Raw genomic sequence first — 57,671 nt, forward strand, 5'->3', positions numbered from 1 at the left:
GTACAAAACGACATAAATTTTAAGGATTGTATTTGGATTAACGAATCTGTAGTAATTAAACAAATTCAAACGTTGTTCGAGCGCTTTACTATCGATGTTGTTAAAATTGGTATTATAGAATCTTGGCAGGTACTTTCAAATGTTGTAGACACATTATTACAATTAAACCCCAATATAAAAATCATTTTAGATCCTATAATGCAAGCAAGTTCAGGATTTGATTTCCATACCAATTCAGATTTTGAAACGTTCAATAGCGTTTTAGATAAATGTTATTTTATTATTCCTAATTATGATGAAATTCAGAATTTATTACCAAATAAATCCATCTCAGAAACCATTGAGTTTATTTCAGAAAAAACAAATATTTATTTAAAAGGTGGACATCGTGCCGACAAAAAAGGTTGGGACGAAATTTACCATAGTGGCATTGTTCAAATTAATTTTAGGCCAGGTGTACACAACATTCATGAAAAACATGGAAGTGGTTGTGTTATCGCTGCGGCATTAGCTTCTAATTTCGCAAAACAAATGGAGCTAGAAGATGCTTGCCGATTAGCAAAACAATACACCGAACAGTTCTTAAACTCGAATAATTCCTTATTAGGAACACATAATTACAAATACTTATGATTAGCAAATTACATTATATCACACAAGGAACCACTGCCGAACAGCATTTAGAATATGTTCAAGCAGCATGTTCTGCAGGAGCAGATTGGATACAATTACGAATGAAAAACTACGATGAAAATGTGGTTTTAGATACTGCAAAAAAAGCGAGAGAAATTACCATGCATTTTCAAACACGATTAATCATAAACGACTTTTATAAAATAGCCAAAGCCGTAAATGCAGATGGTGTACACTTAGGAAAAGATGACGGTTGCCCATTAGAAGTACGTGAGTATTTAGGTAAATGGTATACCATTGGCGGTACAGCAAATACGCTAGAAGATTGTAATAATCTTATTGCAAAAAACATAGACTATATTGGATTAGGTCCGTTCAGATTTACAACAACAAAGTCTAATTTAGGTCCCGTTTTAGGAACTGCTTCTTACAAAAATATAATAACGGAATTACAATCTGAAACTCCAATTATTGCTGTTGGAGGTATTACATTAAACGATGTTTCTGAACTTGTTAATACAGGAATATACGGCATAGCTGTATCTACAGATATTTCTAAGGATTTTAATACCATTAGTGCATTTAATAAAATTTTAAACGGACCAAGTACTCAAGAGCAAGTGTATAAAATGGATAAAAAAGACGATGATGAATGATCAATTAACTATTGCAGACAAAACATTTAGTTCACGTTTATTCACAGGAACTGGAAAATTTAGTAACTCCATAACAATGCGTGATGCTATTATGGCTTCAGAAAGCGAGCTAGTCACTGTGGCTTTAAAACGAGTAAATACAACTGATAAAGAGGATGATATACTAGCTCACTTAAACAACCCATCCATACATCTATTACCAAATACATCTGGCGTAAGAACTGCTGAAGAAGCTATTTTTGCTGCAAATTTATCTCGCGAAGCATTGCATACCAATTGGGTAAAATTAGAAATTCATCCCGATCCTAAATATTTATTGCCAGATCCTATTGAGACCTTAAAAGCGGCAGAGATGTTAGTTAAAGAAGGTTTTGTGGTTATGCCATATATTCATGCAGACCCTGTATTATGTAAGCGTCTGGAAGATGTTGGCGTACAATGTGTCATGCCTTTAGGTGCACCTATTGGAAGTAATAAAGGATTAAAAACATTAGAATTTTTAGAGATTATTATTGCTCAAAGCAATGTTCCGGTTATTGTAGATGCTGGTATTGGGAGTCCCTCGCATGCCGCATTCGCTATGGAATTAGGTGCAGATGCTGTACTTGTAAATACAGCTATTGCGGTCTCTCAAAATCCAATAGCAATGGGAAAAGCTTTTAAACTTGCTGTTCAGGCTGGACGCATAGCTTATAATGCAAAATTAGCACCATTAAAGCGCACTGCAGAAGCCAGTAGTCCGTTAACAAGTTTTTTAAACAACTAGGCAATGAGCACTTTTAAAACAGTTTTAGATCGATATGATTGGGACAATACGTTAAAAGGTATTTATAGTAAAACGGAAAGCGATGTACGTCATGCTTTAGAAAAAACAACACGTGATTTAGAAGATTTTAAAGCTTTAATTTCACCTGCTGCAACACCATATTTAGAAGATATGGCGCAACTGAGTCAGCAAATTACAAAAAAGCGTTTCGGAAATACCATACAAATGTATGCGCCCATGTATTTAAGTAACGAATGCCAAAATATTTGTACATATTGCGGATTTAGTATGACGAATAAAATTCCGCGTAGAACCTTAACGGATGCTGAAATCTTAAGAGAAACGGCCTTTTTAAAATCAAAAGGTTACGACCATATTTTATTGGTAACCGGTGAAGCAAATCGCACAGTAGGCGTAGCGTATCTTAAACATGCTATCTCTCTTATACGTTCAGAATTTTCTAACATTAGTATTGAAGTGCAACCGTTGCATCAAGACGAATACGAATTATTAATTGAAAACGGCTTATATGCCGTTTTAGTATACCAGGAAACGTACCATCGAGACGAGTACAAAAAACATCACCCAAAAGGAAAAAAGTCTAATTTCGATTACCGTTTAGAAACTCCAGATCGCTTAGGCAAAGCAGGTGTACACAAAATAGGACTAGGAAGTTTATATGGCCTAGAAGATTGGCGTGCAGATAGTTTCTTTACAGCACTTCATTTTAAATACCTTCAGAAAACATATTGGAAAACAAAATATTCAATGTCTTTTCCGCGTTTACGACCATTCTCAGGCGGATTAGAACCCAAAGTTGAAATGACCGATCGTGATTTAGTTCAGCTTATTTGTGCTTTCAGATTATTAGACGAAGATTTAGAATTATCAATGTCTACTAGAGAAAGTGAATTATTTCGAGATCATATTGTAAATTTAGGTATCACATCCATAAGTGCAGAATCTAAAACAAATCCAGGAGGCTATGTTGTTGAAAAACAATCGTTAGAGCAATTCGAAATTTCAGATGAACGTTCTACAGAAACATTCACCGAAGTATTAAAATCAAAAGGATTAGAAGTTGTTTGGAAAGATTGGGAAAACAATTGGCAATAATTATTAAATTTACAACATGTTATATAAAGAAGAACATTTACAATATAAGCGTCATTTAGCTTTAGAAGACATAGGCGTAGAAGGGCAGAATAAATTAAAAGCGGCTAAAGTTTTAGTAGTTGGAGCAGGTGGTTTAGGTTGCCCTATTTTACAATACTTAACTGCAGCAGGTGTTGGTACCATTGGTGTTATTGATTTTGATAGTGTAGATCAAACCAACTTACAACGTCAAGTGCTATATGGTTATAACGACATTGGTAAATTTAAAGTGTCTTGTGCTATTTCTAAGCTAGAACAGCTTAATAAGTTTGTGAAATTCAAATCTTATATAGAGCATTTAAGCAAGTCTAATGCCATTAAATTATTCAAACAATATGATATTATTGTAGATGGTACAGACAATTTCAACACCCGTTATTTGGTTAATGATGCCGCTGTATTAAGTGAAAAACCAGTGGTTTTCGGATCTATTTTTAAATTCGAAGGTCAGGTTACGGTTTACAATTATAAAAACGGACCAACTTACAGGTGTTTATTCCCAAAACCTTCTCAAGATGCTTTAAACTGTGAAGAGGCTGGTGTATTAGGTGTTTTACCCGGAATTGTTGGGTTATTACAAGCGAATGAAGTTATTAAAATGATTTGCGAAATAGGAGAAGTGCTTACAGGAAAACTGTTAGTCTTTAATGCCTTAAGCATGAGCCAGAATATTTTAACTTACGAAAAAACAGTACATTCTCATGTGACTTACATTGCCGATGTAGATGAAGATTTTAATATTAATACGTCAATGAAATCGTTAACGTTCGACGAGTATTTAAAACATAAAGACAATTTATTTGTGCTAGATGTTAGAACTCAAAAAGAACATAGTATGTTTCATTTATCTCACGATTACCACATACCGCTTAAAGAACTTAACGAACGTTATTTTGAAATTGAAACTAAGAAACCTATTTTAGTGTATTGTCAGTCTGGAAAAAGAAGTGTTCAGGCAATAGAACTATTAAAAACCTTAAAAATAAAGAATAAATTATACAATTTAAAAGACGGATTACAACAACCTATTTAAATTTTTATTTCTTATTTATCTCTGCCATTATGCAAGAAAAATCGGAAGACTAACAACTTAAAAATCTTATCGGTTTAGCCCTAAAAAATGCTTTATAGCCACCATACTATAAAGCATTTTTCAGTTAAACCATTAGCATGCTTAACCCAACATAAAGGTGCTGTTTTTCTTATCATTAATGGCATTATTAGCTTTTTAAAATTCGTGTAAGTCTCCCAAGGTATTTGGGGTTCTATAACACATAACCAATCTATTTTTTTTGGCATATAAAACTTACATGTTTTAAACAAATCAAGGGCCTTGTAAGAGATGTAAAATCCCTGAATACAATCCGGATTTAAAACGTTAAAGCGGGGAGATTTAAGCCCATAAGGCACAAATAATTGTGCTTTAAAATAGACCTGTTGCACCATGTTTTTTAAAGAAATATGTAATAGATCGAGGTGCTTTTTGGTTTCAGGATTATACAATAATGGTAATTGCTTGTCTTTTAGCTTCGTTAATTTATCAATCAAACAATCTTTTCTATTCGGACCAATCCAATGGTCTAATTCTGTTGTTCCAACTTCGGGATCGTATAGGTAAAACTTATACACGATTTCTAAATGAACCAATTGATCAGCTTGTTTTAAAATACAATCTAATTCGCCTAAAGTGCGTTTGTTTTGCTGAATTTGAATATTCTCAATTAGAATTTCAATATTGTCATCCTGATTCAGTTCATAGGCAACAAAACGTTCTACTAGTTTCCCTAACCGTAACTGTCCTTCAACAGTTAAATTACAAGTTGCCATTGCATGTTTAGGCATCACAAATTGTTTAATATCTAAACCATGTGGTGTGCCTGTCCAAAGTACCGGTGTATTTAAATACCCTATATATGGTTTATCAATAGCACGCATTTATTATCTATTTTACAATTTATAAAAGTAACAAAATAGGAAGGATTTAACAGATATTTATCTTAGCACCAGCAGGCATTAAAAAGAAATACAGTGTACATATAATAAGACTATAAATAAGTAAAAAACCTATTATATTTTCATTTTTTTTGTCATAAATCTTATTAAGTTTTTTAGAACATTTTTATAGTTTTTTAGACAAAACACTGTCATTGTTGTGTTTATAGCAATAATTGGCCGGTTTTTAATAATTTCTAAAGAATCATGCATAAAAAGGATAGAAAAGGCCTTATTTTTGCATTCCTTAAAAGTTAATATAAAATGTCAGTTAAAGCTTCAGATATAGCAGAAAGAAACGCCGGAAAAGATTTATATAGTTATCAACAAGGGGCCATAAACAAGATATTTCAATGTTTTGAAGAAGCTCCAGAAGATTACCATTTATTATATCAATTACCAACAGGTGGAGGAAAAACTGTTATCTTTTCTGAAATTGTAAGACAATACTTAAAACATCATAATAAAAAGGTGCTTGTTATGACGCACCGTATAGAATTATGTAAACAAACTTCGGGTATGTTAACCGAATTTGGTGTGTCTAATAAAGTGATTCATAGTAAAGCAAATCTAGAGGATCAAGCAGATTTTAGTTGTTTTGTGGCGATGGTAGAAACCTTAAACAATAGGTTAAATGATGGAAAATTAGACATCTCTGATGTGGGTTTAATTATTATTGATGAAGCGCATTACAATTCATTCACCAAATTATTTAAGTTTTTTGAAAAGTCTTTCATTTTAGGAGTAACAGCAACACCGTTAAGTTCTAATATTAAATTACCTATGAATGATAACTACAACGAATTAATCGTTGGAGAAACCATTCAATCTTTAATAGAAAACGAATTCTTAGCACGTGCCGAAGTCTATTCTTATAATGTTGGTTTAACCTCTTTAGTGGTTGGTGCAAATGGTGATTATACCGTAAAATCTTCAGAAGATTTATACACCAATAGCGATATGCTTGGTAAATTAATTCAGGCCTACGAAGAACGGTCTAAACATAAGAAAACACTTATTTTTAATAATGGTATTAATACGTCCTTACATGTATACGATACCTTTAGAGCAGCTGGTTACAATGTAGCGCATTTAGATAATACCAACACAAAAAGTGAACGTAAAAAAATATTAAAGTGGTTTAAAGAAACTCCAGATGCTATTCTTACTTCTGTTAGTATTTTAACTACAGGTTTCGATGAGCCTACTGTAGATTCTATCATTCTAAATCGGGCAACAAAATCGTTAACCTTATACTACCAAATGATTGGTCGTGGGTCTCGTATCTTAAAAAATAAATCCAAATTTAATGTTATCGACTTAGGTAATAACTTTCATCGTTTTGGACCTTGGGGAGCAGATTTAGATTGGCAAAAAATATTTAGATCTCCTAATTTCTATTTAGATGGAATTATGAGTGATGAAGAATTAGAAGAGAGTTTCAGGTATGAAATGCCAGACGAACTCCGTGCCGAATTTAGTAAATCGAACTCTGTATATTTCGATGTTAAAAAAACCTATATAGATTCTATTAGAAAAGGAGAATCATCTAAAGTGGTTTTAGAACGCTCGATTCGTCATCATGCATATATTTGTACAGAAAATAGCGAAGACATGTACGATGCCCTAGATTTAGCTAAAAAACTAGGAGACGATATCGATTACCGCATACAACGCTACACAAAATGTATTAGTAAAAGTACGTTTAATTTTGTAGAATGGTTACGAGAAGATTATCGTAAAAAATTACGGGCTTATATTCGTGAAAATTTTGATGACTTATTTGAAGAAATCAATGGTTTTCCTCCAGAAGACTAGTTTTTTTTAGACTTAAGACCGCTTTGCTGTTAGAGCAAAGAATATAGACTTGATTCTTACATATTTCATATAAAAATGTCCTTCAATTTATACTGAAGGACATTTTTAGTTATACACGTCATACTGAACTTGATTCAGTATCTCTAATCTCTGTAATAGTTGATTTCTTAATCATCCTTATAAGGTGCTTGAGCGGAGTCGAAAGCCTCTACTAAAGCATATCTCGACTTCGCTCGATAACCATTCATGTTAAGTATAAAACAAAAAATGCATATTCAATTATAACTGAATACGCATTTTATATTTTATTCTAGATCTTTTTAAGACGCTACTTCTTCTTTAAAAGTCCAAGCTAAAATTCGGCTTTTCTTGTTTCCTTGTTCCATAGAAATGGTTTTATGTGTCGCTTTTAATTTATCTAGTTGCTTTTTAAGCTTACTTAAATTTTCTTGCTTAGACACTAATGTTGTAAACCAGTGTACTTGATCTTTAAACGCTACACTTTGCTTAATCATACGTTTAATAAATAACGCTTCACCACCATTACACCATAACTCATGAGCTTGTCCTCCAAAATTTAATTCTGCTGGACCCGATTTTTTAAGGTTTTTAAGTTTTTGTTTTGTAGTACGTGTGGCTTCTTCTTCAGATCCAAAAAAGGGCGGATTACACATGGTAAATGTAAAGTTTTCGCCAACTTTAATAATACCTTCAAATATATTAGCAGGATCAGCTTGAAGTCTAATATCTATTTTCTTAAGTAAAGAAGGAGTTAAACCTACATTGTGTTTTGCACTTTCTACAGCACTAACACTTGTATCGCAACCTACCATGTTCCAATTGTAAATTTGCGCTCCTAAAATAGGGTAGATGGTATTTGCTCCAACACCAATATCCAAACCTTTTACATTTTCGGTAAGCTTTTCAACTTCTAATAAGTCATGAATATGATGAATATAATCGGCACGACCAGGAATAGGCGGGCATAAATACCCTTTCGGGATTCTCCAATCTGTTAAATCGTAATCGGCAATTAAAATGGCTTTATTTAAATGGAAAACAGCATCACTTTTTTCAAAATGAATGGTTTTTTGCTTGGTTAAAGGACTTGTAAATACAAACGCTCCTAATTTAGGATGTGCTTGTACTAATGCTTCAAAATCGTATGATTTTTTATGCTTATTTTTAGTGTGCATAGATATAATTTACGACAAAGATAAACTAAATATAAGCAACAATTCAGAAATCGAAATTTGTATTAGACCGCACTTTAATTTAGTATACCTTTGCAAATAGAAACATACATTATGGCAACATTTAAACATTTAGGTGTAGAACAACAATTTATACCTGCTTTAAAAGAATTAGGCATTAAATTCCCTACCGAAATTCAAGAAAAAGCAATCCCTGTTTTATTACAATCCGGAACAGATTTTATTGGATTAGCACAAACAGGAACAGGAAAAACAGCCGCTTTTGGCTTACCTGTACTTCAAAATATAAAACCAGAATCAAATCATGTGCAAGCTTTAATTTTAGCGCCAACTCGAGAATTGGTTCAACAAATAAAAAAACAACTCTTTAAGTTTACTAAATATTGCGACAACAAAATCTTTGTTGAAGGGGTTTATGGTGGTGAAAAAATTGATGTTCAAATTCAGAACTTAAGACGTACAACACATGTTATAGTAGCAACTCCTGGTCGTTTAAACGATTTGTTAGATCGTAAAGTTATCGATCTTAGAAAAGTAAATACAGTCATTTTAGATGAAGCAGACGAAATGCTAAGCATGGGCTTTAAAGATGAATTGACTAAAATTTTAGATCATACCCCTCGTTCTAAAAACACGTGGTTATTTTCGGCTACAATTCCTGCTGGAATTAAGCAAATTATAGACAATTATATGTCTCCAAAAGCCGTTCGTGTGGTTATAAATAAAGATGAACTTGTAAATGCAAACATCTCACATAACTATATTACAACAACAATAGAGCAAAAACAACACGTTATTCTAGATCTTTTAGATGCTAGACCAGACGATCGTGGTATTATCTTTTGTAGAACAAAAGCAGGGACACAAAGTTTAACCGAGTTTCTTAAAACAGAAGGGTGTTCTGTTGAAGCCCTAGAAGGGGATATGCAACAACGCGATCGCGATAAAGTAATGCGTGCCTTTAAAAAAGGAAATATACAGGTCTTAATTTCTACAGACGTTTCTGCTAGAGGAATTGATGTTAACAATTTAGCATTTGTATTACACCATCAATTACCAGAACAAATAGAATATTATACACACCGAAGCGGACGTACAGCGCGTGCAGGAAAAACAGGACAATCTATTGCCTTAATTTTAGGAAGTGAATTGAAACGTATTCACGAAATTGATAAAGAATTGGGTATTAAATTTAAAGAGATCTCTATATAGTTATTTATCTATTGATGCATGTTGTAAGCGTCATGCATTAAATTTCGATTGATGATTTGAGTTTTGATGTCATTCCGAGGGTAGGAGGAATCTAATCATGTATTATATTCTATTGATGAGATTCTTCACTCCGTTCTGAATGACAGTATAAAGAAGACGAGCACTCATAAAAATATAAAAGCCTTCAATCTTGAATTAGATTGAAGGCTCTTTTTATATAAACTAGCTAAGGGGTAAAAACAATTTTTTAATTTAAACTACTTAACAATTTTTCTGCAACTAATTCTGACGATGCAGGATTTTGTCCTGTAATTAAATTACCATCTTGTAATACATGTACACTCCAATCATCTCCTTTAGAGTATGTTCCGCCATTTTCTTTAAGCATATCTTCAACTAAAAACGGCACAACATCTGTTAATTGCACTGCGGCTTCTTCAGAATTTGAAAATCCAGTTACAGTTTTCCCTTGTACTAAAGGTGTACCGTCTGCATTTTTTACACCTTTTAAAGCGGCAGGTGCATGACATACAAATCCGATTGGTTTTTGTGCAGTATTAAAATCTTCAATTAATTGAATTGAATTTTTATCGTTTGCTAAATCCCAAAGTGGTCCATGACCGCCTGGATAAAATACAGCGTCAAAATCGCTCGCTTTTACATCTGCTAACACTAAAGTGTTTTCAATTTTTTCTTGTGCTTCTGTATCTTTTTTAAAACGTTCTGTAGCTGCTGTACTCGCATCAGGAGTATCACTTGTTGGATCTATTGGTGCTTGTCCTCCTTTTGGAGTGGCTATAGTAATTTGAGCACCTTTATCTAATAAAGTATAATATGGACTAGCAAATTCTTCAACCCAAAATCCAGTTTTTTTACCTGTATTTCCTAAGGTATCGTGTGATGTTAAAACAAATAATATTTTCATTTTTTATTTTTTTAAGTTAATAATACAGAGGTCTAAAGCAAATTAGTAAGCCATTCTTACTATGCTTTCAACATCTGCGGGTTTTAAGCTTTTATGTTCGCCCAAACCTAACCAACCACGATCTGTAAATCGTTTGGCTATAATTTCGGCAGTGCCTTCGTACGTATCTGTGTATTTAGATAATTTAGTTTCTATACCCATTTGGTTAAAGAAATGTTCCGTTTTTTCAATGGCAGCGTAAGCTTTATCTTCTAAAGTGCCTTCAGTAACATTCCAAATACGTTCTGCATATTGTGCTAATTTTTCTTTTTTAGCTTCAAAATTATATTGGTAATGACTAGGTGCTATAATGGCTAAAGTTCTTGCATGATCAATACCATATAATGCTGTAAGTTCATGTCCCATAGCGTGAACAGCCCAATCTGTAGGCACACCTTTCTGAATTAAACCGTTTAAGGCCATAGTACAACTCCACATATAATTAGAAGCCGCATCATAATCTGAAGCGTCTTTCAATATTTTTGGAGCGACTTCTAATAACGTTTGCATGATACTTTCTGCAAAACGATCTTGAAGCAAGGCACCGGCTGGATACGTCATATACTGTTCTAAAACGTGTGTAAATGCATCGGTAATACCATTAACTAATTGACGCTGCGGAATAGAAGTAATCACTTGCGGATCTAGAATAGAAAACACTGGAAATAATCCTGCGCCGCCCATTCCTAACTTTTCTTTTGTTTCTTTATTCGTAATTACAGCACCAGAATTCATTTCAGAACCTGTAGCAGGCATGGTTAATACAACCCCAAAAGGCATACCTTTTAATGTCGGTTTTCCTCCTGTTAAAATATCCCAAGGTGTATCTCCTTCGTATAAAGCGGCAGCCGATAAAAATTTAGTACCATCAATAACTGATCCGCCACCAACAGCTAATAAATAGGTAATTGCATTATCCTTTATAACTTTAAGAGCGTCTAGTAATACCGAATATTCTGGGTTGGCAGGTATACCACCAAACTCAATGTATTCAATACCCTTTAATGCCGATTTTACTTGATCGTAAATACCATTTTTTTTAATACTTCCTCCTCCATAAAGTACCAATACTTTAGCATCTGAAGGGATTTCGTCGGCTAATTTTGCGATAGTGTCTTTACCGAAAATAATTTTAGTCGGATTCTTAAATTCAAAATTGTTCATGACTTTTGATTTTATTATATGTTTAATCCTAGTTATTCTTTTTAAAATATGTATTCTTTAAGTATAATGGCGTCTTAACTAAAGTGTTAAAATAAATGCTTTAATGCTGTAATAATATCACTTGGTTCTGCCCGTGTTCTATAATCTACATCAACAAAACTCCATTTTACAACACCATCTCGATTTAAAACAAACGTCGCTGGAATGGGCAACATCGTAGCATTACCATTATTGATTTTTTCTAAATCTAATCCACGATCTACACGCATGTGTTCTGCTAAAAACTCAGGAACTTCCCAGGCCACTCCATATTGAAAAGCGACTTTCGCATCCTGATCAGACAATACACCAAAATCCATTTTACTAATTTCATCTTTTGTCAAACTCTCATCTGGTACTTGTGGACTGATAGCGACTAAGTTTGCACCCAACTCATGAATTTCGCTTAAAATATCCTGTAATGCTCTAATTTGTAAGTTGCAATACGGACACCAATTACCACGATAAAATGTAATGACTACAGGACCGTTTTCTAGTAAGTTTTCTAAGGAAACAGATTTACCTCTAGCGTTGGGTAACTTAAATTTTGGTGCTCTTTCTCCAACTTTTATGGCGTTTGCTCCTTGTTCAAAAGCTTTAGCTTCTTCAATTACTGCATCAACCCCTTTCATAAAGTCAGGATTTTTTAATCGTCCTTCTGCTATTTTAGCATCAGTTTGTTCTTTTAAGTTTTTCATTTTATTCCTTTAATTAGCGACATCTTAATTTATTAGTCGTATTGAACTTGTTTCAGTATTTAAAACCCAAAAGTAAGTTCAGAAAGACTATAATAAAAGCATAATGATGTTTTTAATTTTAAGCTTTTACAATCATTTTACCTGTATTCTTTCCACTGAATAAATCAATAAAAGCTTGTGGAGTATTTTCAAAACCTTCAACAATAGTTTCTCTGTATGTTAATTGGCCTTTTGCTAACCACTCAGATAATTGTGTCATGGCTTCTGGGAATTTATCAGCATAATTAGACACAATAAAACCTTGCATTAAGGCACTGTTTTTAACTAAAAAGGGTTGTACACTTACGCCTGTAGGTGTTTCTGTTTTATTATATACCGATATAGCGCCACATATAATAATACGTGCAAAACGGTTAATACTGAATAATGCTGCGTCTGAAATTGTACCACCAACATTATCAAAATACACATCTACACCATCTGGACACGACGTTTTAATAGCTTGTAACATATCGGTAGTTGTATTGTAATTTATCACCTCGTCGAAACCAAAATCGCTTTTTAAAAGGTTTGCTTTCTCATCGGTACCGGCAATACCTACAACCCGAAGTCCTAATAGTTTACCTATTTGTCCCACAACACTTCCTACAGCACCTGCAGCTCCAGAAACTAATAAGGTTTCTCCTGCTTTAGGCTTTCCTATTTCATGTAATCCTAAATAGGCCGTTAATCCCGTCATTCCTAACACACCTAAATAGGCGCTCAGCGGTGCCAATTCTGCACTCACTTTTGTTAATCCGTCTCCATTAGAAATTTGTTGGGTTTTCCAAGCTAACATACCCGAAACAAAATCACCTGTTTTAAAAGTATCGTGTTTAGATGCTATAACTTCTGCAACAACACCAGATGCAACTGGTTCGTTTAAATTAAATGGTGGTACATACGATTTTGCATCGCTCATACGACCTCTTAAATAGGGGTCTACAGAAATATACTTAGCCTCTAATAGTATTTCACCTTCAGAAGGACTTAATGTTTTATCGTCTTTTTGAAATTCAAAATTTGATAATGTAGGTGTACCTTCTGGTCTACTTTTTAATAATATGGTCTGATTCATAATCTTATGTTTTAGTCTATTACTGTAATTAAATCTGCTTTACTTTTTCTCACTTTTACTTGGTTTGCTAACCAATCATTAGCTTCATCTCTATACCCAAGAGGTAATAAAATGGCACTACGTAAGCCTTTTTCTTTTAATCCTAAGATGTTATCTACTGCTTCAGGATCAAAACCTTCCATTGGCGTAGCATCTACACCTTCGTAAGCTGCTTGAGCGATAGCCATTCCAAATGCGATATAGGCTTGTTTAGCGGCATGCGTAAAATTCTCTTCGGCATCTTTTTGTGGGTACGTACTTAACAACATTTGTCTGTAAGCTTCAAAGCCTTCATTCTCGTAACCACGAATACTGTTTGTAAGATCGAAAACGTCGTTAATACGTTCAGCGGTATAGGTATCCCAAGCGGCAAAAACTAATAAATGAGAACAGTCGGTTACCACAGACTGATTCCAAGCTACAGGCTTAATTTGTGCTTTTATATCTTTATTTTTAACTACAATAATTTCAAAAGGTTGCAATCCGCTAGATGTTGGTGCTAAACGTGCAGCTTCTAATATACGATCTATTTTATCTTCAGAAACGACATCTCCATTCATCGCTTTAGTAGCGTATCTCCAATTTAATTTATCTAATAATTCCATAGGTTTAATTTTTTGAATCTTGTTATTTATTATTTTTTTATGCTTGCCCAAGCGGCTTGGTAAGCGTCGTTTAAATGTGTATTTGTAATTTTAAAATCGCCTCGTTTATGTGCATTTAATAAAAAAGCTAAAGGGTAAATACTAAAAGCATAAAGTAAATGATGCGATAGGGGTTTTATAATGTCTTGTGCAATACCACGATCCCATAAGTCGAGTAGGGGAGCTAAGTTTTTAACGCCTTCTTGTCTGCTCTCTACATCAATCATAGGTGTGTTTTCACATTGCGATAAGAAAAACCCTTTTTCAATATCATCTAATTTGTATTTTGCCATACGTCTCCAAACCAATTCAAATCCGTCTTCTACAGACAAATCATCTTTAAAGGTTTCAAAAGCAAAAGCCACATATTCTGCTTTAACTTCTTTGTATACTTGATTAATCATATCTTGTTTATTTTCAAAATACAAATAAATCGTAGCAGGAGATACGTTAGCCATTTTCGCAATTTTAGACATAGGAGCAGCGTGAAACCCTTGATTATTCACCAAATTAATGGTAGCTTTAACCAATGCTGCACGTTTAACTTCACTCTTTTTTAAAACTGTCATTTTGCTTATTTTAGAGTTCAAAGATACAATAAAAGAATAAACATTCATTTTTTATGGATGTATTTAAGATGAGTTTAACGTAATTATCAATTGTAAACATTTTAATTATTTAAACAATACCATATATTTATCTAAAAAAACAAAACAAACTTTTTAAAATGAACAGAATAGTAACCTTTGGCGAAGTATTGATGCGCCTGTCCCCATTGGGAAATAAAAAGATGAAACAGACCAATTTATTAGAATATTATTTTGGTGGTACCGAGATTAATGTATCTATTTCTTTGGCTAATTTTGGAAATAAAGTAAAACACATTTCTTGTATTTCAGACGATTTTATTGGAAATACCTGTATTGGGTATTTAAGACAGTACAATGTAGATACCCGAGATATTTATAGAACAAACCGAGCTTTAGGCATGTATTTCTTAGAGGTTGGTGCGGTAATGCGTCCCAGTACTATAGTGTATAATCGTTCTAATTCTGCGTTTTCTGGAGTGACGCCGGATATGGTAGATTGGGATAAAGCCCTAGCTAAAGGAAATTGGTTTCATTGGACAGGCATTACACCGGGCTTATCCAGAGGCGCTTACGAGACATTAAAAGAAGGCTTAAAAGCTGCTAAAGCAAAAGGGATTACGGTTTCATCAGATCCAACTTACCGAAGTGGTTTATGGAAATATGGTGTAGATGCCAAAGATGCCATTCAGGATTTAATGCAATATGTAACCATTTTTATTGGTGGTGTTAATGAAATTAATGAAATACTAGGGACAGAATATGGCTATGATAATGAAGATTTTATCGCTGCAAGTAAAGCCATAATTGAAAAATATCCGAACGTTGAAAAAGTTTTTGACAAGATTAGAGTGTCTATAAACGCATCTTGGCAAAAAATAAAAGGCCGCATGTGGAATGGTAACGAATTTAAAGAAACCGAATTTATTGAAATTACACACATTGTAGATCGTATTGGAACTGGCGATGCCTTTGCAGCTGGAATTATTTATGGACTATTAAATTTTGACGATTATAAAGCCATGGAGTTTGCAACAGCAGCTTGTGCATTAAAACATACATTTCCTGGCGATATAAATTATGCCACAGTTGAAGATGTAGAACATTTATTATCTGGAAATTCTGGCGGACGTGTTAATCGCTAAAACCAAAAGGGTACGAGAGTACTCTTAATTTTCTATTTTACATAATATAAATTATAGAACATATTATAACAATTAACGCAATAGCGCATTTCAGCGCTATTTGACATAATCGCAGATATAACAACACCTAAGTGTTTTATATCGGTAGTAATTATGTACAAGTAAATTGTGGATTCTTAGTTCAACGTATAATTAACGAAAACATTACATTTATAAAACATTTCGCACTATTTGTTAAAATCACAGATATAAATAACACTCAAGTGTTTTATATAGTTAGTGATTATGTCAAATTAATTGTGGCCTCGTAGTTGTATTTATTAATGTGTAGCTATAATTTTCTATTATGTAAAATATCCCAGAAGCATTCGTTTTCATTAGAATAATTGGAACTTGGGTCATTAAACTATTAAGCGGTTTGCTTCGCAGCGTGTAAAAAACATTTGTATCTATAATTAGCCGTTATGTAAAATAGCCGCTACCAAGCGCTCGGTTGTTTTATAAAATCAAATTGCTTATTGCAATTTATTTATAACACAATTATCCTATACTTAAGAATTACCTATTCATTTGATATTGGAATACTAACAGGAACAGGAATTTGAGCTAAAACATTATTGTAAATATCAACTTCTGTGGATTCTGTTTCAATAGAAACTATTAAACTATATTCAACATCGGAGTTATATCTCATTAGCTTTTTTCGGTTTTTCCACCAACCTCCAATTGGATAGATAGCTATTTTATTTCTCAATGCTAAATCTGCAGCTGAACCTTCCCATATGTCCTTATGAATACTTCCTTTATCTCTAACTTTACTACCTAATAACCAATTTTCACTACCTTCTTGTACGTAATCATCTTGTTCTTCTCTAAGAGTTCTACTTACTCTAGCTTTAAACATTTTTAAACTCTCATTTCTATCTATCATTTTGAACCTCAATCCATGTGATTTATATGATTGATCACTTGCGTATCTTCTATTTCCTGGATTTGGCTCAATAAAATATGACAATGTTATTTTTAATTTAACATTCGTCTCTGCTAAATCAGTTAATATGTCACTAGGCCAAGGTAAATCAAATAGATGAAACTCATTTGTTTTAGCTCTATTTTGTTCGTATTTATAAGGTCTTAAAGACCTTTCTGCTATCATTGTCAACGAATTTTCAGCACTATACTTGGCTTTGATTAAATTTGGAATTCCATAGCCAATTTTAGATATTAGATTCCATTTTTCATCTGAACTTAAGTCACTAATATTTGAATTATTTACGAACACTCTATTCCATTCAGCTGAATGTATAATTAAAGCCCTTATTGTCTCAGGTTTATAATTTGGATACATTTGATATAATTCAGAAGCAAATTTTGAAGCCAAAGCAACTGATGCACTTGTATCGGAAAATGTTGTTAACCATGATCTTCCTACACCTCCTACACCTGTTGATAAAAGTTTTAATGAATCATGATCTAGAATGCCTGAATTAAATATTCCGTCATTTCCACCTTCAAATACAACATCTGGCTTACGAGGCCATCTTTTATTCCATTTTAAAGAAGTAGAATTACAAGGTGACATTTGACCTCTTTGTGCTAATAACTCTGCTCCAGGGAATTCTTGAACATTTAACCTGTCTTTCTCTGTAAATGAACCAACTGTAATTGCATTAAATGATTGAGCAGGATCTTCAACGGAAAAATCTTCATTAGATATTGGATAATTTAATCTATCATTTAAGGGTAAATTACCTCCGGATATTAGAACTAATGTATTATCGTTTCTCTCCTTTATAGTACCAAATAATTTTTGATCTATAGCAGCAGACCAAGAAGAAGGTCTACCTAAATATTTATTATCTGGTGCTGTTACAGCTAAACATACTATTCTTTTTGAAAATGGATTTATTACTTCTGCGCTTGCAATGGCTTCCAATGTAATTTTTCCATATAAATCAGGATCATTTGCTGTACTAGCATCTATAATTTTTATGCTTTCAACATTATTTTTTATGTTAATAATTCCAGTATTACTTAATGGTTCATTTAAATCACCATATAAAATGATACCTGCCATTGGTGTTCCATGACCATGCCTGTATGAATCAGCTGTTGTCCATTCTGGATTTATAGAATCCAAATTCCTTGCAGGAATTAAATCTTCCAAAAGAGGATTAGTTCTATTGACACCAGAATCTAAAAGACATACAACTACATTACTGTGATCAATTTCATTATTAATTCTATCTTTTAAATCGTCAATAAACTCACCTTCCCAAGTTTTATCCAAATTTGTAAAGAAATCTGAAGTTTCAATTGGCTTTCTTAATTCAGCTAAATTATTTTGGTATAATAAAGTTCTTGCCAATTGTTCAGGTGTTCCTTTTATTAAACCAACAATGTTTTCTGGAAACTCTAATATTCTTTCGTTTGTTATAAGTCCATTATCGCTCAAAGAATTAATAGATGATAAAACTTCTTCTCTACCTACATTACTATACCAAACCTCCCACCAAACATCTTGACCTGCTGACGGGAAATCAATTTCAGGTTCTTGCCAAAAACTTTCTAGAGTTGCTGCTCTAATGTTTTCAATGTTTGAAATTAAATTTTGATTACGTGGATTTCCACCAGAGGTGTCTTCGGATAAATATTGTTCAATCTTGGTTAGAAAATTAGAAACAGCTCTTTTGTTTAAATAAACTGCAATTTTATATACAACTTGTTCTTGTCCATCAACATCGTTAGTAAATATGGCTTTACATGAAGCTAATCTAATGTTATCTCCAGCATTTTCAAACCTATCAAATGTTAGTTCAAAATTAACAGCTGATTCAAATTCAATATATACAAATTCATAATCAGCATCTCCTTCTGAAAATTCGGTAACAGCATGATTAAATGATTGTTGTATATGTGTTCCGTGCTGTTGCCTATTTGTTCTAGGTTTTAAATTGAAACCTCCACCTCCATGTGTACTATATGGAAATGAAGAAGTGTATCCATTTAGACGAATATGATTTAAATCTGACATTTATTAGAAAGGCTTTTTTCTAGAATTTATTATTTCAGTTATAAATTCTAAATTAGATTTTTCCTCTCCGTAAATAAGAATATTTTTCAGGAAATCTTCACAAACTCGTTTTAAGTCCGAAAAATTAAGTCCAATAGATTTTTTGGATAGATTTAGAAGTATATTATCTGAATCAGATAACTTTTTGTTTAATTCTCTTTTATAAAATTGATAAATTTGTTTTTCTGTTGGTAGTGGATAATTAATAATATCATCAAATCTTCTAAAAAGTGCCTCATCAAGATTTTCTGGCATATTTGTAGCAGCAATAATTAAACTATTTGACTCATCCTTTTCGATTTGTAAAAGAAAACTATTCAAAACTCTTTTTATTTCTCCTACATCATTACCATGATTTCTTGTTGTTCCTATACTATCAAATTCATCAAATAAATAAACAGCTCTAAACTCTTTCATTGTATCAAAAACTAAACGAAGTTTAGCAATAGATTCTCCCATATATCTACTTATAAGACCATCAAGTCTAATAACAAATAAAGGTATTCCCAACTCATTTGATAATACTTTTGCAGTCATTGTTTTACCACAACCAGGTGGTCCTGTAAGAAGTAATTTTTTTCTTGGAAATAAGTTATGCTGTCTTAATTTTTCAATTTGCTTTTGCTCATCTAAAATTCTGATTATGATTTTTTTTAGTTTATCATTTAAGACCATATCTTTCAATTTGTCATTAGGTCTTGTAAATTCTAATAAATCATTCAACTCTTTTTGAGCAGCATTTACTGGTAAGTTTTTTAGACTTCCAACATCAAGTTTAGACTTTTTAGAATCTTTAATTAGCTTCTTTAGCTCTTCAGCTAGTTCTTGACGACCCTTTCTTGCCTCTGCTGCAGCTATTTGCATTGCAGTAGCATAGAATCGAGAATCATCTCCATCACTAAAAGATTTAATTAGACTTTTTATTTGTTCTGCAGCTGCCATTTTATATTATCATGCTATTCGCCGTAAAAATATACAAAAGTTTCATCAATTAATTATGTTATAGTGCAATTTTAAAATTAAATTTATTAATAATTCCACACACATTCCACTACCCTACTACGTCGTCGCATAAAAAGTGTTCCATTAGCATTGCAGAAGAAACTTTGAGAATAAATTTTTTAAAGAAACTGAAGTAACAACTTTCGCTTTTTACCAAAGCAAAGTAACATAACGCAGAACATTATAGAACATATTATAACAATTAACGCAATAGCGCATTTCAGCGCTATTTGACATAATCGCAGATATAACGGCTTTAGACTTATAGCGTTAGTAATGATGTCAAGTTAATTATGTTTTAGTAGTTTATTTTATAATTAATCACAATCAATCCTCAAAATTATGTACCGAATTACTATTCCCTAATCTTAGAGCAAAAAACTTGTAAATTACAGGAATAGGGTCTTTTATAAAAAACTTTAAAGCGGTATCGGTTTTTAAAAAAGTCCACTTAAATAAAACACCCTTTTCTTGTTTTACTTTTAATTTTATACCTGTTAAACTGTAATAAGTAGATGCATTACATTCTGGTGCTGTAAAAGCTTGTCCTATACTAAGCTTATAATGTAAGTCTGGAAAATTAATACCTGCATGCAACGACGCCTCTAACGACAACCAATACCTGGGGTTAATCTCTATAACTTTAAAGTCTTGAGTGTTTACGTCAAATCTCAAATCTACGTGTGCTATACCAGACCAATTAAGCGTTTTCATAAGCTTTTGGACAACGGCAAATAACTTGGGCTTTTGGAGAAATACATGGGCATAAGCCGGTGCAAAATCAGATGTGCCATTAACAACCCCTTTCTGGATGGTGTATGCTAAAATTTCACCGTGTTTACACAATACGCTGCAATCTATATCGTAGCCTACTATATATTCTTGAATAATGTGTGTGCCTAAAAAGGTGTTGGTTTTAAAGTGATTTTTAAAAGCAGCCATATCCTGAAAAACATGTATATGATTACCTCCTCCATACCCTACTGTGGGCTTACTGATTATGGGAAAATGTAAAGCTTTAACGGTATCTAATTCTGACATATGAGAGACTAAACACGATTTAGGATGTGGAATTTTATGCGTGTTTAAATGGTGAGATAATAAGGCTTTATTGTTGGCCGTATCAAAAGTTGCCAAATCTGTAACCAACATTAATTTTTCAGAGGCTTTTAATTGATGCTTGTGCGCTATAAATTTTCTAATCCCTCCTTCAGATACGGGCATAATAAAATCAATATCGTGAGCTTCTACCGCCTTATCAATAATAGTAACCCATGCGTCATCATTTTTAGGTTTTGGCACATATGAAAAATGATCTACATACCTGGAGAAGCGCATTGGAGTGTATTCTAAACTCGAAATCAGATAGATTTTATATTGTTTAGAAGTGGACAGACAATTAATAACAGGGATGGCTAAAAGGTTTTCTCCATCAGGAATTAATAGTGATATAACATCTTTTTTTTTCATGATTGCCTTTTAGTTTTTAGTGCGTTCCACAGCATTGGAAGGAAAAATAAGATACCCGCCCAAGTGACTACAATTTGCGTGATATGCATAATTTCATTATTAAACAGCAAGCGCATGGTATAACGGATGAAAAAATCTAACCCAAACAGAACGATATAAAAATTACTACTGTATAATAAAAATGTACGAATACCATTCCAATTGTAGGCAACCTTATCTGAAATTCGTATTTCAAACCAATGCCTTTCTAATTTGGGGGCATCAGGGCTCCAGTGTATGTGTCTATTAAAATTAAGGCTAACCAATGCCTTTTTTAAGGTCTTAAATTGGTTATCATCTAGTGCCACCAATAGCTTGTCTTTGGGCCAATCTAAAAAAATGAGCAGTCCTAAAACTATATCTTCATAAAAATGACCAAAACGATGAATGGTTAGGGTATACAATAAGGTGTGAAAAATAAGAATGGCCCATACTGCAATGTTTTGTGTGTTCTTATTTAAAATTAAGATGGCTATAGTGAATTCAAGACACATAGAACTCCAAGACAAAAGCTTTGCAAACATTAAATCTGGCAGCCATGAAGCAATGGTAATATAAGTCTGATTCTCGCGCGCAACCCGCAACCAATTATCCATAAATTGTCCAGTCCACCAATCTAATTGAGGGGTTTTATTTATTACCGCTCCAATGTATATTAATGCAAATTGAATATAGAGTAACCAAGGATCGTGCAGCCGATTAGACAATCCGGCCAATAAGAAAAAACAGCCTAAAATAAACAGATGATTCCTAAAAATAGGTTTTGAAGAGAGTAAAACCAATAAGGTGATTAATCCCAATAGAAAAGCCATGGTTCTGACCCTAACATTACATAACAACAACACACCGGCCGTTACAAATATAATTTGAGACATGACTTTATAGACATTGGGGATGACATGAAAGTTGTCAAATACTTTTAAGAAAGGAATATACGGATCATCCATTTTCCCCACAAAACCATACAAGCAAAGCATGATAAAAGCGAGCTTACATAATAATAAAATATTAGGTAGCATTGCGGTATTTGTTACTCGCAATGGAAAATATACCGATGTGGTAAGTGTATTTATTTTTTCGAAAAACTCCATACCTTTTCGTCATGACCATTTGTACGGTAAATCACTTGCACTTCGGCATGATCTTCTATGCGGTTGCGAGTCTCGTACTGTCGTATTAAACTAAAAACATTATCAATAGCTCTAGGTTCCCAACCAACCGCTTGGTAGTGGTACCGTTTTTTGATGTCTTGTTCTGAAAGTAACTGACCATTGATCTTTACAGAAATAGTATAGTACGTATGCTCATCGTAAGGCGCCCAACAAAAATAACGTTCGGGAATAAATCGGGCATATCCAATAGAACCTACTTGCAATAGCAGAAAGAGGATGCCAATGGCATATCTAAATTTCATTTAGGTGTGATTTTGGTCAGTCTATTTATTTAATTTAATGAAATACTGGACTTTACACGGAAATAAGCTTAAAAAATCGTTATAACGTGAATTTATAGCGTTAAAACCTTTCTTTTAACCCAGTGAATGCTGTAAAAATCTTTCAAATGGCATTAAAAGATTTCGTAAATATTTGAAATTAAGAGTATTATATCCATGTTTAATATGGCGCTTTACTCCTGCATGGTAGGTGTAAAAAGTTTTTAAAATAAGTACCTGATATTTGATAATATCAATTAAAAATTTAACACATATAAATAATATATAGCTCTAGATTGTATTAAGAAAATATCGGCTCTCAATCAGTAGACATATTTTAACCACATTCATAGCCTTATGCAAACTAAGAAAAACTATTTTTTGGATGTTTTTTTTAATGTCTAATGACATAAATAAAGTATTAATTAACTATTAATTTTGCACTTGCTGTATTACCATTGAAAAATTGGACTTTAATTAAATAAATACCTTTTAATAATTTACTTGTATTAAAAGTCATTGCAGTAGACAATATTTTGTTTTCTTGATTTTTGATGCTTTTACCTAATAAATCGAATATTTCAAAACTTTGGATTTGAGTATCCTGAATAGATTTAATGTTAACTAAACGTGTAGTGGGGTTTGGATAAATATGTATTAATTTTTCTGTATTATGAGTTTCAAAAAAATGATGATCATCTACACCGAGAGTCGAAAATACTGGAGTTGTAACATACAGCTCGCTGCCACTTTCGGTAGTTATACCTTGAAAAAAAAGATGATCATTAACCATGGTAAAAGAATAAGTTAATCTTAATTCTGATGAGCCATTTGTAACATTAATATCAATAGCAGAAACTTCATTTGACTTACCTTTAGTTACCCATAATTTATCTGAATAGGCATATTGTTTAAAAAGTAAATTTTCTTTAAAACAAGCTAATTCAGTGAAAACATTATAAACATCTTCTTCATTATTTAAAACGGCATTTGTACCAGCTGCTGTACCATCTGTCTTCCATAATTCAGTTCCAGAACTAGCCTCATCATGAACTTGAAAATACACATAATCTCCACAACTCATAATTTGACTTATATCTAAATTTATAAACGGATGAGTACGATCAGAAAACATAAGTTTAGTCCCTTCTAATGTTCCATTTGTTTTATATACAGCTTTATAAAAAGGACTTGGCTCTTTTGCTATAAAATAAAGCTCGTCGTTAAGTATAGTCATATCTTGAATATCACTATCTATATTATCTCCAAAAGTCATTAAGTGATTTGTTCCTTCTGTCGTTCCATCTGAAACCCACAAATCATGTGGTCCATATGTAGTGCCTGAAGTTTCAGCAATCATTACTAATTTATTATTTACCACACGAATGGCTTCAAGTCTATTTAAGTCTTTAATTTTTGAAGTTCCAGATATTGTGCCATCAGTTCTAAATAAAGCAAAACCATTATCTCCTATTGCAGAAAAATAAATTGCCCCTTGATATGACACGACTTCAGTAATCCATCCATCATTAGAATAACCAGTTTATTTTTTAATTAATAATTCTTATTAAAAACCTTCATTAAATTGATCTTCACTTATAGCTGGTTTTGGTAATTTTTTTTAAATATGCTTTAATAATTTATTCAAAATGCTAAAAGGATTACAAGCGTAAAAATCAATAAGATATGAGCTTACAATAATTGCTTAAGAAAAATTTAAATTTACAAAATATTATAGTATTACATATGAGGGAAAACCGTAAACCAAAAAGATTTTTTAAATAATTGACACTTCCATACTACATCGTAGTATATAAAGTGCCGCACTAACATTATAGAAGCCGTTTTCAATATTACTGTTTTTGAAGATACTATAATAACAACTTTCGCTTTGATTTAAATAGATATTAAGCGATGCATGAATATATTAATCTTAATAAAAAGTTATAAATACAGTTCTATATGGCTAAATAATATAGCATAACTAGTTTGGACTAACAATTTTAATAAAGACCATTTAATCATCACATCTTAATCACTTCCGCAACGACACCCTGAACTCTAAAATCTGTAGTTAATATTATGGGCTGATGTTTTGGGTTTGTAGAATGCGGTTTTAAAACAATTGTGTTGCCATTATGCCTAAACTCTTTAATAGTGGCTTCGTCGTCTATTAGGGCAAGTACCAAATCTCCGGTTACTGCAGTTTGTTGACGTTTAATTAGTAGTAAGTCTCCACTATCTATGCCTTTAGTATTCATAGAATCTCCAGTGGCTCTCAACAAAAAATAATCTGATGGGGTTTTAACCAATTGTGTGGCGATTGGGATTTGAGCTTCAATATGTGCTTCTGCAAATGTGGGCAAACCACAAGCTACAGCACCTATTAATGGGATATTTACGGTATCACTTTCAGCCGTACTATGTAACACAACCTTGTTAACCTCTAATAAGTCTCGGGCTTCAACATGCAGAATATTGGCAATCTCATACAGCAATTCTAAACTGGGTTGCCTCCTATTTTGCACATAAGCATTCACCATATTATAACTCTTATTTAACTTCTCGGCCAACCACGTTTGCTTGATGCCTTTGTCTTCTAATACCTCCTTAATGCGATTCATAATCAATCAATTGATTTTCAGTAACAAATATAAACAATTACACAACAATATCTCATAATATGAGATACTTATTATTAATATTTTAAGCTTTTTTATAAACACCTCCTCTTTTTTATAAGATTAAGTTGTAGCTTTACACCTAAAACTTAAATACATAACAATGTCTTTTGAACGGGTACAAGAAAAACTAAATATCCTTGCAGATGCTGCAAAGTACGATGTGTCTTGCTCTTCCAGCGGGAGTAACAGAGCCAATACAAATAAGGGATTAGGCGATGCTTCAAATTCGGGGATCTGTCATACCTATACCGAAGATGGCCGTTGTGTATCCTTGTTAAAAATACTCCTGACAAACCATTGTATATTCGACTGTGCCTATTGTGTCACGCGAAAAAGTAACGATATTAAACGGGCAGCATTTCAGGTGCAAGAAGTGGTCGATTTAACCATAAACTTTTACAGACGTAATTATATTGAAGGGCTTTTTTTAAGTTCAGGTATCTTTAAAAGTGCCGATTATACCATGGAACGCTTGGTGGCTGTGGCTAAAAAATTACGATTAGAAGAAAACTTTAATGGCTATATTCATTTAAAATCTATTCCTGGTGCTAGTGACGAACTCATGCGGGAAGCAGGTTTATATGCCGACAGATTAAGCGTGAATATTGAAATACCAACAGCAGAAGGCTTAAAACTTTTAGCACCAGATAAAAACAGAGCCGATTTTATTAAACCTATGGAAAAGGTTAAAAATGAAATCATACAATATAAAAGTGAAAAGAAACTTATTAAAAGTACGCCCAAATACGCACCAGCTGGGCAAAGTACCCAAATGATTGTGGGCGCCAGTGGCGAAAACGACATGCAAATCATGTACACCTCCAACTACTTTTATAAAAATTTCAATTTAAAACGGGTGTATTATTCTGGCTATGTGCCTATTAGTTACGATACCCGGTTGCCACAAATAGGCACACCTGTGCCCATGTTACGTGAAAACAGATTGTATCAAACCGATTGGTTATTAAGATTCTACGGCTTTAATATTGAAGAAATCCTAAACGAGCAAAACCAACATTTAGATTTAGATATCGATCCAAAATTGGGTTGGGCTTTACGGAATTTACACGAATTCCCTGTAGATGTGAATAAAGCCGATAAACGCATGTTAGCTAGAATACCTGGTTTAGGGATGAAATCGGTATTTAAGATATTACATGCCAGACGTTACAGACAACTCAATTGGGACCATTTAAAAGCAATTGGGGTATCCTTAAATCGGGCTAAATATTTTATGATTTGTGCCTCAAACCAATTTGAAAGTCGTGATCTGACAGCTGAAAAAATTAAAGGATTAATCTTACAGAATTCTAAGAGTAAATATACCAACATGCTTAGTAACCAATTAAATCTCTTTGGATAGTAGCGTTATGGAAACCACACTGATTTACGACAGCTCATTCGATGGATTCTTAACGGCTGTGTTTACGGCTTACGAGATGAAATTGAAAACAGTTGTTATAGTCAATCAACAGCGATTTCAACAACCGTTATTTGGGAGTTACGAGACGGTGATTACAGACCAAGAGAAGGCAAATCGGGTGTGGATAGGCTTAAAAAAGAAAATGACCGCCAACGAATTGCGTCGGTTTTATTATGCCTTCCTAAGTGAAAATCCTACGGCAGAACATACCATATACCAAGCCATTTTATATGTGTTTGCCTCTAAAACAAACGTCGCTTCAGATTTTAGTAATGCGCATATTTTAGAGGTAGCTAAACTGACTAAAAATGTTGGGAGAGAAAAACATAGAATGGAAGCCTTTGTACGGTTTAAACTGACAAAAGATGGTATTTATTTTGCCAATATAGAACCGGATTTCAATGTGTTACCACTCATAAAAAGACATTTTGAAAGGCGCTATGCCGACCAGAAATGGCTGATTTACGATTTAAAACGAAAATATGGGATCTATTACGATTTGAAACAAGTAGAATTGATTACTCTTGAATTTGACTCTAATTTTGATCCGTCTAAAACATCATCAGACCTATTTGCTGCGATTGAATTAGAATTTCAACAATTGTGGAACGACTATTTTAAAAGTACAAACATCCCTTCTCGAAAAAACATGAAACTCCATATTCAACATGTACCGAAGCGCTATTGGAAATATTTAAGCGAGAAACAGTAAAACTCTTGTTTTATACGGCTTTTATATTTTATTTTCAGGGGTGTTCGAGCAGAGTCGAGAACTAGGATTACAATATAATAGCATAGTTTCTTTTAATATAATAAGAATTATAAGATATTGATTCTTAAGTTTTAAATTATAATTATAACTTCTCGACTCCGCTCGAAGACCATACTAATAACATGTTGAGCTAGGGTGTTCGAGCGGAGTCGAGAACAAGAATTACACTATAATAGCATAGTTTCTTTTAATATAATAAGAACTATAAGATATTGATTCTTAAGTTTTAAATTATTATGATAGCTTCTCGACTACGCTCGAAGACCATACTAATAACATGTTAAGCTAGGGTGTTCGAGCGGAGTCGAGAACAAGAATTACACTATAATAGTATTATTTTTTTATATAATAAAAACTATAAGGTATTGATTCTTAAGTTTTAAATTATTATGATAGCTTCTCGACTCCGCTCGAAGACCATACTACTAACATGTTGAGCTTAACAGGGTGTTCGAGCGAAGTCGAGAACTAGCATTATACTACAATAGCATTTTATTATGTTTAAGTGTGATGTTTATTAAAAACTTATAAACTTACTGGTAATAAATCAAAATTTAAACTTCTCGACTACGCTCGAAGACCATACTACTAACATCTTGAGCTTAACAGGGTGTTCGAGCGAAGTCGAGAACTAGTATTATACTACAATAGCATTTTATTATGTTTAAGTGTAATGTTTATTAAAAACTTATAAACTTACTGGTAATAAATCAAAATTTAAACTTCTCGACTACGCTCGAAGACCGTTTCAATAACATGTTGAGCTAGGGTGTTCGAGCGGAGTCGAGAACAAGAAAACATCATTAATAATACAATCTAAAATCCAATAATTTACAGAGCGCATAATGTCTTTGGTGTAATTCTTCCACAACATCAAACATATTATCGTCTTCATTAAATAAATTAAAGAACGCTTGATCCAAGCGTAAACTATCTATACCATTATAGGCGTTACCATAGCCAGAAACCCCTTTGGCTCCTGTAATATCTAAAAAGTACTGTGCTTCTTCTTCGTCTAAATCTAGAATTTTAGCATTTGAAAAATGTAAAATCTTGCCTTGTAAACGCCCTTCAAAAATTTCGGCAATTTCTTGTAAACTATAATGGTAGTCGTTTAAACATATCGTATTAGCCGCTCCTGATACAACCAAATAAATGATTTCATAATCCGTAAAATGATGATCGTCTAAAATCAAGCTATTTAAACTCTCCTCTAGTCCTTCTATGGTATCGCAAGTTTTATAGATGCTTGCTATGCCAAATTTATGAACCAAGTGCTCCAAGCTTTCTTGCGTTTTGGTAATTTTATCGGTTTCGATATCAGAAACGCCTTCTAAGCAGTAAATGAAATACTCTAAATCTATAAATTGTTCTTGGGGTAATTGTTGGGATTTTTCTAACAAGTTTCTGAATTTATGCAGCGCATATGAAATGCAAAATTAAAACAACGCGTCTAATCTTAGAAATTTTTAGCTAACTTTTCTTTTAGCAAGTCAATATCTAAAGATTCTAACAAAGGAATTAAATTAGGATACATGTTTTTATGGTAACCAAATCGTGCATCGGTAAACTCCGCAATGGCTTGGTCTTTACTCCAATTTTCGAATACCATTCGAGATGCCGCGACTATAGCTCCCGTGCGATCTGAACCATGCCAACAATGAACAAGTACAGGCTTCTGTGCCTGTTGTATAGTTTGTAAAGCAGTAAAAATATCATCGCCATCTAATGCCCCTGCTTTTAACGGTAAATTATATAAATCTAAATCAAGAGCTTTAAGTTTGTTTTCATCCGTATGTTTCCGTCTGAGATTTACAACCGATTTAATACCCACCGCTTGCAGGTCTTCCATCCCTTTTTTAGAAGGCTGTTCCGAACGGTATACATCAGGATTTAGTTTGTATAAATTATGAAAATGATTAGACTCTATGTTCTCGAAATAAACCTCTTGCGCCTGTAAATAAGTGCCACATAAAGCAAAACATAAGAATGAAAAAAGGTGTAGAGGACTTTTTAAAGAAATTTGCATAAAATATTTATATTTAGCTGTTGCAAAGATAAAAAAAGCATGGTAAGAAAACGGAATATAGTAGTGGCTTCTCGACTCCGCTCGAATAACCTCTTGTGTTTTTTAGGAGGTTCGAGCGAAGTCAAGAACAAGAATACATTATTTTATTTGCAGTGTATTTTAGTGTGATGATTACGCTAAATTTGAAACTGATTTCGTACCTTCTAAAACATCAACAGTCCTATTTACAGCAATTGTATTAAAATTTCAACAATTATGGAACAACTATTTTAAAAGCACAAACATCGCGTCTAGGAAAAATATAAAACGACATAAACAACATGAGCCTAAACGCTATTGGAAATATTTGAGCAAGAAATAGTAACGTAGCAACTACCCTCCTATCATTAATAATAAAAAAATATAAAACACTAGCATTAAACCACTTGAACACAGTAATAGAAATAAATATAATTTCTCTCATTTTTTTTTAAGATTTAGTGTTGTGATTTAGATAGGTTTACGACCAATAGATTTTAAAAACTAGAAACCATCGCCAACCATAGCAATACCGCCATTCTTGTATTTGCGCTTTCTCCTGAACTGGACAGAAAGCACAAGCGGTTTATGGAGTCAGGCAAACTTTCTAATACGTTAACCAACAGCAGTCTTAAAAAAGCACAATCCACCGGTTTGGATTGTATCTTGTTCACAGAACAGCAACAGCAAGGTGAAACCTTTGGTCAGCGGTTTACACATGCCATCGCATCTGTATTCAAAATGGGGTACGATAACGTCATCACCATTGGTAACGATACGCCTCAGTTAATGCCTCAGCATATTAAAGAGGCACACCTCAGATTGCAACAGCAACAAGTCACAATCGGACCAAGTATAGATGGTGGATTTTACTTATTGGCACTTTCTAAACACCAATTCAATGCCAAAGTGTTTGAAGCATTCGACTGGCAAACAAATAAGGTATTCAGACAAGTACATCACAATCTTACCCCCTCTCAGCAAACATCGCATGAGCAACACATACATTGTCTGCCGGCTTTTTACGATTTAGATCAACAATCTACCATCAAAAAGATACTTGCTCAATTAGGAACGGCATATAAAAGTATCATGGCGTGTTTACAAGCACTTCTCACTGAAAAAAACACCATATTACAATACCTTCAAAACGGTCTCGACACAGACTTCACTTCTCCGTTTTACAATAAAGGCTCACCCATTAATACACTGTAAATACCGTTTTAATTAATGTATTAAAGGCATCCTCAGGTGCACTCAACAACGTTTATGAAAAAAATTTTAGGAATAGCATGTATGCTATGCTTTACTGTGCTATATGCACAAGAAGATGTAGTCGTTACGGTTATCGATTTTAATACCAATCAACATCTTACAAAGATCACAGTAAGTTTAGTCAATACCAATATGGCTTACGAGGTCAATAAAACAACCTCTACTTCAGGGAAAGTGGTCTTCAACTCCATTCCTGTAGTCAATGGATATCAAGTTATTTTTGATGGAAATGACACCTATGCCCCACAAGTGTCTGAACGTTTAGATGTGCGTTCTAACCAAGAACTCAGCGTGCAATTGTTTTTGGTTCCGGCGGCATCGGTGACAGAGAACTTAGATGAAATCGTCATCTCCTCAGTGGCAGGTACACGCATCAATACCAAGTCGGCAGAAGTGTCTTTCGAATTGAAGGAAGCAGAACTTAAAGCCTTGCCTATAGAAGGCCGAGATATCACACGCGCATTGTTTAGATTACCCAACGTCTCGCAAGCAACAGGTTTTTTCCCAGAAGCTCCCAACGTCAGTATCAATGGTGGAAATGGATTGTATACCTCCTACCTTATTGATGGTTTAGATAATAACGAACGCTTTTTAGGTGGACAAAAATTCGCGATTCCTGTGGGGTTTACTAAAGATATTACAGTACTCACCAACAACTATTCTGCAGAATTTGGGTTGTCAAACAACGGTGTCATCAACGTCACAACCAAATCAGGTGGAAATACAATTGAAGGGGAAGTCTTTTTTGTTACACGTCCGGGTGCTGTTATTGATGCAAGCTCTGCTTTTGCACAACGGGACTTGTCCGGAAATCAAGTGCAAGATGGGTTTCAACGCTACCAACAGGGATTTGCTATTGGCGGCCCCATAGTTAAAGATAAAACCTTCTTTTTCGTGAATGCAGAGTATACACGAGACTTAAAGGATAATCTTCTAAATTCGGAGCAACTAAATGTAAATGAATCAATTAGAGGGACTAATAATTTCACCTACCTCTCTGCTAAAATAGATCAGAACTGGTCTAAACGTTTTAGGAGTTCCCTGCGTGCTAACGTTGGATTAGTAACGATTGAACGTCAGGGTGGCGGATTAGAAGGAGGCGTGCTTTTTCCTTCTGCAGGAAATTTTCAAGATCGCAACTCCCTAAACATAGCATTTAAAAATGATTTTATAGGAGATACTTACAGTGTGCAAAGTAACCTGCAATATTCCCGTTTTAGATGGGATTATAGCCGACCTATAGATGCCGATAGTCCGCGAGTAACCATACTAGATCCTGCGTCCTCTGCCATTGCAATCATCGGACGCCCAGGTTTCGATTTCGACGAATTGGAAAACACGTTTCAGTTTCAACAAAAAGGAAAATTCTATCTGGGTCTGCACACCCTTAAAGCAGGTTTAGGTCTTATTTCAGGTAAACATAGACTTACAGGCGGTGGAAATCCTAACGGAAACTATACCGTGCGATTAACCCAAAACCAATTAAACGACTTAAGTAATGCCAATTTGGGAAGTCATTTAAGCATTACCGATATTCCAGCAGAGGCTACAGTTACGTCTTATGATGTGGAATTGCGCCCACAAGCGTTCGGAGCCACCCAAAATATCTATTCGCTGTATTTGGAAGATGAATGGAGCGCTACTAATAAACTTAAAATCATTTACGGCTTACGTTACGATTACGATAACCTGTCTAAAGGTGGAAATACGAAAGGCGATCTCAATAATGTCGCACCACGTTTCAATTTCAATTATAAATTAGGCGATCATGCCAGTATCCGTGGAGGTTATGGCGTATTTTACGATAAAATCAATTATGCGCTATATAGCGATGCCCTACAACAGAATACAGATGGAGCCGACTATAAATTGCAAATTCAAGAATTTATAGATTTAGGTATTCTACCGTCAGATACGAATATTAATCGGGTAACCTTTCAAGGCAATTTATCGGCTTCTTTTGTAGAAGATGATAACATTGGGTATTTAAACGGCCCGTCTGGAGAAAGTTTACAAGACCGCAGAGAGAGTGTGTTTAGTAACGAACGCCGTATTCTTAATCCTAATGGTTATAAAAATCCGTACACCCATCAGTTTTCATTGGGATATCAATTACAAATCAATCAAAGCAGTTTGTTTTATGTCGATCTGGTGCATAATGAAGGTCGAGATCTATTTAGACTCCGTAATTTAAATGCCGCAGCAGAATTTCCTATAGCTGAAGATTTTACACAAAATGATGTGCGTACAGCAGCCGAAGCAGATTTGTCCAGGCCCATTCCCATAGACAATAGCGGCGCAACAATTAACGGACAACGGGTTACAGGGATTGCCCGCAGTGTGATAATGACAGAAAGTGAAGGGCGCTCGCGCTATACCGCCTTGAGTTTTAACTACCAACAAGATCGTGGCGATGGTATATTTGGATACCGCCTAAATTATACCTTATCGTCGTCCAAAAACGATACGGAAGGGATTAATTTTAGAGCAATGGATGCTAATAATTACGATCTGGAATTCGGACCTTCCATTAACGACCGCACACATCTTATCAATGCCATCGGGAATCTGTACCCTGCAAAAGGATTGGCAATTACGCTTGCGGGATTATTGCAAAGCGGACAACCCATAAATAGAATTCCAAATACCAGTATCGTATCTACTCAGTTTGAACAATTCCTAACCCGAGATTTAAATGGTGATGGTACGGGTTTTGGAGAAAATTACACAGGGAACAGCGACCGCTCACCAGGAGAATCCCGAAACAGCGACCGCCTCCCGTGGTCCTATACCTTCGATTTTGCCATACAATACCAATTTGAAGTGTCTAAAGGGAATAAAATAGAATTGCGAGCAGATGTGTTTAATGTATTTAATACCGTAAACCTAAGCGGATTTAGTAATAATGCCACCCAAAGTAATCAAATTCAAGAAGGCCCTGCAGGAAGTGGCATTGTTGCAAGAAATGCAGCGCCGCCAAGACAGTTTCAGTTTGGAGTAAGATATTTATTTTAAGACAGCGTTAATCACGTTTAAAAAAAGAAATCAGATGTTTAAAAAGTTATTAAAATTCAGTGCATGTTGTGTAATCGCCTTAATGATACAGACCAGTAAGGCTCAATCAGACTACCAAAAAATCCCAGTAATTATTGATGCCGATACAGCTAATGAAGTAGACGATTTGTTTGCCATTGTGCGTGCTGTTGGCGAACCTAAATTTAATGTGCTCGGGATTACCTCTGCTCAGTTTCATACGTCTCCTTATGCGAGTGATAGTACCGTGGTAGAAAGTCAGCGCATCAACGAACGACTCATGGCATTAATGGGTAGCACAGACATTCCGTTACCTTTAGGGAGCAACAACGCCTTAACGGCTCCCAATACTCCTCAAGATTCCGAAGCAGCACGTTTTATCATTGAAAAAGCCCATCAACTTAAGGCGGACCAAACCTTACAGCTCGTTATTTTAGGCTCGTGTACTAACGTGGTGTCTGCAATACTGTTAGATGAAACCATAATCCCTAAAATTCAAGTGAACTATTTAGGGTTTTGGCACGATCCACAGGAGAACACCTATAATAAAAAAGAGTTTAATTCAGGAAACGATACCATTGCCGTTAATGTGCTTTTAAACCATCCTACGTTAAACTTAAGAGTCATGACGGCCACAACAAGTCTGCATTTAGTGTTTAAAAAAACCACAGTCGATATGCAACTCAAAGGGAAAGGTGACATGCCTGAATATTTAGTAAATCGCTGGGAGACCTATAACCGCTGGTGGACCAAAAAAGATCCTGAAAAAACAGCATGGATCATGTGGGATGTTGCCATTATAGAGGCTTTAATTCATCCGGAATGGACCACTTTAGAAACGTTTAAAACACCTAAAGAAAATACGCAACGGGATATTAAAATCTATACAAAAATTGATGTAGACAACATGGAACATGATTTCTGGAGACACTTAAACAAGTTGATGAACTAAACCATATAACATACTTAAAATCAATTTATAAAATAATTTAAATACAATACAAAAACAGCTTATAAGCCTATCATTACAGACCAAAACACGGTACCTAAAACAATAAAGATCCTAGGTACCGTGTGAGTATAAAAACTTAAATTGTAAAGTAGATTTTAAAGCCCTAAATAGACTTAGACGTCATATTAAAAGCCTTCTAAAACAAGTTTACCTTTTGCTTTCCCTGTTTCTAAAAATGCATGTGCTTTACGCAGATTTTCAGCATTAATAATGCCAAAGTTTTCTCCTAATGTCGTTTTAATGGTTCCGTTGTCAATCAACTCCGAAACTTCATTTAAAATATGGTGTTGTTCCATCATATCTTCCGTTTGAAACATAGACCGTGTAAACATAAACTCGATATGCGTAGATACTGCTTTTGCTTTAAAAGGCATCACGTTAAAGGATTTAGGATCGTCAATAAATCCAAATTTCCCTTGTGGTTTTATCAATTTAGCAATCTCATCGGCATGTTGCTCTGTACCGTTTAAACTCACCACGTAATCTGGTGCAGCAAGGTGGTATTTTTCTAATTCTTCACTCAATTTATGCTTATGGTTAATAACAGCATCTGCCCCCAAATCTTTTAACCATGCCGTCGTTTCTTCACGAGACGCCGTACCAATAATATTCAGTTTGGTTAGCTTTTTAGCCAATTGCACTAATATAGAACCAACGCCTCCAGCGGCTCCAATGACTAAAATAGATTTACTAGCATCATCTTTCGCCACTTGTAATCTATCAAACAAGAGTTCGTAAGCTGTAAGTGATGTTAACGGCAAGGCTGCGGCTTCGGCATAAGATAAACGTGATGGTTTTTTACCCACAATACGTTCATCTACTATTTGATACTGCGCATAACTTCCTTGACGTGTAAAATCGCCAGCATACCAAACCTCATCACCTACTTTAAAAAGCGAAACCTCATCGCCTACTGCTTTTACAATGCCTGTAGCATCCCAACCAATCACTTTCCAATCATCTCCTTCTACAGGCATTCCTGCGCGGACTTTATAATCTGCCGGGTTTACAGAAATGGCTTTTATGTCTACTAAAAGGTCTCGCCCTACAGCTTGTGGTATTTGTAATTCTATGTCTTGCAAAGAGTTAACATCTTCTATTGGAAGATTATCTTTATATCCTATAGCTTTCATGCTTTTGTGTTTTTTAGATTTTTGAATATTCTTAATTCTGTCATTTTAAGGGGATGAAATGTCATTCCGAGGAAACGAAGAATCTCCTAACACTGTCATTCCGAGGAATCTAGGATTCTCCTATGCTTCCATAAATACTTCATAGCATTCTAAATGACACCTAAAACAAAAACTTATTTCCAAGTAACTATAGCTTCAAAATGTCATTCCGAGGAAACGAAGAATCTCCTAACACTGTCATTCCGAGGAATCGAGGAATCTCCTATGCTTCTATAAATACTTCATAGCATTCTAAATGACACCTAAAACAAAAACTTATTTCCAAGTCACTATAGCTTCAAAATCACGTCTTGATTTCCCAAATTCTGGATCTGCTTTTCTATACCCAAAAGCAACCATAAATGACAACCCATATTTATCCGTATCTACACCAAACTTTTCTTGTAATAAGGCTTCTGCTTTTTCTTGATGAAAACCTTCAATCGGACAAGAATCAATTCCTGTTAATGCCGCAGCAGTCATCATATTTCCTAAAGCGATATACGTTTGTTTAGAAGACCAATCAAATAACTTTTTATCTGTATCTAAATCAAAATCTCGTTCTTGAAATTCTCTGTAGAATGTAGAATACATATCAATAACCTCTTGTGGTAATTGCTTCACATCTTTCATCATATGCATAATATACTCCGAATCATGTTTCACCATAGGTGCTTTCATACTTAATCCCAATACAAAATGACTAGCTGTATCTAATTTTAAAGGTGCTCCCCAAGCTACAGGTTTTAATAACTCACGTAACTCCTTATCCTGAACAACTATAAAATGCCAAGGCTCGAAACCAAATGAACTTGGTGATAAATGTGCGGTTTCTAGAATGAATTTCATATCCTCGTCCGATACCTTCTTGGTAGCATCAAATTCCTTTGTGGCATGTCTGAAATTAAAAGCGTTTAATATATCTGCTTTTGCAATGTTTGGTGTGTTCATCGTTATATGATTTTATAAAATGGATTATACTATATTTTTTATAGTGACAAAAGTAAGTATAGTCTTTTAAACTCACAATAACGGTCTAAAAGTATAGTATAAACATTTTATTACAAACAGTTAATTTTCAACACTTTGAAACATCATATTTTTACTATAAAAAGTATAGTTGTATATTAAAATATAGTATGATACCTTTGTACCAGTAATAACTATAACTAATAGCATTTTTTAAATATCATATGTATAAATATAAAGGAAAGGAATACCCCTGTTGTGCAAGTTTAACCATGGGTATTATTGGAGGGAAATGGAAAACCGTCATTTTATATCATTTATTAGACGGAACACTCAGATATAATGAATTGCGAAAAGCAATGCCTACGGTTACAGAGCGCACCTTAAGCTTACAACTAAAACATTTAGAAGAAGATGGCATTGTAAAACGAAAAGTATATACTTCTAAACCGCCTTTAAAAGTAGAATACTCGTTAACCGATTTTGGAAAAACATTAATTCCTCTAATCAAATCTATTGCAGATTGGGGCGTTATGGTTGTTGAGAAACAAGGAGAAATTGTAGAATAAATACAGAATGCACTGCCCGCCTAGAGCTTTTGTGTTTACTAAAAGTTATATCAAAAAACACGTGTATAGCATCGCATTAAAGGATGACTATACACGCGCTTAAACTGGCTTGATTCACATCTTCTTTTACTCTAAATAAAAGAATCTTATGTATTAATTTTAAATGAAATTATACCACTGACTGTTTTCATTATAATCTTCAATTTGTATCACCGTGTTTTTAGAATGAAATGAATTAATCAAATTAGAAACATCTAGTTTTAAAAGCTCTACACAATTGGTAATTAAATCGGTTCTAAAGCCTTTATCCTGCATATCTAATACAAAATTGACAGATATTATTCTAGAAAATACTTTTCCTAAATCAATCATTTTTCGTTGTTTCATATCCGTATCGACAGTAAAATCTATATAGTCTTTAAAATAAGCATACGATTGTGTGGTTAGATTAAACTCTTTTAAGAAGCGATAAATATTAAACTCTTTTTTGCGTTTCATAAGTTTAAAAATCATTTCTGTAATTTGAGTATACAGCATTTCATTAGAGCCTTCAAATATTTGAAAGGCTCTACTATCCATAATACCTCGACCTCCAATATTCTCCATTTTAAAGCCTTTAGAGCCTGACAACTGTGTTAACGTTTGTGCCGCATCTTGCATAAGGTCGGTAACAAAAGCTTTCATAGTATTCGCTTCTATACCGCTATTCGCTAAATCTTGATCAATACCACTATTGGTACTGCTTCTAAAACACATGGCAGAAGCAATCGTATAAGAACTTTGAATGGTAGAAATTTGGTATTTTACCTGGTCTAATTCAATTAATTTCTTTTGGCCTACAACACGTTCACTACAGTATTTAATAGACTCGTCTAACATGCGTTTTATAAAACCTAATGCCATACCTGGAAACTGCATTCTGCTTCGGTGTAAAACATCTAGCATCATTTTAACACCAGAACTATGAGGTTCTAATTTATAATTTGCTGGAACATGTACATCGACTTTATTTTTCCCGTAAGGAATCATATACAATCCTAAGTTATCGTAATATTCTTCTACTGTTATTTGCTGATTAGGCTGACTAACATCACAAATAAAAAAATCAATATCTCTATTTAAATTTCCATTTGCATTTTTACCACGAGACGTAATAAGCCAATAATCGGCCATTCCCGTTAAACCTTGCCAGTGCTTAGTCCCTTTTATGGTGTACCCATCTTCTACTTTTTCGTTATAGGTTTGCATGCCAAGCGCATCACTTCCAAAATCGGGCTCGGTAATCATTAACCCCCCCATGTTTTGTTTGTCTAGAAACCGTTTAAAAATGGAGCCCTTTACACTGTCATTAGCATATTTTGCTACGGGTTCTAAAAATAAAGCAATGTTTATCCCAAAGGTTAAGGATAACGGTAAAGATTCGTAAGAGGCAGCAGATAACATTCTAAGGCATTCACTCACCTTAACGCCTCGACCTCCATAATTTTCAGGAATAGCAACAGATAAAGGCGCCTTTGCCATAATATCTCTTAGAACAACAACCGGTAGTCCGCGTTCTTTACTAAATTGATGTATATCATACCGCTGATGAAAAACATCTTTTAGTGTGTTTTCAAAGTCTTTAATATATTCTGAAAAATCTTTAAGCATGTTTTAATTTGTATTTAATGAACTCATTATTTTAATAATAGATCTAACATATAGAACTATATTTCATGTAAAAATAATTAGAATTATTCTAAATAGCAGAGATATTCTTATTTCTTTCTAAATTATATCAGACTTAAAACGCTTAAATCTACACTTTAAACAACAAGTTACATATTATAGCTTAAAAGTATTTGACTAATTCGTTGTATTAATAAAACTCTTTTGGCACCTAAATGGTACTAAAACTTGCACCCTTAAATGCTATTTAAAAGAATCTTATCCGTATTACTATGGCAATACAAAAAAAGGTGTTTTTTTACTGTTATGCCGCTCTATTTTATGTTTTAGCTTCGCTTTAGTTTTTGAACCTTTTGTGCTTAACGTGGCAGAACATAAAATAAATGCGATATATATCCTACGTACTCACGCGTTTATACTATTAAAAGAAAACACCTTGAAACGAATCTATATTCATGTTCACGTCTGTACTAGCATCCCGCGCTTCAGATACACATCACCATAAAGTCTACCAATCTAGCGGCCAAGTTTGCTGTAGATTGATCGCGATCTAGTCTCGGATTCAATTCAGCAATATCACAAGAAATGACCTTTTTGGTATCAAACAAAAATCGCAACATCTTAAACACAAAATGAGGTGAAAATCCTAAGGGTGAAGGTGCACTAACGCCTGGTGCATAAGCTGATGAAAAGCCATCCATATCAATGGTAATATATAAATAATCATAATGTGCAATAAACGGCAGCAACCGTTCTTGTAAGGCTGTTATGGCTTCAGAAGCAGATTCACATTCAGAATGCATTGCGTAAGCTACAGATTTGTTTCTAGCAATATCAAACAGGGCTTTGGTATTAGATTGTTGCTGAATCCCAATAGGAAAATAACCTACAGCATCGTCTGTGCCTTCTAATTCAGATAGGATTTGATTAAAAGGGGTTCCAGAATTTGGTTGGACCTCAACAGCTCGCAAGTCAAAATGAGCATCAAAATTAATAATTCCTATTTTAGATTTCGAACGGCCTTTTAACGCTTCACGAATCCCCATAAAATGACCATATGCAATATCATGTCCGCCACCAATAGCAATGGGAAAAACATGCTGAGCTATTAAGGTGCTAATCGTTTGTGTTAAGGCATGCTGACAAGATTCCATGGCGTGATCAATACAAATGAAATCGCCTATATCTACCACGCGTTTACCTTCAAAATGTATTGGCAGTTTTGCCAAGCGTTCACGAAGTTGTTTTGGGCCTTCACAAGCACCTACTCGTCCTTGATTGCGTCGTACCCCTTCGTCACAGACATAACCTAATACTGCAATATCTGGAACTTGCTCTTCTGTAAGGTCGCGCAGGTCTATGCAGCCAATCTCTTGATGCCAATACTGATTACCTAATTTAGCATCTGTTGTTCTTCCCGTCCAATTACTGTGTTGTCCGGGTTCGTAATCAACATTCAAGTCTTGATACATATGTGCTTTCAATGTGTAATATATTTAGTTTATCGCGTGTAATCACGCTGTTTCAAGCTAATAGAACTATTAATAGTAACGAATAACGTTATGTTTATTAAGGCAAAGCATTCATAGTTTATAACATAAGCTAAAGAAATAAATACGTGACCTGATAATTTTATAAAATAAACCGTTTTAAAACAAGTCGTTTAAAAGGGTATCGTCTACAAGATGAGGCAACGTCACTTTTAGGTTGGGAGTACGTTTCATTTCTCTTTGTATCGCAAATCGTGCATTTTCGTTTCTGGCCCAACTTCTACGTGCAATCCCATTATTTACATCATAAAACAACATCGATTTTAAGCGGGTTTCGGCTTCTGGAGTACCATCTAATAGCAATCCAAAACCACCATTCATCACCTCGCCCCAGCCTACACCTCCTCCATTGTGTATAGACACCCAAGTCGCCCCTCTAAAACTATCGCCAATCACATTATGTATGGCCATATCGGCTGTAAATTTACTACCGTCGTAAATGTTCGACGTTTCACGATACGGAGAATCTGTTCCGCTAACGTCATGATGATCTCTCCCCAAAACCACAGGTCCTATTTGTCCTGCGGCAATGGCTGTGTTAAAAGCGGCTGCAATCTTAGCACGTCCTTCTGCATCGGCATATAAAATACGGGCTTGAGAACCGACTACCATGGTATTTGCCTTGGCATTTTTAATCCAAGTAATATTGTCTTGCATTTGCAACTGGATTTCTTCCGGCGCATGCACCATAATATCTTGCAATACGTTTGCTGCAATCTTATCTGTAGCCTCTAAATCGGCTGATGTTCCTGAGGCACAGACCCAACGAAAAGGTCCAAATCCATAATCAAAACACATAGGCCCAAGTATATCTTGCACATAAGACGGGTATTTAAAATCAATGTTATTTGCTGCCATAACAGCGGCTCCAGCACGCGACGATTCTAACAAAAACGCATTACCATAGTCAAAAAAATACGTCCCTTTTTCAGTATGCTTATTAATAGCGGCAACATGCCGACGTAATGAGGCTTGTACGTGTGTTTTAAAGAGTTCGGGAGCGTCACGAATTAATTTATTTGCTGCTTCGTAAGATAAACCTACAGGGTAATACCCACCTGTCCACGGTATATGTAACGAGGTTTGGTCAGACCCTACATGTATAAAAATATGCTCCTCATCAAAACGTTCCCAGACCTCAACAACATTTCCGATATAAGCAATAGAAACCACCTCTTTGTGTTTTTGGGCGTCTTGTACTCGAATAATTAAATCGTCCATCGTATCAATCAATACATCTACCCAACCTTGCTCATAACGTTTCATAGCGGCTTTAGCATTGACTTCTGCAGCAATCGTAATGCAACCTGCAATAGTTCCTGCTTTTGGTTGTGCGCCACTCATACCGCCCAATCCTGCGGTTAAAAAAATGTTCCCATTTGGGGTTTCGCCTTTAGGCAGAATGTTACGAAAAGCATTCATTAGAGTAATGGTAGTACCGTGCACGATACCTTGCGGACCAATATACATAAAAGATCCAGCCGTCATTTGGCCATATTGTGTAACGCCTAAGGCATTGTATTTTTCCCAATCGTCGGGTTGCGAGTAATTAGGTATCATCATCCCATTAGTCACGAGCACTCGAGGTGCATGTTTAGACGAAGGAAATAATCCCATCGGATGCCCTGAATAAATATGCAAGGTCTGCGCGTCTGTCATAACCGCCAAATAGTGCATAACAAGTAAATACTGTGCCCAATTCTGAAATACAGCCCCATTACCACCATAAGTAATTAATTCTTCAGGGTGTTGTGCCACTGCGGGATCTAAATTGTTTTGTATCATTAACTGCAACGCTGCGGCTTGAGTAGAAACTGCTGGATATTCTGAAATTGGTCGCGCATAAATGGCATAGGTGGGTTTAAAACGGTACATATAAATGCGACCGTAATCTTGTAATTCCTGAGCAAATTCTTCTGCTAATTCCGGATGCCATGCGGCAGGAAAATAGCGCAACGCATTTCTAACGGCTAATTGCTTTTCGGCTTTAGTTAATATATCTTTTCGTCTGGGTGCATGATTGGCAGCTAACGAATACGATCGTTTTGGTGGCAATGCGGTAGGAATGCCTTGAATAATTAATGCTTTAAAATTCATAAGATGCTATTTTACAATTATCGCTCTATTTTGTACTAATGCAATCATCGCATAGATGTCGTCTTTTAACACGCGATCTTCTTCGAGTTTATCTACTGCATTACGAATAATTTTATGGTTCTCTTCTATAATCGCAGAAAAGGTATTGGGTCTTCTAAATTCCATGGCTTGTGCAGCATACATCAATTCAATGGCTATTATTTTTTCTAAATTCCCAAGAATCTGATTGAATTTACGCCCAGAAATACTTCCCATAGAGACATGGTCTTCTTGCCCCAAGGAGGTTGGAACAGAATCTGCTGATGGCGGAAAACACAACGATTTGTTTTCTGTAACCAATGCAGCAGTAGTGTATTGCGGAATCATATATCCAGAGTTTAAACCACCTGCTGCGGTTAATAAACGGGGCAATCCATATTTTCCGCCTAGTAATAAATAACAGCGTCTATCGGCTATATTTCCTAATTCAGATACAGCTATAGAGGCATAATCTAATGCCATAGCAAGAGGTTGACCGTGAAAATTTCCTCCAGAAATGGCCTCTGTCTCACTCAGTATTATAGGATTGTCGGTTACCGAATTCATTTCTATGTCTGCCAATCCCTTTAAATGAACATAAGCATTTCTCGAAGCGCCGTGCACTTGTGGCATACAACGTATAGAATACGGATCTTGTACGCGATCACATTCTAAATGATTTTCTACATTCTGAGACCCGTCTAATAGCATGCGTATGCGTTTGGCTACTTTTAAATTTCCTTTAAAGGGTCTTATAGTATGTAATGCTGCTTTAAATGGTGAAGCAGAGCCTTGAAATCCTTCCAAACTCATGGTACCTGCAACATCTACTAAATCTAGCAAATAGTCCATCTTATGCAATCCTGTAATAGCATGTGCCAGAATAAACTGTGTACCATTAATTAACCCAAGTCCTTCTTTGGCTTCAAGTTTCATAGGGTGTAAACCATGTGTGTCCAATACCGTTTTCGCTGGAACAATCTCATTGCCTATCCAAAATTCTCCTTCTCCTAATAAGGGTAAAAACAAATGAGATAATGGTGCTAAATCACCAGATGCACCTACAGAGCCTTGCTCAGGAACTACTGGTAGTAAATCGTGTGCTATAAAATAAAGTATGCGTTCTATCAATACTAAGCGTACACCCGAAAATCCCTGACATAACGCATGAACCTTACAAATCATCATGATTTTTGATAAGCCTTTAGCAATCGGATTTCCTACACCTACGGCATGTGTTATTAATAAGTTTTCTTGTAATTTACTGGCTTGCTCTGGTGTAATCTGTACATCACACAACGGACCAAATCCTGTATTAATTCCATATACAGCCTTATCGCCATGGGCCATAATTTCAACCTTCTGCCTACACGAATCTACTTTCGCTATGGCTTCTGGGCTTAAAATAGCTTCCAAGGTGCCATTAGCAATTTCCATAACTTTATCAACTGTAAGTGAGTCTATTCCGTATTTAAACATTGTGTATCTGATTTTTAGTAAAGTTATCAGTATTTTTGATAACTAATAAGACCAATACAGCTAGCAATTGATAACAATGAGTAATCAAATAGAATTAAGACAATTAAAGTATTTCTTGGCTGTTGCCGAAGAATTGCACTTTAGAAAAGCAGCAGAAAAACTCTTTATTTCTCAACCGGGATTGAGTCGGCAAATTAAACACCTAGAAGAGGATTTAGGGGTGCATTTATTTGAACGCCATAACCGAAAGGTAGAATTAACTCTTGCAGGGGCTTATCTTAAAACCGAAATTTCACGTAACTTAACAGAATTACACCAGATATTAGAACATACAAAATTAATTCATAGCGGACTCGATGGAAATTTAAACCTTGGCTATGTGGGCTCTGCCATGCAGCAGTTTATCCCTAATGTATTATTGCAATTTAAAAAAGAACATCCTTCTATTATTTTCGATTTAAAAGAAATGGATAATAAAAGGCAAATAGAGGGCTTATTATCTAAAGATATTGATGTGGGCTTTGTACGCTTAGAAAGAGTACCCAAAAACTTAAAATCACGACCGGTGTTAAAGGAGAACTTTTGTTTAGTTTTACCTAAAAACCATCCCATAAATACAGCAAATTTTAAGAACATAAGTCAATTAAAAAACGAAGCTTTCATTATGTTCGATCCGTCTTACAGTCCGTCGTATTATGAAAAAGTGATGCAAATTTTTGATGATAGCGGATTCACCCCCATAGTGTCGCACAATACGGTACATGCCAGTTCTATTTACCGATTGGTCGAAAATAACCTAGGCATTTCAATTGTACCCAAGTCTTTACAAATGGGATATAATATGGATGTAAAGTTTATCGAGCTCAAAAACATTACACAGCAAACAACGCTTTCTGCAATTTGGAATACAGAAAACAGAAACCCATCGCTTATGTCTTTTCTAGAAATTATTCGTCAGCATAATGGTTAAAAACCTCATCATTCTACATAAATATTCTAAGTAAAATAGTGCTATAAACACGCCATTATACATTTGGGTTTTAGATATTCTTGAATATCAAATCCGACTTATAAATGTTTTCAGTGTAATTAATTTAACTTTACAACTTATAATAATCAATTCTAGATATAAAAAATCATAATGCGTTACTCTATTTTACTATTAATGTTAGGTTTTAATTGTTTTTATAGCAGTGCCCAAACCCGATATGTAGATCGTGTGTTTAGCGGCTCTAAAATAAAAACACTAACCTATTCCATTAGAGCGAAAGACACCTTACAATTAGATGTATACCAACCCAAAAGGGACCAACTGGAAAAACGCCCCTTATTTGTAATTGTACATGGTGGTGGGTTTACTTCGGGATCGCGAAACGAAAACTCTATGGTAACCTTAGCCCAAGGTATTGCAAAACGTGGTTATGTGGTAGCCTCTATAGATTACCGATTGGCGACAAACAAAAAAGTGTTTAGTTGCCAGTCACCGCTTCTAGAGGGTTTTGAAACCTTTAATAATGCCGAAGAAGATGTTCGAGATGCCTTGTTATACCTGATAAAATATAAAGACAATTTTAAAATAGACGCTTCCAAAATTATTTTATTTGGAAGTAGTGCAGGTGCAGAAATCGTTCTCAATATTGCGTACAACAAAACAGCTTTTACACAAAAAACAGATAAATATAAAGATCTTAAAATTGCAGGTTTAATTGCGGTATCTGGAGCAATTCCTAACAGCCAATTCATAGACAAGAGCAACGCAATTCCTACAGTATTGTTTCACGGTGTAGACGATAAAGTCATTCCATACAACCAAGGCGCACACCACAATTGTTCTAAAACAGCTCCAGGATACTTCGTTATGGACGGTTCTAAAAAAATAGCACAAAAACTAGAAAGTCTCAATACCAGCTATATGCTGTACAGCTTTAAAAACAGAGCTCACAATATATTTAACCTCCCAGAAGAAGATAACCAAGAAGCCTTTAGTTTTATTAATAAAGTGGTGTTCGAAAACATGGACTGCCAGATAAAAATTAGTAAATAGCATATTAACACTGTCTTTCCGAGACTACTGTCATTCCGAGGTACGAAGAATCTGTTGAAACAAAAGAAAACAAGATCTTCTTAACACTGTCATTCCGAGAACACGAAGAATCTGCCGGTATATACTACGATGTTACTTTAACGCCATCATACCAAAAACAAACAATAAACATACTCGTGCTGTCATTCCGAGGTACGAGGAATCTATTAATACAAAAGAAAACAAGATCTTTTTAGCACTGTCATTCCGAGAACACGAAGAATCTGCCGGTATATACTACAATGTTACTTTAACGCCATCATACCAAAGACACACAATAAACATACTCGTGCTGTCATTCCGAGGTACGAGGAATCTGTTAATACAAAAGAAAACAAAATCTTCTTAGCACTGTCATTCCGAGAACACGAGGAATCTGCCAGTATATACTACAATATTACTTTAACGCCATCATACCAAAAACACACAATAAACATACTCGTGCTGTCATTCCGAGGCACGAGGAATCTATTAATACAAAAGAAAACAAAATATTTTTAGCACTGTCATTCCGAGAACACGAAGAATCTGCCAGTATATACTACAATGTTACTTTAATGCCATCATACCAAAGACACACAATAAACATACTCGTGCTGTCATTCCGAGGTACGAGGAATCTGTTAATACAAAAGAAAACAAAATCTTCTTAGCACTGTCATTCCGAGAACACGAGGAATCTGCCAGTATATACTACGATGTTACTTTAACGCCATCATACCAAAAACACACAATAAACATACTCGTGCTGTCATTCCGAGGTACGAGGAATCTGTTAATACAAAAGAAAACAAGATCTTCTTAGCACTGTCATTCCGAGAACACGAGGAATCTGCCAGTATATACTACAATGTTACTTTAACGCCAGCATAACAAAGACACACAATAAACATACTCGTGCTGTCATTCCGAGGTACGAGGAATCTGTTGAAACAAAAGAAAACAAAATCTTCTTAGCACTGTCACTCCGAGAACACGAAGAATCTGCCGGTATATATTACAATGTTACTTTAATGCCATCATACCAAAAACAAACAATAAACATACTCGTGCTGTCATTCCGAGGTACGAAGAATCTGTTGAAACAAAAGAAAACAAGATCTTCTTAACACTGTCATTCCGAGAACAAGAAGAATCTGTTGAGGTTTAAAAGAATTATACATTGCGAACTTAATGATAAATAACACATCAATATTATTGACACATGACTAGTAGGTATATTATAGAACAAAACTCATTCTTAAACAAGAACATATAAATAATTATTAGTCAATTAATTATGACTAGAACAAAAATAGTTTTTTAAAAATACATATCTAATTCATCATTGAATATTCCAGCATCTAAAATTGGTCTAATTTCTTTGTAAACTTCATCATAATCTTCATTTTGAAGAAGAGATTCTTTTTTATTTAAATCAAATGTATATTCATTATCATCGACAAGACCTAAAATTAATTGTGTATTATTGGGCTTATTTTTTTCAATAAAATTCATGATTGCTTTCAAATTATCTTTATCCTGTTCTTGCTGATTTGGTGAATCAATAATTACTGGACAAAAAGTAGAAGTTGAATATTTATCCATAATTTTAAAAAAAGTAAAATAATATGCCAATAATGCCCTTGGTAATGCACTCCCAGTTTCTTTGATTGTAGAATCCATTCTTTGAAATATTTGTTCTGGGACCTTTTCAGTATTAATATTCAATTCTTTCAAATATTTTTTAAGACTAGATCTATAAATCGTCATTATATTATCTTTTCTTACTTTCCCATCTTTATCTATTTCCTTAAGCTTTTCCTCAAGTTTATTTTTTTCTCTTTCAGATTTTATTATTTGAGTATATATTAATGTTTGCTCTTCTTTAAAAATTTCTTTAACCCTTTTTTTTCCTTCATTTTCAATTATATCTACTAATTTTATATTAGATTTTTTCCTATTTAAAACTTCTTGTATTTTTTCATAATTGGATTTTTTGTCTATAAAGTCTTTATTATATATATCTATTTCATCCTTTATTTTTAAATATTCGGACATTAATTCATCGTATAATTCTTGAAGACTTTCTTGGTCTTCAGCGATCGAAAATCTTTCCGCAAAGTTGTTTTCGTAGTGAGCTCCACAAGTTGGACAATCAACATCATTTTCTATTTTGTTAACTGCAAATTTATAATCTTTTTGAACTTCTTGAATTGATTTTTTTACAATATCTAATTTGGAATCTATAGAAATTTTTTGATTATATAAATCCGTTAGTTGTTGCTTAATTTTATTTTGATCTGTTTTTAATATTTCACAATCATGGAGTAATTCTTTAATTTCTTCATTAAAATCTTCAATAGTTACATTAAGATCAACTTCACTTAATTTTTTATTTATATTTTTAAGTATTTTGTTTAATGCATCTATTTCACTAGATGTCTCATCTAATTTTAGTCTTGTTCTATCTAGTTCAGATTTTGTGGTATAGTATGAGTTACCTTTTATTCCTGAATGGTAATTAATTAATGGATTTTTCCAATTCCCGAATTGAGATAAATTTGCAAAAGAATCCCAATTTTTGGACCAACTTTTGTCTTGATCGACATAAAATGGTAAAAATAAATATGCAGGAGGCGGAGTTTCTGGTTCTCCATTTCTATTATTAATAATAAATTTAAAGTCTAATAAATCATTCAAAAAAACTGAAAATGATTTAAAATTAAAAGACATGAACTGATTAGTATTTGTTATAACTACAAATCGTTTTTTATCAAATCTTAAAACAGAAAACCTTTCATTATCTATTGTAAATTTCAATAAACTAATTGGTTCTGTTTTTAACCAATTAGGATGCATTAATCCAGGAGTCGCACCTAAAGTATAATAGATGCTTTTTATTAGTGATGATTTTCCAACCTGATTAGTTCCTTTTATAATTGTTGTCGTTGGATTGAATTTTACCTTTTTGCCCTTTTTCTCCCTCATTGACAATATCATCAACTCTTCGAAGATTAACTTTTTCATAGCTTTTAGTTCTTAAATTTCTAACTAGTTTTTTGAAATTACTCTCCATCACATAAATTTTTTAAAATTAATATTTTGATAAAATCATCATCAAATATTAACTGTTCTTGAACAAACTTATTATTTAAAACTTCAATATATATTTTATTCATTGAATTCAACAAGTTATCATCTAACAATGATTCTTTTAATTCTATTGTCCTATTAATTAGTTTAACTAATTTTTGGAACAATAAATTATTAGGTTTTAAATACTCTATTTCAGCACTTGACCAATTTTTTTGAAAAGATCTACGAAAAACAATTGATACTTTTTCGCTATCTAACCTGTTTAATATTTCTGATTTTAATTTTGTCAATCTATATGGTTCACTTGCAACTACATTTATTATCTTATCAAAATCTGATTTTGAAAAAGATTTGTATTTCACCAATTCATCAAATGTATTCAGGGATTTTTCAAAATTGTTTTTTCTTTTTACTTCATCAAAAATTGTAGTATATGCTAAAGATGGATTGTATTTTAAATCAATAAACTTATTTTCTATAAATTTATTAAGTTTCTGTTGTGTCAAATCTGAGTGATGCTCTATTGTTAAATTACTTTTTTCAAAAAATAAAATATCAAAATATTCATTTAACCAAGTTATAGAAAGTTCCGAACTTAAATCCTCTGCAATTCTTTTAGCTTCATTTTTATCAACTTCATTGCAACAAATTTTAATACCAACAAAATTTTTATTCTTCAATTCTATTTTATAATCGCAGTTTGAAATTATACTTAAAGAGTTAGTTTCTTTTTCAAAATTTATTTTATTATTAAAAAGCTTCCCAAGTATAGAACTTCCTTTATTTTTTTTTAATAAAGTTGATATTGAATGCTTTCCTTTTCCCTTTGTTTTAATTTGGAAGAAATCAATTGTTTTTGGGTTTTCAGATGAATCAAAAACTATTATATCCTCATAAAATTCAAAAGCTAACAAAAAATCTTTTTGTTTTGAGAGTTCAATTAGCTTACAAATAGCCCAATCTTTTTGATAATCAAACCTATTTGAAGATATTGAACCACTATTTTCTCTAGGAATTATATTCTTAAGTTTTTCTTTTAATAGCATATAAATATTAATTCTTCTTATTAAAAATAATAATTTATCATAAACTTTAAATATACTAAATCCTACAAGAAACATTTGAGGGAAAACCGTAAGCAACTAAAAATAAACCTATTTAAACCCATTCCACACAAATACCACCACCCTATTTTACCAACATTAACCCATTCAAAAAAGAGATGTATAAGCATAACAGGTTGTCTTTAATAATCTCTATAGCGATTATAAAAACGGGGAATCGTGGAGGTTAATTAGAGGTTATAGCGTGGTTAAGCCATACCAAAGCCATAGATACTCCATAGATAGTCCATGGGAACCTTATGGGTAAAAACAAAAAAAGCACCGTGAACATCACGGCGCTTTTTGTATAATAAGGCAGTATCAATGTGCCTAAATGTAGAGTGTATTAGTCGCAAGTATAGTCCGAACCGGATTCTATAGTACCTTGGTTTGTTAAATCGTAATTGGCTAACCCAACATAATCGGTAGCATATTTAGAGACTCTAAACACGGCATTGGCACTTGCCACATCGTATTGGTCTAGAATACCGCTTTCTGAAACTGGATTTACGTATTCCCAAACGGTTTCTCCTGAAGCATTAACTTCGGTAAATGTACCTGAAGCGCCTACTGCTATTAAAGTGTTTCCGTTTTCTAAACGGCGTGCCCCAGAAATATATGGAGAATACATATTGCTTGGCGTATCGTCGGTATACGTCCATTGAAAATCTGAAGGGCCATAAGTACCATCTGCCAATGTATACGAACCGTCTGCATTAACTTCGGTGTCTATAACATTTACTGTAGAGTAACTTGATCCGCTAGCACTACCTGCCTGATTGTTAAATACCATAATCATGCCGCCATCTACATAATCTGAGTTAATCCAGTTGGCATCATGTTGGTTGTATAATTGTTGGTCGCTAGAACTCCCTTGATCGTAGGTTTGCGGATTTCCCCAACGGTATAAGAAATCGCCACCTTGCCCATGTGTACCGCCTTCGTGTGCTGCGGCTTCGGCTGTGGTTGTAGAGTGGTCTATAATATAAAATTCGCTATAACTTCTGCTACTTACCACAATCTGGTCTAAAGTTTCGTTATAATCTATAGCATTAAAGTGCAACCAATCTTCTTCGTCGTCGCTCTCGTAATCATAATTTATATTTAATAAGCCAGGGTTATCGGCCACCACACCGTAGTTATTGGCTGTTTCATTTTCATCTTGCACAATATGATCCCAAGCGTGCCATTCCCAAATCACTTCGCCTGTTCCAGCGTCTAAATCGGGTTGGATTTCAAGGATTTGTTCAGACCATAATTCTGAAATGTAATCGGTGCGTCCTGCTGCTGCGGCTTCTGTTGCTGTCTTTTTTTCCCAAGCAATAACAAGAATATTTCCATTGTCCATATAGGCTAAATCGTGATGTTGTAGCTCGGTTGTCGAAGCCACTTCATAATCCCAAACCACATTTCCGTCGGCATCAATAAGTTCTATAATACCGCCTTGTCCTCCAGCTACAAAATTAGTACTGCCCACATCGCCAGGACGTAATAAATAGCCATTTTCTAAAAGATAAAAGGAATGCGCTGGTAAATACTCAGATGCCCAAGTGTACATTAAATCGCCACAATTATCTATAAGATAAGTATTGGTACTACGCAAGGGTGAAAATAAGGTGTAAGCGTCTTCGGCTTCGGTGGTATTAAGTTTTAAACCTACCGTATAATCGGAGTTCGAGGTGGTACCTGCTGTGGTTAAATCGTCGGTGGTATCTGTATCTGTTGTCGTATCATCATCACTACAATTGGTGAGTATTAATGTGGATAAGAAAAGAAATAAAAAGGGTATGTGTTTCATAAGTCTTAATTTTGATTTTGTACAAATGTCAAAATTATGGTGCTAAAAACACGCCCTTTAAAAGCGGTATTCTGCGAATGCCTATCACTTCTCTGTGCGTAATGCCTTCCACTCTGCCGTTGACTAAATTTAAACGTACACACGCCGTGATGTACAACAAAACAACCCGCTTTACAGCCTATCTTTTATGAAAACAATACTTAAAAATAGGCTGTAAAGGGGATTAACTTATAAAGTCGTATTCAGAAAAACAAAACAGACCTTTAACTTTTACTGGCATTAAGATCCTTAATTAAATTAAAGGCATAAAAGGCAATGATAAGCGCGGCAAAACCTATACAACACCACATAAACCAAGGGTGTTGCCAAAACGAAGCAGAAGCTGCTACTGTTGCCTTTGGAGCAACATAGGTTACGTTACTAATCTTAGCAAGTGGCAAAGCGTGTTTTAGGGTGTTGGTGACTTCAGAAATATCGTAATCTGGTGCAGTTAACGTTTCATTTCCGGCTGTAATCGTGTATGTGTGTGTTGCTTTTAAATTAGCGACAACATATAACGGGTGCTGCAACACTTCTAAACTTGATAGCTCTAACTTCGGATTATCTTTATTAGCGATCTCTACATATAGGTCTTGTACAGAATGGCTAGGCACATTAAAAACTAAAGGACGGTCTGAACGGATAGTAAAGCTGCTAATAAGCTGACGGTAGGTTTCTGTATTCCGATTCACTTCGCGTTCGCCTAAGGTGTATAATATCGCGTTTCGGCTATACAATTCTGGGCTTGTTATGTCTAGTTTCAACTGATTTATAATTTCAGGACGCTCAAAATGCATATGAATAGTTGTAGTCTTATCGACTTCAGAAAACGACAGCTTATGTATTGGAAGTGTTTCCATAGTCTGAGGGACAACATTCACCGATTCGGTTGTAGCACTCCCAATTTTTAATAGGTTTAAGGGTAAAGAATTCCGATCGTCGAACACCAGTTTTAAATAGGCATAATTACATAAAGGAAAATCGATAACCTTATAAACACTAGGGGCATCAGGATCGTTTAAGTCTTGAAGTTCTCCACGGTTTACAATTCCAAACCAAGTGTCCTGATCATGACTTCCTTCTAACCTATAGTGTTTACGCCCCTGATAATTAGCAATAGAAAGCACGGCTTGTTTAAGCGTGGCATTAGGATTTTTAAAAATATAAGTAGCACTAGTATCTGCTACGCGGCGACTTGAAAGGATAGTAAACGGACTAAAATTAGATACGGTAGTACTGCTATTATAAGTCTCTGGTTGCATAAAATATGGCACCTGATGTCCTGTACTATCCCAAATCCGGAAGTCACTCATATTGGGGTTGGCATAAGAACGCACCGTATGCGGAATGGAAATAAGATGCAAGCCATCTGCTTGTACTGGATCTATGTTACCTGTTACCGTGTGGTCCTGAGCAAACACCGTAATCACACTTAGCATAACCAATACGTTAATCAATAGTTTCATCTTCTGGGGTTTTGTCTTCATCGGTAACTAGAACTTTAATTTTTTGATATATAAATGAAATAATTAATATAAGAACCCCTAATAATATAAAGGCAATAATCTTTCCGGTTTCAGAAACATTACTAATATCGTACACAAATAACTTGACTATTGTTAAGCCTAAAAGCGACAGCGCAATAATACGTAATTGCTTTAATTGCTTCTTGATGCCCCAAAGTAATAACCCGAAAGCCAAGACACCCCATAATACTGGAAGCCCCGTTTTTATAATTTTGTAATGAGACGACACAAACTCGCCATAATCAAGTGCTAAAGGATCTTGTGCAGATGAGAATCCCATAATATGAAGCCCTTGCAATACCACTTCGGCACTGGTAATAAGTACCAATATAGAAACAGCAAACCACAGCGTAAGCTTATGATTAAATAAGGGGAATACTTTTTTAGGCGTATTGGTGCGATATACCAATAACCAAAAGTAAATCATAAACACAAAGCATACCATATGTAAATAATAGGCAATACGACTAGTGGTTCCTAATATAATGTGGTCTTCCAGTTCTGTAAACGGAATCTGAATACATAACACAGCAAATACAATAATGTTTACAATGGCAATAACACTAACAAGCTTAGCGGTTTTAAGCGTCCTTTTTCTATATGATAGAAAGCAAAATACAGCCGTAAATAGCATATGATATTGTACTGAAATCGCTAAAGCATCATTAAAGTCATAATACGCTAAGGCCTGATAAAGCACTTCTGCAAGACCTACAAAATACCCGACAATTACAGCAAGGATACCGGTTAACGTTCTATAAAATACAGGGTTGAAATGTAATCCGAATTGAGATACGGTTTCGGTATCTTTACGCAATAGCAAGTGCACACCAATAAATGAGGCAACCACTAAAATACCTGCCATAAATAGAGGATTAAGTACCACACCTAACTCTGAATTTGTAAAATACACTTCCCAATCCATCAACAAACTACCAAGCATTAGTAATTGTACAATTACAGCAACAAAACTATAGCTTTTAATTTGTGATTTCTGAGACAACCACAGTAACATAACGGCCTCAATAGCCCAAAATATAGTAATGCTATGTCCTGAAAACTGAACCGGAATGGCTAAAGTAATAAAGGTTAAACTCAGTCCGATTAGTAAATAAATTCCTCTTTTATCTAAACCAAACTTCTTAAATAACAATAAAGAATACCCCATGTTTAACACCGCTAAAAAGGCTGTAAAAAGACCGGTGTATTCGGGTTTGTAGTAAGATAACACCAACATGCCAACGCCATAAAACACACCGTTATTAATGGTAAGCATACTTAACTGTAAGTTTGTAAAACGCCCTTTAGATCTCAGGTTGTTTATAATATTCATGACTATAAAAATAACATAGAATACAAATCCAAATACTAAGGCGCCTAAGTAATGTGGCGCGTCACTATTAACGTCTGTAACAACCCAACCACCAAATAATATAATGGTAAATATAAACGCTAGAATATGTAGCAATTGCCATTTTTTAAAATAGGCTAAGATTAATATTCCAATATCTAAAATAGCGATATAAGTAAATAAAACGACATAGTTTCCACTTCCTGTACTAATCATAAATGGAACAGCAAACCCACCTATAAGCGATAATATAGCGAGCTCCATACGGTTATAAGACAAGGAAATTAAACAACTAAAAGCTGTGATAACAACCATAATAGCAAAGGCGACTTCTTGCCCAAAGAGTTGGTATTCGTGAAACGCAATGGCAATGGTAAAATAAAAGATTGCAATGGCTCCGGCCACAAGAACCGAACTAAATGGTGCATACTTTTGACGTAGTTTATGTGCGATAAAGAGCACTAAACTTCCTGCTAAAATACCAATACCCACACGTGCAGGTTCGTTAATCCAGTTTTTGTCTATGGCAAACTTCACAAAATAACTTATCCCTAAAACAAGAATTAGAATACCAATTTTATTAATCAGGTTTTCACCAATAAACTTCTCTAAATCAGGATTCTTTTGTTTGAAACGTTCCCAAACCGAGAGTTTAGGTGCTTCTGCTTTAGGGGGTTCTGCTACAGACTGTATAACTGTTTGTGTGGCATCAAAATTAGGTGCTGAGGTTGCTGTTTCTGCAACTGCTTCAACAGTTGGCGTAACATCTAAAGGATGTTCTATATAGTAATCGTAATCGGCTATAATGGTGCTTATAAAGGCTTTATCAGATTGTGCTTTAAAATCTTCTAAGGCTAAAACATCTATAACCTTAGCACGAAGGGGAATTAGCGTTTTAAAATCGTGAGTCTCTTCTGCAGTTTTAAATATAGATTTTATCACGCCTATATCTTTAACCGATAATTGCGCTGCTTGAGTATATGTTGGTGTGTATGGTGGTTCTGTCGGTTCTGGAGTCACTACAGGCGCTTCTGTTACAGTAAAATCTACAACCGGTGTTACAGGGTCGTTTTCAATAGCATCAACAACATCATTGTTAACAGATTTTGTGGCTTTCATCTTGTTTAACAATGCATTAAGGCCGTCTAACTTGTCGTTTAAAGTATCGATATGATCCTGTAATTGTACCCGATCTTTACGAGATCGAGATCTCTGAAGGAGTAATAAAAGGATAATAACAATAGAAAGAAAATATTCCATAAGGTCTGTAATTTGGGCGCTTCAAAAAGTGCATAGATGCAATGTAGTATTTTTTTTAGATTTAACACTTATCATATAACCAAAGGCTAAACCTAAGAATTTTAAAATCCAACTAAAGTTTAAAACCTTGCCCTTCCCTTTTTTAATGATAACGCTTACAGGATAATACCATTTCCTATTTACATTGACAAACAGCATCAGGTATTCGATCAATTTCATGCTGAAGGCACCCCACAATGGATACTCATTTCGGAACAAGGCGAACTGTTTCGTTCTATTTTTGGGTCGCAAGATAATGCCAAAAATCGCTTATTTTATGCACTAGAGAGTCTTGTTGATACTACTGATCATACAAAAACTACTGAGGATTCTTAACGGCTACAGATCCCAATATTAAAAATAACAAATACACCAAGGCGATATAACTAATATAGCTATAAGACCCTAAAGCGGTAAAACAATAGCTAAACAGACTTGGTGCAATGGCGCTACCTATCACTAAAAAGCTCATCACTTTTCCGGTAATCGCTCCTAAATGTAAACGCCCATAATATCGGGGCCAGGTTACAGCGTTTATTACAGCAAATAATCCACTCATAATACCCAAACCTGCCACTAAAGCGTACACGCCCATTGGGTTTGCTAGAAACAATAACCCTAAAGATGCTAAAACACCACCAGCCAACATGACGTACAAGTATATTTTATGACTAATATAATCACTTAGTATGTTACAAAACGTAGATACCGATAAAGCAATAATAGAAATAGGAATAAAAATAGCAATGGCATGTGCCTTGGTGTAA

At 34.3% G+C, this 57,671-nt stretch carries 46 protein-coding genes and 1 pseudogene (2 of these 47 running past the window's edge); 17 read left to right on the plus strand and 30 right to left on the minus strand.

Annotated features, from left to right (window positions below; genetic code table 11):
• The 5 genes in view from Q1B05_RS08580 to Q1B05_RS08600 are tightly spaced (at most 16 nt apart) and all read left to right on the plus strand, a layout consistent with a single transcriptional unit that may run on beyond the window.
• Positions 1-633, plus strand: the 3' portion of a protein-coding gene (locus tag Q1B05_RS08580) for a hydroxymethylpyrimidine/phosphomethylpyrimidine kinase (protein ID WP_299779627.1). It extends 129 nt beyond the left edge of the window; only the last 633 of its 762 coding nucleotides appear in the window; its start codon lies beyond the left edge, outside the window; the stop codon is at positions 631-633.
• Positions 630-1,289, plus strand: a complete 660-nt coding sequence (gene thiE, locus Q1B05_RS08585) for a thiamine phosphate synthase (protein WP_299779630.1) — start codon at positions 630-632, stop codon at positions 1,287-1,289. Before Q1B05_RS08580 ends, thiE begins: the two co-directional genes overlap by 4 nt.
• Positions 1,282-2,055, plus strand: a complete 774-nt coding sequence (locus Q1B05_RS08590; RefSeq protein ID WP_299779632.1) for a thiazole synthase — start codon at positions 1,282-1,284, stop codon at positions 2,053-2,055. Before thiE ends, Q1B05_RS08590 begins: the two co-directional genes overlap by 8 nt.
• Positions 2,056-2,058: 3 nt before the next feature.
• Complete coding sequence (thiH, locus tag Q1B05_RS08595) at positions 2,059-3,171, plus strand: 2-iminoacetate synthase ThiH (protein ID WP_299779634.1); 1,113 nt, start codon at positions 2,059-2,061, stop codon at positions 3,169-3,171.
• Positions 3,172-3,187: 16 nt separating this feature from the next.
• Positions 3,188-4,243: a HesA/MoeB/ThiF family protein gene (locus Q1B05_RS08600; RefSeq protein WP_299779636.1), complete on the plus strand. Its 1,056-nt coding sequence runs from the start codon at positions 3,188-3,190 to the stop codon at positions 4,241-4,243.
• 92 nt (positions 4,244-4,335) lie between these two features.
• On the opposite strand, the gene Q1B05_RS08605 is transcribed toward Q1B05_RS08600, so the two are convergent.
• Positions 4,336-5,145: a DUF1853 family protein gene (locus Q1B05_RS08605; protein ID WP_299779638.1), complete on the minus strand. Its 810-nt coding sequence runs from the start codon at positions 5,143-5,145 to the stop codon at positions 4,336-4,338.
• Positions 5,146-5,466: 321 nt separating this feature from the next.
• Between Q1B05_RS08605 and Q1B05_RS08610 the strand changes: the two genes are divergently transcribed.
• Complete coding sequence (locus Q1B05_RS08610) at positions 5,467-7,020, plus strand: DEAD/DEAH box helicase family protein (RefSeq protein ID WP_299779639.1); 1,554 nt, start codon at positions 5,467-5,469, stop codon at positions 7,018-7,020.
• A gap of 320 nt (positions 7,021-7,340) precedes the next feature.
• Here the strand turns inward: Q1B05_RS08610 and rlmF are convergent, their stop codons facing one another.
• The gene (gene rlmF / locus Q1B05_RS08615; RefSeq protein ID WP_299779641.1) at positions 7,341-8,216 is read right to left on the minus strand and encodes a 23S rRNA (adenine(1618)-N(6))-methyltransferase RlmF; all 876 of its coding nucleotides are present in this window, start codon (positions 8,214-8,216) and stop codon (positions 7,341-7,343) included.
• 111 nt (positions 8,217-8,327) lie between these two features.
• Here rlmF and Q1B05_RS08620 point away from each other — a divergent pair, with 111 nt between their 5' ends.
• Positions 8,328-9,446, plus strand: coding sequence for a DEAD/DEAH box helicase (locus Q1B05_RS08620; protein WP_299779643.1), 1,119 nt, complete (start codon positions 8,328-8,330; stop codon positions 9,444-9,446).
• Positions 9,447-9,693: 247 nt separating this feature from the next.
• On the opposite strand, the gene Q1B05_RS08625 is transcribed toward Q1B05_RS08620, so the two are convergent.
• The 6 genes from Q1B05_RS08625 to Q1B05_RS08650 all read right to left on the minus strand — a co-directional run bounded on the left by Q1B05_RS08625 (position 9,694) and on the right by Q1B05_RS08650 (position 14,680).
• Entirely contained in the window at positions 9,694-10,371 is a 678-nt protein-coding gene (locus Q1B05_RS08625) for a type 1 glutamine amidotransferase domain-containing protein (protein ID WP_299779645.1), read from the minus strand.
• 42 nt (positions 10,372-10,413) lie between these two features.
• Positions 10,414-11,574: an iron-containing alcohol dehydrogenase gene (locus tag Q1B05_RS08630; protein WP_299779647.1), complete on the minus strand. Its 1,161-nt coding sequence runs from the start codon at positions 11,572-11,574 to the stop codon at positions 10,414-10,416.
• 86 nt (positions 11,575-11,660) lie between these two features.
• Positions 11,661-12,311 (minus strand): peroxiredoxin-like family protein, encoded by a 651-nt coding sequence (locus Q1B05_RS08635; protein ID WP_299779649.1) that lies wholly within the window; start codon positions 12,309-12,311, stop codon positions 11,661-11,663.
• Between the two features lie 118 nt (positions 12,312-12,429).
• Positions 12,430-13,428, minus strand: a complete 999-nt coding sequence (locus Q1B05_RS08640) for an NADP-dependent oxidoreductase (RefSeq protein WP_299779651.1) — start codon at positions 13,426-13,428, stop codon at positions 12,430-12,432.
• A gap of 11 nt (positions 13,429-13,439) precedes the next feature.
• Positions 13,440-14,072 carry an NAD(P)H-dependent oxidoreductase gene (locus Q1B05_RS08645; RefSeq protein WP_299779653.1) on the minus strand — a complete coding sequence of 211 codons (633 nt, stop codon included), beginning with the start codon at positions 14,070-14,072 and terminating at the stop codon, positions 13,440-13,442.
• 29 nt (positions 14,073-14,101) lie between these two features.
• Positions 14,102-14,680: a TetR/AcrR family transcriptional regulator gene (locus Q1B05_RS08650; RefSeq protein WP_299779655.1), complete on the minus strand. Its 579-nt coding sequence runs from the start codon at positions 14,678-14,680 to the stop codon at positions 14,102-14,104.
• 158 nt (positions 14,681-14,838) lie between these two features.
• Here Q1B05_RS08650 and Q1B05_RS08655 point away from each other — a divergent pair, with 158 nt between their 5' ends.
• Positions 14,839-15,843, plus strand: a complete 1,005-nt coding sequence (locus tag Q1B05_RS08655; RefSeq protein WP_299779657.1) for a sugar kinase — start codon at positions 14,839-14,841, stop codon at positions 15,841-15,843.
• Positions 15,844-16,405: 562 nt separating this feature from the next.
• Here Q1B05_RS08655 and Q1B05_RS08660 read toward each other — a convergent pair.
• The 8 genes and pseudogenes from Q1B05_RS08660 to Q1B05_RS08695 form a co-directional block, all read right to left on the minus strand.
• Positions 16,406-18,877 (minus strand): S8 family peptidase, encoded by a 2,472-nt coding sequence (locus Q1B05_RS08660; protein ID WP_299779659.1) that lies wholly within the window; start codon positions 18,875-18,877, stop codon positions 16,406-16,408.
• 3 nt (positions 18,878-18,880) lie between these two features.
• Entirely contained in the window at positions 18,881-19,858 is a 978-nt protein-coding gene (locus tag Q1B05_RS08665) for an AAA family ATPase (RefSeq protein WP_099569358.1), read from the minus strand.
• Positions 19,859-20,245: 387 nt separating this feature from the next.
• Positions 20,246-21,388: an ATP-grasp domain-containing protein gene (locus Q1B05_RS08670; RefSeq protein ID WP_299779662.1), complete on the minus strand. Its 1,143-nt coding sequence runs from the start codon at positions 21,386-21,388 to the stop codon at positions 20,246-20,248.
• Positions 21,385-22,518, minus strand: coding sequence for an HTTM domain-containing protein (locus tag Q1B05_RS08675; protein WP_299779664.1), 1,134 nt, complete (start codon positions 22,516-22,518; stop codon positions 21,385-21,387). The genes Q1B05_RS08670 and Q1B05_RS08675 overlap by 4 nt, the downstream gene beginning before the upstream one ends.
• Positions 22,497-22,802: a hypothetical protein gene (locus Q1B05_RS08680; RefSeq protein WP_299779666.1), complete on the minus strand. Its 306-nt coding sequence runs from the start codon at positions 22,800-22,802 to the stop codon at positions 22,497-22,499. The genes Q1B05_RS08675 and Q1B05_RS08680 overlap by 22 nt, the downstream gene beginning before the upstream one ends.
• A 478-nt stretch (positions 22,803-23,280) precedes the next feature.
• Positions 23,281-24,366, minus strand: coding sequence for a T9SS type A sorting domain-containing protein (locus Q1B05_RS08685; RefSeq protein ID WP_299779668.1), 1,086 nt, complete (start codon positions 24,364-24,366; stop codon positions 23,281-23,283).
• Between the two features lie 517 nt (positions 24,367-24,883).
• Positions 24,884-25,291: a transcriptional repressor LexA gene (gene lexA / locus Q1B05_RS08690; RefSeq protein WP_299779756.1), complete on the minus strand. Its 408-nt coding sequence runs from the start codon at positions 25,289-25,291 to the stop codon at positions 24,884-24,886.
• A 3-nt stretch (positions 25,292-25,294) separates the two neighbouring features.
• Positions 25,295-25,483, minus strand: a pseudogene (locus Q1B05_RS08695) (helix-turn-helix transcriptional regulator); the annotation flags it as partial.
• A 160-nt stretch (positions 25,484-25,643) separates the two neighbouring features.
• Between Q1B05_RS08695 and Q1B05_RS08700 the strand changes: the two are divergent.
• Both Q1B05_RS08700 and Q1B05_RS08705 read left to right on the plus strand, forming a co-directional pair.
• Entirely contained in the window at positions 25,644-26,906 is a 1,263-nt protein-coding gene (locus Q1B05_RS08700; protein ID WP_299779670.1) for a putative DNA modification/repair radical SAM protein, read from the plus strand.
• A 7-nt stretch (positions 26,907-26,913) separates the two neighbouring features.
• Entirely contained in the window at positions 26,914-27,678 is a 765-nt protein-coding gene (locus tag Q1B05_RS08705; protein WP_299779672.1) for a TIGR03915 family putative DNA repair protein, read from the plus strand.
• 863 nt (positions 27,679-28,541) lie between these two features.
• Here Q1B05_RS08705 and Q1B05_RS08710 read toward each other — a convergent pair.
• Together Q1B05_RS08710 and Q1B05_RS08715 are read right to left on the minus strand one after the other, a co-directional pair.
• Entirely contained in the window at positions 28,542-29,141 is a 600-nt protein-coding gene (locus Q1B05_RS08710; RefSeq protein WP_299779674.1) for a DUF6642 family protein, read from the minus strand.
• Between the two features lie 56 nt (positions 29,142-29,197).
• Positions 29,198-29,767 (minus strand): dual specificity protein phosphatase family protein, encoded by a 570-nt coding sequence (locus Q1B05_RS08715; RefSeq protein WP_299779676.1) that lies wholly within the window; start codon positions 29,765-29,767, stop codon positions 29,198-29,200.
• Between the two features lie 283 nt (positions 29,768-30,050).
• Between Q1B05_RS08715 and Q1B05_RS08720 the strand changes: the two genes are divergently transcribed.
• The 4 genes from Q1B05_RS08720 to Q1B05_RS08735 all read left to right on the plus strand — a co-directional run bounded on the left by Q1B05_RS08720 (position 30,051) and on the right by Q1B05_RS08735 (position 35,045).
• Positions 30,051-30,128 (plus strand): hypothetical protein, encoded by a 78-nt coding sequence (locus tag Q1B05_RS08720; RefSeq protein ID WP_299779758.1) that lies wholly within the window; start codon positions 30,051-30,053, stop codon positions 30,126-30,128.
• 311 nt (positions 30,129-30,439) lie between these two features.
• On the plus strand, positions 30,440-31,000 hold the full coding sequence (locus Q1B05_RS08725; protein WP_299779678.1) for a DUF2064 domain-containing protein: 561 nt from the start codon (positions 30,440-30,442) through the stop codon (positions 30,998-31,000).
• A 54-nt stretch (positions 31,001-31,054) separates the two neighbouring features.
• Positions 31,055-34,075: a TonB-dependent siderophore receptor gene (locus Q1B05_RS08730; protein WP_299779680.1), complete on the plus strand. Its 3,021-nt coding sequence runs from the start codon at positions 31,055-31,057 to the stop codon at positions 34,073-34,075.
• A 34-nt stretch (positions 34,076-34,109) separates the two neighbouring features.
• Entirely contained in the window at positions 34,110-35,045 is a 936-nt protein-coding gene (locus Q1B05_RS08735; protein ID WP_299779682.1) for a nucleoside hydrolase, read from the plus strand.
• A gap of 185 nt (positions 35,046-35,230) precedes the next feature.
• Here Q1B05_RS08735 and Q1B05_RS08740 read toward each other — a convergent pair whose 3' ends face one another.
• Positions 35,231-36,238, minus strand: a complete 1,008-nt coding sequence (locus tag Q1B05_RS08740; protein WP_299779684.1) for a zinc-binding alcohol dehydrogenase family protein — start codon at positions 36,236-36,238, stop codon at positions 35,231-35,233.
• A gap of 315 nt (positions 36,239-36,553) precedes the next feature.
• A complete protein-coding gene (locus Q1B05_RS08745) occupies positions 36,554-37,228 on the minus strand; it encodes an NAD(P)H-dependent oxidoreductase (protein WP_299779686.1) in 675 nt (224 codons plus the stop codon).
• Positions 37,229-37,470: 242 nt separating this feature from the next.
• On the opposite strand from Q1B05_RS08745, the gene Q1B05_RS08750 reads away from it, so the two are divergent.
• A complete protein-coding gene (locus tag Q1B05_RS08750; protein ID WP_299779687.1) occupies positions 37,471-37,815 on the plus strand; it encodes a helix-turn-helix domain-containing protein in 345 nt (114 codons plus the stop codon).
• 159 nt (positions 37,816-37,974) lie between these two features.
• Here the strand turns inward: Q1B05_RS08750 and Q1B05_RS08755 are convergent, their stop codons facing one another.
• From Q1B05_RS08755 to hutH, 4 genes are all read right to left on the minus strand, one after another.
• On the minus strand, positions 37,975-39,465 hold the full coding sequence (locus Q1B05_RS08755; RefSeq protein ID WP_299779689.1) for an acyl-CoA dehydrogenase family protein: 1,491 nt from the start codon (positions 39,463-39,465) through the stop codon (positions 37,975-37,977).
• 503 nt (positions 39,466-39,968) lie between these two features.
• Entirely contained in the window at positions 39,969-40,967 is a 999-nt protein-coding gene (gene hutG, locus Q1B05_RS08760; protein WP_299779691.1) for a formimidoylglutamase, read from the minus strand.
• Between the two features lie 165 nt (positions 40,968-41,132).
• Complete coding sequence (locus tag Q1B05_RS08765; protein ID WP_299779693.1) at positions 41,133-43,130, minus strand: urocanate hydratase; 1,998 nt, start codon at positions 43,128-43,130, stop codon at positions 41,133-41,135.
• Between the two features lie 6 nt (positions 43,131-43,136).
• On the minus strand, positions 43,137-44,627 hold the full coding sequence (hutH, locus tag Q1B05_RS08770) for a histidine ammonia-lyase (protein ID WP_299779695.1): 1,491 nt from the start codon (positions 44,625-44,627) through the stop codon (positions 43,137-43,139).
• A gap of 76 nt (positions 44,628-44,703) precedes the next feature.
• Between hutH and Q1B05_RS08775 the strand changes: the two genes are divergently transcribed.
• On the plus strand, positions 44,704-45,597 hold the full coding sequence (locus tag Q1B05_RS08775; RefSeq protein WP_299779697.1) for a LysR family transcriptional regulator: 894 nt from the start codon (positions 44,704-44,706) through the stop codon (positions 45,595-45,597).
• A gap of 171 nt (positions 45,598-45,768) precedes the next feature.
• Positions 45,769-46,671: an alpha/beta hydrolase gene (locus Q1B05_RS08780; RefSeq protein ID WP_299779699.1), complete on the plus strand. Its 903-nt coding sequence runs from the start codon at positions 45,769-45,771 to the stop codon at positions 46,669-46,671.
• A gap of 1,341 nt (positions 46,672-48,012) precedes the next feature.
• Here the strand turns inward: Q1B05_RS08780 and Q1B05_RS08785 are convergent.
• The 6 genes from Q1B05_RS08785 to Q1B05_RS08810 form a co-directional block, all read right to left on the minus strand.
• Positions 48,013-49,719: an AAA family ATPase gene (locus Q1B05_RS08785; RefSeq protein ID WP_299779701.1), complete on the minus strand. Its 1,707-nt coding sequence runs from the start codon at positions 49,717-49,719 to the stop codon at positions 48,013-48,015.
• 38 nt (positions 49,720-49,757) lie between these two features.
• The gene (locus Q1B05_RS08790) at positions 49,758-50,834 is read right to left on the minus strand and encodes a dsDNA nuclease domain-containing protein (protein ID WP_299779703.1); all 1,077 of its coding nucleotides are present in this window, start codon (positions 50,832-50,834) and stop codon (positions 49,758-49,760) included.
• A gap of 403 nt (positions 50,835-51,237) precedes the next feature.
• A complete protein-coding gene (locus Q1B05_RS08795; RefSeq protein WP_299779705.1) occupies positions 51,238-52,689 on the minus strand; it encodes an aryl-sulfate sulfotransferase in 1,452 nt (483 codons plus the stop codon).
• A gap of 263 nt (positions 52,690-52,952) precedes the next feature.
• Positions 52,953-54,194 (minus strand): DUF3999 family protein, encoded by a 1,242-nt coding sequence (locus Q1B05_RS08800; protein ID WP_299779707.1) that lies wholly within the window; start codon positions 54,192-54,194, stop codon positions 52,953-52,955.
• Positions 54,178-56,865 (minus strand): DUF2339 domain-containing protein, encoded by a 2,688-nt coding sequence (locus tag Q1B05_RS08805; RefSeq protein ID WP_299779709.1) that lies wholly within the window; start codon positions 56,863-56,865, stop codon positions 54,178-54,180. Before Q1B05_RS08805 ends, Q1B05_RS08800 begins: the two co-directional genes overlap by 17 nt.
• 358 nt (positions 56,866-57,223) lie before the next feature.
• Positions 57,224-57,671, minus strand: partial view of a nitrate/nitrite transporter gene (locus tag Q1B05_RS08810; RefSeq protein WP_299779711.1) — the end only. 860 nt of this gene lie beyond the right edge of the window; 448 of the gene's 1,308 nt are visible here — the last part of the coding sequence; its start codon lies off the right edge, out of view; its stop codon occupies positions 57,224-57,226.

The organism is uncultured Formosa sp. (assembly GCF_947500765.1).
GTDB lineage: Bacteria > Bacteroidota > Bacteroidia > Flavobacteriales > Flavobacteriaceae > Formosa.

Excerpts from the sequence above, each read along its gene's own strand:
- Q1B05_RS08670 (WP_299779662.1), bottom strand. The coding sequence starts at position 21,388 with ATGAAAAAAAAAGATGTTATATCACTATTAATTCCTGATGGAGAAAAC.
- Q1B05_RS08650 (WP_299779655.1), bottom strand. The coding sequence starts at position 14,680 with ATGACAGTTTTAAAAAAGAGTGAAGTTAAACGTGCAGCATTGGTTAAA.
- Q1B05_RS08795 (WP_299779705.1), bottom strand. The coding sequence starts at position 52,689 with ATGAAACACATACCCTTTTTATTTCTTTTCTTATCCACATTAATACTC.
- hutH (WP_299779695.1), bottom strand. The coding sequence starts at position 44,627 with ATGTTTAAATACGGAATAGACTCACTTACAGTTGATAAAGTTATGGAA.
- Q1B05_RS08620 (WP_299779643.1), top strand. The coding sequence starts at position 8,328 with ATGGCAACATTTAAACATTTAGGTGTAGAACAACAATTTATACCTGCT.
- Q1B05_RS08665 (WP_099569358.1), bottom strand. The coding sequence starts at position 19,858 with ATGGCAGCTGCAGAACAAATAAAAAGTCTAATTAAATCTTTTAGTGAT.
- Q1B05_RS08785 (WP_299779701.1), bottom strand. The coding sequence starts at position 49,719 with ATGAAAAAGTTAATCTTCGAAGAGTTGATGATATTGTCAATGAGGGAG.
- Q1B05_RS08780 (WP_299779699.1), top strand. The coding sequence starts at position 45,769 with ATGCGTTACTCTATTTTACTATTAATGTTAGGTTTTAATTGTTTTTAT.
- Q1B05_RS08805 (WP_299779709.1), bottom strand. The coding sequence starts at position 56,865 with ATGGAATATTTTCTTTCTATTGTTATTATCCTTTTATTACTCCTTCAG.
- Q1B05_RS08655 (WP_299779657.1), top strand. The coding sequence starts at position 14,839 with ATGAACAGAATAGTAACCTTTGGCGAAGTATTGATGCGCCTGTCCCCA.
- Q1B05_RS08800 (WP_299779707.1), bottom strand. The coding sequence starts at position 54,194 with ATGAAACTATTGATTAACGTATTGGTTATGCTAAGTGTGATTACGGTG.
- Q1B05_RS08735 (WP_299779682.1), top strand. The coding sequence starts at position 34,110 with ATGTTTAAAAAGTTATTAAAATTCAGTGCATGTTGTGTAATCGCCTTA.
- Q1B05_RS08700 (WP_299779670.1), top strand. The coding sequence starts at position 25,644 with ATGTCTTTTGAACGGGTACAAGAAAAACTAAATATCCTTGCAGATGCT.
- thiH (WP_299779634.1), top strand. The coding sequence starts at position 2,059 with ATGAGCACTTTTAAAACAGTTTTAGATCGATATGATTGGGACAATACG.
- Q1B05_RS08605 (WP_299779638.1), bottom strand. The coding sequence starts at position 5,145 with ATGCGTGCTATTGATAAACCATATATAGGGTATTTAAATACACCGGTA.
- thiE (WP_299779630.1), top strand. The coding sequence starts at position 630 with ATGATTAGCAAATTACATTATATCACACAAGGAACCACTGCCGAACAG.
- Q1B05_RS08630 (WP_299779647.1), bottom strand. The coding sequence starts at position 11,574 with ATGAACAATTTTGAATTTAAGAATCCGACTAAAATTATTTTCGGTAAA.
- rlmF (WP_299779641.1), bottom strand. The coding sequence starts at position 8,216 with ATGCACACTAAAAATAAGCATAAAAAATCATACGATTTTGAAGCATTA.
- Q1B05_RS08745 (WP_299779686.1), bottom strand. The coding sequence starts at position 37,228 with ATGAACACACCAAACATTGCAAAAGCAGATATATTAAACGCTTTTAAT.
- Q1B05_RS08705 (WP_299779672.1), top strand. The coding sequence starts at position 26,914 with ATGGAAACCACACTGATTTACGACAGCTCATTCGATGGATTCTTAACG.
- Q1B05_RS08790 (WP_299779703.1), bottom strand. The coding sequence starts at position 50,834 with ATGCTATTAAAAGAAAAACTTAAGAATATAATTCCTAGAGAAAATAGT.
- Q1B05_RS08750 (WP_299779687.1), top strand. The coding sequence starts at position 37,471 with ATGTATAAATATAAAGGAAAGGAATACCCCTGTTGTGCAAGTTTAACC.
- Q1B05_RS08775 (WP_299779697.1), top strand. The coding sequence starts at position 44,704 with ATGAGTAATCAAATAGAATTAAGACAATTAAAGTATTTCTTGGCTGTT.
- Q1B05_RS08590 (WP_299779632.1), top strand. The coding sequence starts at position 1,282 with ATGAATGATCAATTAACTATTGCAGACAAAACATTTAGTTCACGTTTA.
- Q1B05_RS08635 (WP_299779649.1), bottom strand. The coding sequence starts at position 12,311 with ATGAAAAACTTAAAAGAACAAACTGATGCTAAAATAGCAGAAGGACGA.
- Q1B05_RS08765 (WP_299779693.1), bottom strand. The coding sequence starts at position 43,130 with ATGAATTTTAAAGCATTAATTATTCAAGGCATTCCTACCGCATTGCCA.
- Q1B05_RS08610 (WP_299779639.1), top strand. The coding sequence starts at position 5,467 with ATGTCAGTTAAAGCTTCAGATATAGCAGAAAGAAACGCCGGAAAAGAT.
- Q1B05_RS08715 (WP_299779676.1), bottom strand. The coding sequence starts at position 29,767 with ATGCAAATTTCTTTAAAAAGTCCTCTACACCTTTTTTCATTCTTATGT.
- Q1B05_RS08600 (WP_299779636.1), top strand. The coding sequence starts at position 3,188 with ATGTTATATAAAGAAGAACATTTACAATATAAGCGTCATTTAGCTTTA.
- Q1B05_RS08755 (WP_299779689.1), bottom strand. The coding sequence starts at position 39,465 with ATGCTTAAAGATTTTTCAGAATATATTAAAGACTTTGAAAACACACTA.
- Q1B05_RS08730 (WP_299779680.1), top strand. The coding sequence starts at position 31,055 with ATGAAAAAAATTTTAGGAATAGCATGTATGCTATGCTTTACTGTGCTA.
- Q1B05_RS08645 (WP_299779653.1), bottom strand. The coding sequence starts at position 14,072 with ATGGAATTATTAGATAAATTAAATTGGAGATACGCTACTAAAGCGATG.
- Q1B05_RS08660 (WP_299779659.1), bottom strand. The coding sequence starts at position 18,877 with ATGTCAGATTTAAATCATATTCGTCTAAATGGATACACTTCTTCATTT.
- Q1B05_RS08640 (WP_299779651.1), bottom strand. The coding sequence starts at position 13,428 with ATGAATCAGACCATATTATTAAAAAGTAGACCAGAAGGTACACCTACA.
- Q1B05_RS08625 (WP_299779645.1), bottom strand. The coding sequence starts at position 10,371 with ATGAAAATATTATTTGTTTTAACATCACACGATACCTTAGGAAATACA.
- Q1B05_RS08740 (WP_299779684.1), bottom strand. The coding sequence starts at position 36,238 with ATGAAAGCTATAGGATATAAAGATAATCTTCCAATAGAAGATGTTAAC.
- Q1B05_RS08675 (WP_299779664.1), bottom strand. The coding sequence starts at position 22,518 with ATGGAGTTTTTCGAAAAAATAAATACACTTACCACATCGGTATATTTT.